A 49,234-nucleotide genomic window follows, 5' to 3' on the forward strand; every position below is an offset into this window, starting at 1 on the left:
ACACTCGCCATCGTTTCCCCGTCGAGTCGGATGCGGTGATCTCCGAGGCCCGCCTGGACATCTACCCCGACGGCGGGCTGGCTCGGCTACGGCTGTTCGGTGAGCTGGCGTGAGCTACCCCCGCGACATGGTCGGCTACGGCCGCACCCCGCCGGACGCACGGTGGCCCGACGGCGCCGCGATAGCCGTGCAGTTCGTTCTCAATTACGAAGAGGGCGCCGAGAATACGGTGCTCGACGGCGACCCCGCCTCCGAGGCGTTCCTCTCAGAGATCACCCCCGCAGAGGCTTTCCCCAACAGGCACATGAGCATGGAATCGTTGTACGAATACGGCTCCCGGGCCGGGTTGTGGCGCATCCTCGGGGTTTTCGAACGACGACAGATCCCGCTGACGATCTTCGCGGTGGCACGCGCCATGCAGCGCAACCCAGAGGCCGTCGCGGCCTTCGGTGAACTGGGCCACGAGATCGCCTGCCACGGGCTGCGGTGGAAGTCCTACCAATTGATCGGCCGCGACACCGAACGCATGCACATGGCCGAGGCCGTGCAGATTTTGAAGGACCTCACCGGCGCCGCACCACTGGGTTGGTACACCGGTCGTGACTCCCCGCACACACGCGACTTGGTCGTCGAGCACGGCGGGTTCGTCTACGACTCAGACTCCTACGCCGACGACCTGCCCTACTGGGTCCGGGTGCACGACGGTGCCGATCTGGTGGACCACCTCGTCGTCCCATACACACTCGACACCAATGACATGCGGTTCGCCTCTCCCGCAGGCTTTTCCAACGGTGACGAGTTCTTCGCGCACCTCCGCGACGCATTCGACGTCCTCTATGCCGAGGGGCTCGACGGCAGCCCGAAGATGTTGTCGGTCGGCCTGCACTGCCGGCTCGTGGGCAGGCCTGCCCGCACGAGGGCGCTGGAGCGGTTCCTCGATCACGTGCAGTCCCACGATTCGGTGTGGCTGGCCCGGCGCATCGAGATCGCCGAACACTGGCGCCGTATTCACCCGCCTGCCCAGTAGTCCTTCTTCGGAGGCGAGGCATACTCGCCGCGCTTCGACGTGGCAAGCCCCATTGCGACCAGCGACTGTACGGTCAGCGTCGCAGCGGTCACCCCGTCGACCACCGGCACGCCCAGCTCCGCCGAAATGGGCCCACACATGTCGGCCATACCTGCACAACCCAGCACCAGCACCTCGCTGCCGTCGACTTCCACCGCTTCCCGGCATGCCTCGGTGACGATCTTGCGCGCGTCGGGATTGGTGTCGAGGTCGAGCACCGGGATCTCGCAGGCGTGGACGCCACGGCAGAACCGTTGCATGCCATAGCGTTCGGTGAGTTCCTCGGCGTGCCCGACGGTGCGCGCCAACGTCGTTACCACGCTGAAGCTCCGGCCGAGATGGCTGGCGGTGTGCATGGCGGCCTCGGCAATGCCGATCACCGGTCCCCCCGCCACCTCGCGGGCGGCGTCCAGGCCGGGGTCGCCGAAGCAGGCGATGACGTAGCCGTCGACGTCTTCGTCTTCGCCAAGGCCGATCGCGGCCAGCAGACCCGGCACGCTCATCGCCTCGTCGTAGTGGCTTTCGATGGACGGCGGGCCGCTTTCCGGCGTGATGCCGGTGACCGTGGTGCCGGGTGCGACGACCGCCCGCGCGCAGCGCGTGATCGCTGCGGTCATCGCCTCGGTGGTGTTCGGGTTGATGACCCAGATCTGCGTCACGGAATCGGTGCCACCGCCATCTTGGTGCTGCGGGTGGCGAGCAGGTAGTACAGGCCGAAGCCGATGCCGCAGCCGATGAACCAGCTGTACTGAGCGGCTGTGTGCATGCCGACGACGTAACCGCCCAACAGCACGGGGACGACCGCGGTCACCGCCGCGACGATCGTCGTAATCACCGCCGCCGGGTTATAACCCTTCTTGTACCAGTAGGTTCCGTGCACATCGAGCGTGAACATGTCGTCGATGACCACCTTCTGCTTGTGCACCAGGTAGTAGTGGGCGATGAGCACACCGAACAGCGGGCCGATGAAGGCGCCGAGGGTTTCCAGCGTGTAGTGGATGACCTCGGGGTTGTTGTAGAGATTCCACGGCGTGATCAGCACCGATCCGACGGCGGCGATCATGCCGCCCGCGCGCCAGCTGATCCGCTGCGGGCTGACGTTGGAGAAGTCGAACGCCGGCGAGATGAAGTTGGCGACGATGTTGATGCCGATGGTGGCGATCGTGAACGTCAAGGCACCCAACACGATTGCGAACGTCGAGTCGATGCGGGCCACCGTCTGGACCGGGTCGGTGATGAGCTCACCGAACACGGGCACAGTCAGCGACGCCGTGACGACCACCAGCAGCGAGAACACCAGAAAGTTCACCGGCAGGCCGAGGAAGTTGCCCTTCTTCACCGCTGCGAAGGACTTTCCGTAGCGCGCGAAGTCGCCGAAGTTGAGCATCGGGCCGGAGAAGTAGGACACCACAAGCGCGATGGCGCCGAGCATAACGGGAATGGATTCGAAGCCGGTGTAGGTGACCTCACCGAGGTTGAGATCGATTGCGCCCCAGCCCGCTTTGTAGATCAGATAGCCGCAGAGCAGGAACATCACCACGTACACGGCCGGCCCGCAGAAGTCGATGAACTTGCGGATGGCTTCCATGCCGCGCCAGAACACGCAGGCCTGCAGGATCCACAGCAGGATGAAGCTGCCCCAGCCGAGCAGAGGCAGCCCGAGGAACCCGTACTGCTGCACATCGGAGTAGGGCGCCAGCCCGGGAAACAGCTTGAGCAGCACGATGTCCAGGGCTGCCGAGGCCAGGTAGGTCTGGATGCCGTACCAGGCCACCGCGATCAGGCCGCGGATGATGGCCGGGATGTTGGCGCCGAGCACCCCGAAGACGCTGCGACAGATCACCGGGTACGGCACTCCGGTGGCCTGGCTTGGCTTGGCAACCAGATTGCAGAAGACGTTGACGATGACGATGCCGATCAGCAGGGCGACCAGCACCTGCCAACTCGCCAGCCCGAGCGCGAAGAGGCTGCCCGCCGTCACGTAGCCGCCGACGCTGTGCACATCGGACATCCAGAACGCGAAGATGTTGTAGGACGACCAGGTCTGCTTGCCCAGCGGCGCCAGGTCCTCATTCGTCAGGCGCGGGTCGTAGCCCGCCTTGATGACGCCACCCCCGACGGGGTGACCCGAAGCCTCGATCAGATCGCCTGCGCCGACGACGACGCCCGGCGGAAGATCCTTTGTGGTCTGCGGTGTGTCGATGTCCGTCATGCGCGGACGCTATCGACGGCGTATTTCGCTGCGGTTTCCTCCGAAATTCCCCGCTATTGCGCCGAAGATATATCTCCCGACACCAAAAGCCCGGTGTCGGTGGGCAGCGTCGCGATGACTGCGTTCAGCCGCTGAGCATGGAGGTCGGCCACCGTGAGTAGTCGCTCGACGTCACCCGCGAGAAACGCCTCGAGCATCTGACAGTGATCGGCGTGCAACTCGGCGCGGTCCGCCGGCCGGACATGCACCATCGACTGCACCGGTTCGGTGACGTTCCACGCCGACTCGAGCATGCGCAGAAGGCGGTACATCCGCGAGGGCCGGGTCAGCGCCAGATGGAAGTTCCGGCTCTGCCGGTGGTAGGTCGCCGGATCGTCGTCGCGGATCGCCTGCTGGAGAACGTCGTTGGCCGCGACGACGGCCGCGCGGTCCTCGTCGGTCGCGTTCGCGATCGCAACCGCCAGCGATGCCGCCTCCAATGTCTCACGGACGATGTACATTTCGCGCAGCTCCTGGCTGGTGAGCTGGGCGACGGCATAGCCTGCGTTGCTGCGGTGCGACACCAGCCCCTCACCGATCAACGTCTTGAGTGACTCGCGGACCGGTATCTGGCTGACGCCGAACAAATCTGCGACGTCGGCCAGTGGGATCGGGGTCCCCGGTGGCACCGCCCCGTCGAGAATCACCCGGCGCAGCTCGTCGAGGATGGCCTGTTGCGGCCGGCCGGGCTGATCGACGACGAGCTTGTCCACCAACGCCGAGCGTCGTCGAGACGGCATCCCGACACGGTAAGCAGCGTTTGTTTCGCCAGTGTTGCTACAGCGAGGCGGCGACCGCCCACAGCGATTCGTGATCGGCGTCGTCCGAACGGTCCAGCGGGCTGAGCACGACATCGGTCGCGCCTGCGTCGAGGTAGCTCTTCAGCTTGCGGACAACTGACTCGGCCGGCCCGACGGCCGCGAGTTCGGCGGCGCTCTGCACACCTTCTCGGGCGATGACTCGTTGGTAGGACGGGATGGTCTCGTAGAAGCCCAGCTGGTCGGCCGCGAAGTTTCGCCCGGCGTCGACGTCGTCGGTCACCAGCACCGGAACCGCGGCGATGATGCGCGGACCCGGTCTGCCCGTATCGGCGGCCGCCTTCGTAATCGTCGGTTCGATGAACTCCGATATCGTCCGCGGCCCCGCCAGGTAAGGCAGTGTGCCGTCGGCCAATTCGCCGGTCACGCGCAATGCCTTGGGGCCCATCGCGGCGACGTAGATGGGGATCGGCGTGCCACCGGGAACCGCGACAGGCCACGCGGGGTTCGCCGTGTACTCGTCGCCGTGGAAGTCGACAGCCCCCTCGTCGAACACCGACCGCAACACGGTCAGGTGCTCACGAAGGCGCGCAATGGTGTTGGGCCACACGGTGCCGAACGCCTGGCGTTCCGGCTCGTGGGCACCCAGCCCGAGGCCGAGACTGAAATTGCCGTGAGAGGCGGCCTGCGCCGTCTGCGCCAGTGACGCCACGAGAAGCGGATGCCGTGGGTTGATCGGCACCACGAAGGTCCCGACGCCAAGGCCGGGCACCGCCGCCCCCACGAGCCCGGCGAGCGCCAGGGCGTCGTGGTCGAAGCGCTGAGCCAGCCAAACCTGTCGGACACCGATCTCGTGGGCGCGCCGAGCCTGGTCGACGAAATCATCGACCACATTCGACTGGTTCGAGCGTTCGACGAGCACTATTCCGATCGGCATACTTCGAGCAACCGGCCCGTGCACGCGACAATTCCCTAGGTCGATCCGCTCGCCATGACCCGCTCGCGCAGGGATTCCGTCGCCACGTCGAGCACCATCTTCTTGGCGCGCTTCACCAGGAAGGCGGGAACGGGTGCGGCCAGTTCGAGGATGATGTCGAAGCGCACCCGGGTCCTGTCCTCGCCTTCGGGCGTCAGGTTGTACTCACCGTGCAGTCCCCGCTGCGCGGAGGTCTCCGAGGAGTCCCACACCATCCATCGCTCGCCCCAGTGGTATTCGAGGATCTCCTTGTCGGTGATCCCCATGATCTTCAGCGTGGCCTTGACGTGATGCGGCCTGCCGTCCGGGTGGCGGTCGAGCACTTCGGCCGTCTTGTGCAGCGCCGACCACGACGGCACGGAGTCGATGTCGGCGAGCACATCGAGGATCACCTCGGGTGGGACATCGAAAACGACCTCCCGCGACGCTCGAACGGCCATGTCGGCAAATGTAATCCTCGAGCGGCGCGGGCGGCGGCCAACGAGGGTGCTACCAACCGATTTCATCGAGCGCGGTGGTGCCCTTCGGCGGGGTGCCGACAGGCCCGGACGGCGTGCGGGAGAACCGGGGCGCAGGCGCCGCCTGTTCGACGCCGCCGTTCTCCATCACCGTGGAACGGGCTCTGAGGTGCTCGTTTTGCGCGGCTTCGGTCCACGTCAGCACCGGCGTCACGCAGGCGTCGGTGCCGGCGAAGACGTCGGTCCACTCGTCGCGGGTCCTGCTCGCGAACCGCTCTGTGAAGATCTTGTGCATCTGCGGATAGGCGCCGATTTCGAACTGGCTTGGCACCCCATCGGGCGTCAATCCGAGCCCGGTCAGCAATTGCGCGAAGAACTGCGGCTCGATCGCGCCGACGGCCATGTACCTGCCGTCGGACGTCTCGTATGTCCGGTAGAACGGTGCACCGCCGTCGAGCAGGAACGACTCACGCTCATCGCGCAGAGAGCCCGTCGCCTTCATCGTCCACATCATCTGCGACAGGATGCTCACACCGTCGACCATGGCGGCGTCGACCACCTGGCCCTCGCCGGACCGCTCCCGTTCGTAGAGCGCGGCGACGATGCCGACGAGCGCGAACATGGAGCCACCGCCGAAGTCGGCGACCAGGTTCAGCGGGGCGACCGGCGGCCGGTCCCGATAGCCGATCGCGGACAGTGCGCCGGTCTGCGACAGGTAGTTGATGTCATGGCCCGCGGTCATCGCCAGCGGGCCCTGCTGACCCCAGCCGGTGATGCGCGCGAAGATCAGCCGCGGATTGACCGCGGCGCAGTCCTCGGGCCCGATGCCGAGCCGCTCGCAGGTGCCCGGCCGGAAGCAGTCGAGCAACACATCGGCCTTGGCCGCCAGCTCCAGCAACACCTGCGGCTGCTTCTTCACGTCGAGGTCGACGATGCGCTTGCCGCGGTGCAGCAGGTCGACATCCTCGGCGGGCATCGTCAGTCCGCCGGGCCGACGCACGCGGACCACGTCGGCGCCCAGGTCGGCAAGCATCATCGCCGCATGCGGCCCGGGTCCGATGCCGCCGAGCTCGATCACTCTCACCCCCGCCAGGGGACCCTTGTTGGCCACGGTCGCAGACTAGCGGGGTGGCAGAAAAGGAAAGCACCTTCACCGTGTTCGTGGCCTTCGCCGTCAACCTGGCCGTAGCGATCGCCAAGACGTTCGCGGCGGCGGTGTCGGGGTCCGCGTCCATGACGGCCGAGGCGGCGCACTCGTGGGCCGACACCGGCAATCAAGGCTTTTTGATCATCGCGAACCGTCGTAGCAGCCGACCGCCCGACGCCGACCGGCCGCTCGGGTACGGGCGGGAGGCCTACGTCTGGTCGCTGTTGGCGGCGGTCGGCTTGTTCGTCGTCGGCGGTTCGTTGTCGGTCTGGCGCGGCGTCACCGAGCTGCTCCACGGCGAGGCGACCGCGGAGAACTACCTCGTCGCCTACGTCGTCCTGGGCGTGGCGTTTGTTCTCGAGTCATCGTCTCTGTTCCAGGCCTTCCGCCAATTGCGCGGCGAGGCAGCGAGTCTGGACAGAGATCTCCTCGCCCACGTGTTGGACACCTCCGACCCGACGACTCGAGCGGTGTTCGCCGAGGACACCGCGGCCCTGATCGGTATCGTGGTGGCCCTGCTCGGCATCGGGTTGCACCAGATCACCGGCCAGGCGGCGTGGGACGCGATCGGATCCATCGTGGTCGGCGTCTTGCTGGGAGTCGTCGCCGTGGTGCTCATCGACCGCAACCGCCGGTTTTTGGTCGGCGAACCGGCCAGCCCACAATTGCGCGAGGCCGCAGTGGCCCGCATAGAACAGCTGCCCGAGGTGGCGTCGGTGCGCTTCATCCGGCTGGTGTTCGTCGGACCCAAGCAACTGTTCCTCGTCGCCAGCGTGGATCTGGTGGGCGACGCGGTCGAGACGCAAATAGCGAAAACGTTGCGGCAATTGGAGAATCAGCTGCAGGACGACCCGTACATCGTCGACGCCGTTTTGACGATCGCCGAGCCCGACGAGCTGGACCGGCAGCTGTAGCGGTTCCCATTTCGACATGGCCTGACGCCTATGTCAATTGCGGCGTCTTTTGCAGGTGAAGGCCCTACGGTGGTCGAATGGCGGCGGTCGTGGCGTGCGGGTCGTGCGGCACTCCCCTGCGGGAGAACGCCAAATTCTGCGACGAGTGCAGTGCCCCGACAGCCGTTTCGGCAGAGACGGCGAAGTACAAGCAGGTGACGGTGCTGTTTGCCGACGTCGTGCGCTCGATGGACATCGCGGCCGCGGTGGATCTCGAGAGGTTGCGGGAGATCATGACCGAGTTGCTCAATCGGTCGGCGGCGGTGGTCAAGCGATACGGCGGAACCGTGGAGTACAACGGCGACGGGGTGATGGCGCTGTTCGGTGCTCCAATAGCGTTGGAGGATCACGCCTTTCGAGGATGTCTTGCCGCGCTCGCCATTCAGGAGGAAGCGAGCCGGCTGGCGGCCGAAGTGCGGCGCCACGATGGCCTGGGCCTTGCGCTGCGAGTGGGCCTGAATTCGGGTCGGGTGATCGCCGGCGAGATCGGTACGGGTTCGCTCGGGTACGCCGCGATCGGTGAGACGGTCGGGTTCGCGCAGAGAATGGAAGGGGCAGCGCCCCCGGGTGTCGTGATGGTGTCGGAGTCGACGGCCCGACTTGTCGAGCACACCGTCATGCTGGCCGAGCCGGAATGGGTGCGCGTCAAGGGGTTCGACGCACCGGTGTGCGCGCGCCGGCTTGTTGCTACCCGCCCGAGGGATGGCCTGGTCAGACGGGCCGAAGTGGGCATGGTCGGCCGACGCTGGGAGATGGCGGCGCTCGAAGCGATTGTCGACCGTGCGATCGGTGGCCGCGGCGGGGTCGTAAACGTAGGCGGACCGCCGGGCATCGGTAAGAGCCGGGTGGCCCGCGAGGCTGCCGCACTTGCGGCGGGCCGCGGCGTCGAGGTGTTCTGGACCTTCTGCGAGTCGCACGCACGCGACGTCCCGTTCCATGCCGTGACGCGGCTGTTGCGAGCGGGCAGCCGAGTCGCCGACCTCGACGGCGAAGCGGCCCGCGCACAATTGCGCGCCAGTGCGCCGAGCGATGCCGACCCCCAGGATCTGCTGCTGCTCGATGATCTGCTCGGTATCGCCGACGGCGATGTTCCGCTGCCCCCGATCGAGCCGGATGCCCGGCGGCGGCGGCTGACCGCACTCATCAATGCGACGTCACTTGCCCGGACGGAACCGGCGCTGTTCATCATCGAGGATGCGCACTGGGTCGACGCGGTCAGCGAGTCGATGCTCGCCGACTTCCTCACCGTTATTCCGCGCACGACGTCGATGGTGTTGATCACCGCCCGCCCCGAATATGAGGGAACGCTGACGCGGGTCCGCGGCGCTCAGACGATAGCGCTTGCAGCACTTGCCGATTCGGATATCTCCACATTGCTGGGTGAGCTGTTGGGTTCGGATCCCTCGGTCGGCGAGCTTGCGGCGATCATCGCCGACCGGGCCGCAGGCAACCCGTTCTTCGCCGAGGAGATGGTGCGCGAGTTGGTGCAGCGTGGCGTGCTGGCCGGCGAGCCGGGTGGCTACCTCTGCCACGTCGATGTGGCAGAGGTGAGCGTGCCCGCAACGGTGCAGGCGGCCATCGAGGCGCGCATCGACCGGCTGACCACTTCGGCCAGGCGGACGTTGGACGCGGCTTCGGTGATTGGAGCGCGCTTCGGGGCGAACCTGCTGGCTGCGCTGGTAATCGATCCGACGTTCGACGAACTGCTCAACGCGGAGCTGATCGATCAGGTGCGATTCACGCAACCCGCCGAGTACGCGTTTCGCCATCCGCTGATCCGCACGGCGGCCTACGAGTCGCAGCTCAAATCGGACCGCGCCACATGGCACCGGCGCGTGGCCGCCGCGATCCAAGAGCATGACCCCGGCTCTGCCGACGAGAAGGCGGCGCTCATCGCCGAACATCTCGAGTCGGCGGGCGAGATGCACGCTGCATACGGCTGGCAGATGCGTGCCGCGACGTGGGCGACGAATCGCGACATCTCTGCGGCGCGACCGAGCTGGGAACGTGCCGGAAGAATCGCCGACTCACTGCCCGCCGATGCCCCCGACCTGGTGGCGATGCGGATCGCCCCGCTCACCATGTTGTGCGCGACCGCCTGGCGAGTCCACGTCAGCGTGACCGATGGCCGCTTCGAGGAATTGCGGACGTTGTGCACCGCCGCCGGGGACAAAGCGTCACTCGCGATCGGCATGGCCGGGCTGGTGATCGACCACGCCTACCACGACCGCATCCACGAGGGGTCTGCGCTGGCGTCCGAACACATGGCCCTCACCGAGTCGATCGGCGATCCGGACCTGATGGTGGGACTGTGCGTGCCGGTGATGTACGCCAAGCTCGAAAGCGCCGAGTATTCAGACCTGCTGCGGTGGTCGCAAAGGGTCATCGACCTGGCCGACGGTGACCCTTCGAAGGGCGACTTCATCTTCGGGTCGCCGTTGGCGTACGCCCTTACGTCGCGCGCCATCGCTCGTTACTGCCTCGGTCGTCCCGGATGGCGAGAAGATCTGCGCCACGGCCTCGCCATGGGCCGCAGTGTCGATCCGTTGTCCTACGCCGCGGCCGTCAGCCTCAGCTACTTCGCCGGAATACCGCATGGCGTGCTGAGGCCGCAGGACTCCGTGGTCCGCGAGATCAACGGTGCACTGCAGATCGCGCAACGATCCGGCGACGACCTCGCGGTGGCGAACGTTCAGATGGCGCTGGGCATGGCGCTGGCGCACCGCGACACAGCCGCCGAGCGTGACCGTGGACGGAATCTGCTGGCGGAGGTCGGCGACGTATTCGTGAGCCGGGGGCACAACCTCGCTGAGTTGCCGATCGTCGAGGTCTACCTGGCGCGTGAAAGGGCTCGTCGTGGCGAACGCGATGAAGCCATACCGGTCATGCGCGCCGCCGTCGACCACCAGTTCCGTGAGGGACGGCTGCTGTTATGGGGCGTTGCCGTGACGAGTGTGCTGGTGGAGACGCTGCTCGAGTGCGCAACCGGCGGTGACGTAGCCGAGGCGCAAGCCGCGGTCGAACGGTTGGCGGCGGCGCAAGCCGCCGACGGTTCGGCGCTGCGAGACATCTGGTTGTTGCGGCTGCGTGCGCTGCTGGCACGGACCCGCGGCGACGATGCCGCCGACCGGGATCTGCTCGGTTGCTATCGCGCGATGGCGGAATCGTTCGGCTTCGAAGGCCACATCGACTGGGCCGAGGCGATGATGTGACGGCCGGTGTCGCCTGTGTGTCATGCGGCAATGGGCTGCGGGAAACCGCCAAGTTCTGCGATGAGTGCGGGGCGCCGAATGCCGGTTCGGTCGATACCGCGGAGTACAAACAGGTGACGGTGCTGTTCGCCGATGTGGTGCGCTCGATGCATATAGCGGCCGCCTTGGATGCCGAGCGGTTCCGCGAGATCATGACCGAAATCATCGAGCGGGCGGCGGCGGTGGTGCATCGCTACGGCGGGACGGTGGAGCACACCGGTGACGGGGTGATGGCCCTCTTCGGCGCCCCACTTGCAATGGAGGACCATGCTTTTCGCGCCTGCCTTGCGGCGCTGGCAATCCAGGACGAGGCCGGCCGGTTCGCACCCGAGGTGGCGCGCCGCGACGGCGTGGCTCTGCAGTTGCGGGTGGGCCTGAATTCGGGTCGGGTCATCGCCGGTGACATGGGTTCAGGTTCATTGGGTTACGCGGCGACCGGCGAGGCGGTCGGTTACGCCCGGCGGATGGAATCGGCGGCGCCCCCCGGCGAGGTCCTGCTGTCAGAGTCGACCGCTCGACTTGTCGAGCACGCCGCTACGCTCGCCGAATCAGAATGGGTGCGCATCAAGGGGACCGACGAACCGGCGCAAGCACGCCGGTTATTGGCGATCGGCCAACGGCGTGACGGGGTCGGCCGCGCCGAGGCGAGACTGATCGGTCGGGGCTGGGAAATGGCGGCACTCGATGCGATCGTGGAACGCGCGATCAATGCCCGCGGTGGTGTCGTGAATGTGGTCGGACCGGCGGGCATCGGCAAGAGCCGTTCGGCGCGCGAGACCGCGGCGCTGGCGGGTAGCCGTGGGGTCGAGGTGAATTGGGCCTTTTGCGAGTCGCACGCCAGCGACATTCCCTTCCAAACGGTGGCGCGGCTGCTCCGGGAGAGCACGGGCGTGACCGCCCTCGATGCGAAGGCCGCGCGGGCTCAGCTGCGAGCGATGCTTCCTGGCACCGACCCTGAGGATCTACTGCTTTTCGATGATCTGTTGGGTGTCGCCGACGGAGATGTGCCGCTGCCGCCGATCGACCCGGATGCGCGGCGGCGCCGGTTGACCGCCCTGATCAACACTGCGACGCTGGCTCGCACCGAACCGGCGCTGTTCATCATCGAGGACGCGCATTGGATCGATGCGGTCAGCGAGTCGATGTTGGCCGACTTCCTCGCCATCATCCCGCGCACACCGATCATGGTGCTGATCACGTCTCGCCCCGAATACGATGGAGCGCTGTCACGAGTAGCCGGCGCTCAGACGATAGCGCTTGCCCCACTCGGTGATTCGGATACCAGAGTCCTGCTCGCCGAGCTGCTGGGATCGGATCCCTCGCTCAACGAGTTGACGGCGATCATCGCAGACCGGGCGGCGGGAAGCCCGTTTTTCGCCGAGGAAATGGTCCGCGAGTTCGTCCAGAGCGGGGTGCTGGCAGGCGAATATGGCGACTACTTCTGTCGCACGGATGTCGCCGAGGTGAGCGTTCCGGCCACGGTTCAGGCAGCCATCGAGGCACGCATCGACCGGCTGACCGCTCCTGCCAAGCGGACGTTGAACGCGGCGTCGGTGGTTGGAGCCCACTTCGGGGCGGACCTCCTTGCGGCACTGGGGCTCGATCCGGTGTTCGACGAGCTGCTCGGCGTCGAACTGATCGACCAGGTGCGGTTCACTCCAAGCCCCATGTATGCCTTCCACCACCCGTTGATCCGCACGGTGGCCTACGAATCACAGCTGACATCCGATCGCGCCGAGTGGCACCGGCGCCTCGCCGCCGCGATCGAAGAATCTGAGCCGGGGTCGGTTGAGGACAACGCGGCGCGCATTGCCGAACATCTGCAGGCCGCAGGAGAACTGCACGCCGCCCACGGCTGGCACATGCGCGCTGCCGCATGGTCTGCTGATCGCGACAGCATCGCTGCCAGAGTCAGTTGGGAGCAGGCACGTCGAATCGCCGACGCCTTGCCTTCCGACGATCCCGGCCGACTGTCGATGCGCATCGCGGCCACGACCATGCTGTGCGTCACCGACTGGCAATCCCGAGCCGACAAGACAAGCCGCAGTCGCTTCGCGGAGCTGCGCGAAATGTGCGACGCGGCAGGGGACAACGTGTCGCTGGCCATTGGCATGACGGGCGCGGCGGTCGAGCTGCTCTACTCCGGGCGTTCGCAGGGTGCGGGGCTGGTATCTGAACAGATGGCGCTGCTTGAGAAGATCGGCGATCCCACCCTGACCGTCGGGTTGGCGCCCCCGGCGTTCGCCAGCTGGTTCAGCGCAGGCGAATTCGGCGAGCTGATGCGATGGACGCAAAACGTGATCGACCTCGCCGACGGTGATCCGGGCAAGGGCGCCGGCTTCGGCATCGGATCTCCCTTGGCGGGCGCGCTGGCGTGGCGCGGTGTGGCTCAGTGGTGGCTGGGCCGCGGCGAATGGCGCCAGGACCTCGACGACGCTCTCACGCTGGCCCGAAACAGCAATCCGGCGACTCTCACAGTGGTCGTCGCCTGGACCTATGGCCTGGGAATACAGTACGGGGTTCTGCGGGCCGATGAATCCGCGCTGCGCGCGAGCGAGCAGGGGGTGTCGACAGCGGCAGGGTGCAGCAACGATCTCGTGCTGACCTTGGCCAAGTATGCGCTGGGCGTTGCGCTACTGCATCAAGTCGCCGCAGCCGACCGCCACCGTGGGTGGGAATTGATGCAGGAAGCTCTCCGTGCGTGTCTGCGTGAGCGCGTTCTCTTCCTGGTCCCGGTCACCGAGCTGTGGATCGCCAGGGAGAGGGCCGCGCGCGGTGATCTCGACGCCGCCATACCGATAATCCGCAAGGCCGTCGAAGAAATGGACCAGGCAGGCGGGCTCGGCTATGGCCTGTGGGGCACTCGTGTTCACGTGGAGACGCTGTTGGAACGGGGCACCGACGGCGATCTGACGGAAGCCCAACAGGCAATCGACCGGCTGGCGAGCCTGTCGGATGACGGTTCGGCGATGCGTGAGATCACGCTGCTGCGGCTGCGCGCGCTGATGGCTCGGGCCCGCGGCGACGACGTTACTTACCGGGACTTGGTGAGTCGGTACCGCGCGATGGCGGAGTCGCTTGGCTTCGAAGGCCACATCGACTGGGCCGAGGCGATGGCGGCGGAGACCTGAGCGGCCCCCTGGCCGCCGCATCGAAGAACAGCCCGGGACCCCCCGGCCCGGGCTGTTCCGACTGGGCGTGCGCACGGCGCTACGCCCGCTCCCCCGTCTGTTTCGTTGTCGTCGTTCCTGCCGCCGCTCCTCGACACGTCCTGGCCCATCCATGGTCAGCCTCATGCCGGGTGGCGAGTGCAGTAGTGCACCACTGCTTTTAGCGGGTTCCGTTCAGGTGTCGCCGCCCAGAGGCACTGCAGCTGTGACCACTGGCTGGTGTGCGCCGTACTCGTCCACAGATTCCCGAATGCCTGAAGTCAGCACCGGGAGCGGACTGGCCTCGAGGAAGGTGCGATAACCGTGCTCATACGACCAACGGATGGCCTGTTCGAAGAGCACGGGTTGGCGCAGATTGGCGAACCAGTAGTCGCCGTCCAGGATCGACGTGTCCAGCCCGGCGCCGGTGACCCCGGAGATGAAAGCGATGGCGCCAGTTCGCGGTTGCAGATCCGAAAGAGTGTCACGCAGTGTCTCCCGCATCGATTCGACCTGAGTCGAATGCGCGGCGTACTCGACCGGAATCCGCACGACAGGCACGCGATCCCGCTCGCACGCGGCCACAAAGTCACCCAACGCTGCTGCATAACCGGTGACCACGGTGGAGGCCGGACCGTTCTGCGCGGCAACGCAGAGAGATTCACCCCACGGTTCGATCAGCGCGCATACACGGTGGATCGGCAACGGGATCGAGACCATACCGCCGGCGCCGGAAATCGTGCTGATCGCCTTACTGAGCGACGTGACAACCTTCGCTCCGTCCCGCAATGAGAGGGCACCGGCGACGTAGGCCGCCGCGATCTCTCCGTGCGAATGGCCGAGAACGGCGTCGGGAACGATTCCCAGCGACCGTGCGTGTGCGGCCACCGACACCATCACCGCGAATAGCAAGGGTTGCATGACGTCGACCCGGTCTGTACTGAGAGAGCCGATATCTCCCCGCAGAAAATCGAGCAGCGACCAGTCGACGAACTCGGTGAAAGCATCCTCGCAGCGACGCATCTCGTCGGCGAATATCGATGCGTCGTGCAATAATTCGACTGCCATTCGCGTCCAGTGCCACCCCGGCCCTGGAAAGACGAAGACGGTCTTGCCTGAGCCGTCGGCCAAGCCCCAGACCGATTTCGGCGCGAGCGTGCAAGAGGAAATGGTCGCAATGGTGACCGGCTCCGTGCTGCGCTCATGCCTGTCGGCACGGCTGTGATCGGCCATGCGTGCTCCGTTCGGCTAGGGCCGCTCGCAAAAATCAGATCGTCACTCGCCGTCGCCGGCATGAGCGCAGTAAAGCACCACTGCAATCGTCAATGTGCCGCCTCTGACTACTTCGCCACCTTGCGGCGCGGCAACAGGGCGGCGAGTTCGTCGCGGCTGGTCGTCTCCGTTTTCACCATGGACCGGTAGACGTAGCTCTCGACCGTGCGCACGGACAGGGTCAGCCGCTCGGCGATGGCCCGGTTGGACAGCCCCTCACCGATCAGCATCACAATCTCGGTTTCGCGGTCGGTCAGCGGAAGGTCTTCGGTGGCCTGACGAAGCGCGGGCGTGATCGCTCCGCATTGCGCCGCCAGTGCATCCGCACGCGTCGAGCACCCCAAAGCCGATCCCCGCTTGCCCTGGTGGCGATAGTGGCGTGCGGCGTGCGCTGCCGAATCGATGGCGGCGACCAGATCACCCATACACTCGAAATCCTCGGACACCGCCGACAATTCAACGGCGTCGCCGTCCCGCAGGGCGCACGCGAATCGTGCCGCCAGTCCTGCGCGAGGTCCCTCGACGATCGATTCGAGCGCGTGCAACCTCGAAGCGGCTGTGCGATCACCGAACTGAGCCGCGGTCTGCAGGCACATCACTTCTTCCGCGAATCGCCCTGTGGTCCGGGCTTTCTCGGCCACCGACAGCACGATTGCGGTCGCTTCGCTGACCGCACCCTGACTTGCGGCAACCCAGGCCCTGGCGAGGCCCCTTTCGAAATCGAGCAGCCGGAATTCGCGCCGGACTTCATCGAGCGCGCTGAGCGCGGCCGCGGCCTGGTCGGTTGAACCACGTATGGCGAGCGCAGTCGCTTGCGCAACGCGGTACCGGTATCCCCACCCGAGTGGATACGACGCCGACAGTCCATCGGCTGCCTCGTTGAGCAGATGGCACGCATTCTGCACGTCTCCCGCACCGAGTGCGGCGCGACCTGCCACGGCGGCGCCGAGCAGTTCGGCCGCTCCCGGAAGATCCGCCGCCTGCCGACAGATGCGCTCGGCCACCTCGACCGCATCACCGATCCGGCCGGCCAGCAGGAGGGCGCTGACGTGTGCATCGCCTATGTTGAACCTCATCTGCGGAGCGTCGAGAGCGCGTGTCGCGACGTCGTATCCCGCCTGCGCGACCTCAATGGCTTCGGTGACACGTCCGGACTCCGCGGAGATTTGCGTGATCGCCCAGGCTATCTCGGCGCCGACGACCGGAATGTCTTTCAAAGCAAGGTTATTCGAAACCTGCACTGCATCTTTCGGGTGGTCCATCGCGAACCAGTAGACGGTGAGAAAGGCGTCGATATAAGTGCGTGCGTGAGTGGGCGTGATACGGGACGCCTCGTCGATGAGCTCTTTGGCTCGACCGGAATCACCGAGCGCCCACAGCATGTTGCTCGACCGCAGGAACGCGAACCTGGCAGCGTCCTGGTCGGTCAACTCGGTGGTGTCGATACCGGCGAGCACCGCCTCGGCGTCCTCGCCGCGCCCGAGCCAGGACAGTGCGTGCGCTCGAACGAAGCTGGGCTCGGGCCCCGCACCGGCGCGAACCGCCGCGTCCGCGAGACGATCCGCGAGGGCCAGGTCGGCCAGCCAGACGGCGCCGTGCGCGGCCTTGACCAGCAGATCGACATCCGGCTCGAGGTCGGAATCAAGGGTCAACGCCGCTCGCCGCACGATCGCTCTCACGTCATCGCGGTCATCCGACGTCGCAAGTTCCGTGGCGACCAGTCCGCGCAGCCGTCGTAGCCGGGTCACCGCCGCGCGCCTGCGGCGCACCTCGCCGTACAGCGGATGCGCCACCCGCACCTCGACACCGTGGCCGGCGGGCTCCAGCGTGATGAGATCCCGGGTATCCGCCTCTTCGATAGCGGCCGGGTCGGTCAGCCGCGACAGCAGTGCGAGCTCGAGCGGCTCCCCGACCGCGACCACATCGATCACGTCACTCACCGGCGCGGGCAGGTCACCGATGCGGGATTCGATCAGCTCGGCCAGCCCGGGCGGCATGACGGGATCGCCGGTCCAGCGCCAGCACCCGCGATCCTCCACTAGTCGGCCGTCGGCAACTTCCTGCTCGACGATGTTTCGCAGATACAGGACATTGCCGTGCGTCAGCTTCCATAGCCGCTCAGCGGCGTCGGGCGCCACCGACCCGCCAAGGGTCGCCGACAGCAGCTTCGTGGTTTCGCCAGGAGATAGCGGCTTGAGGTCAAGACGGTCGAAGGGTGCGACCTTCCAGATCTCCTGTACCGCAGACGGAATCGGCACGTCGTCCCGAGCCGTGAGTATCACCTTGGCAGCGCCGCGAGCCACGATCTGGTGGACAACGAACGTCGACAGCTCATCGAGCAGATGCGCGTCGTCGACACCGACAACCACCTTGGCGCTCGAGGTCTCGGCGGTCAGAGCTTCGATGACCCCGCGCAGTAATTGAACGGTGTCGGTGACACCCGACGGCGCCCACGCGGTGAAAGCGCCCAGTGGAATCGCCCGCGCCGACGAGGTCCCTACCGTCCATCGGGTTTCACGGCCTTGCGAGGCGGCAGCCGAAAGCGCCTCCCGGGCGATCCGACTCTTTCCCACGCCTGCCGGGCCGCAGATGAGAATGCCACCGACACCAGGGGACGACATGGCGACGCCGACCGCGCCCATCTCCTCGGAGCGGCCAATTAACGGCCACGGCAAATGCACACGATGAGCCTAGAAGCCGCCGCGCGGTAATACCGCCACTTCGCCTACCCGCCCTTTTTGACCTTCAGCACCCGCTTGCGCAGGCCATCGGTTGCCGTCTCCATCAGACCCTTCGCGCCTCGCTTGAGCAGGAAGCCGGGCAACGGCACGAGCGAATCCACCGTCAGCTCGAAGTGCACGTCGGTCGAGTCGCCCTGGGGGGTCAACGTGTAGCGGCCCTGTTGTGCACGTTGCTGTTTCGAGCTGACCAGAGTCCAGCTCACGCCGTCGTCGTGAACGGTGTAGTCCAGCACCTGTTCGTCGCTCACGCCGACGATCTTGACCACCTGACGAGACTTGACGGGGCGCCCCTGGTCGTCTCGCTCGAGTACTTCCACCTTCTGATGGGTCGAGGACCACTCGGTCAGCGATTCCAGGTCGACGAGCACGTCCATGATCTCATCGGGAGTCGCCTCGATCGTCACGTCGCGAGCTTCGGTGATGGCCATGGAGGCACGATGCCCATCACGGCGTGACCCGAAACCTCCGCTACGACCCCTTCTTCACCTTGAGCACCTGCTTACGGAGGCCCTCGGTGGCCGATTCGAGGCCGCCCTTCATCGCTCGTTTCAGCACGAAGCCGGGAATCGGAACCGCCGGGTCCACGGTGATGTCGAACTTGACCCGTGTCTTGTCGCCGTCGGGGGTCAGCGTGTACTTCGCGTCCTGGGTCTTGAGCTGACTGGAACTGATCAACGTCCAGCCGGCACTGCTGTCGGTCCATTCGTACTGCACGACTTGTTCGTCGGCGATGCCCATTGTCTTCAGCTTGAGCCTCACCCGGCCCGGTCTGCCGCCCTCCACCGTGTCCAGGATCTCGGCGCCCTGATGCTGCGAGGACCAGTCCGGTGCCGATGCGACGTCGGCGATGACGTCGAGTATCTCCTCGGGCGTTGCTTCGATGACCACTTCACGCGAATCGCTGACTGCCATGGCGCGACCCTAATCGCCCCTGACCCGCCGCCGCGGGCCTATGGTCCCAATCGAGACATCACTGGGGCCACTTGTTGTCGAGGATGATCTCGACGAAATCGTCGCGGACGAAAGTCGGGTCGTAGTGAGCAAGGACGTCGGCGTTGACATTGCCGAACGTGCTGCGCGGGCGATGAACATTGCCGTCGGTGAATGCCTGCAGGATTCGGCGTTTGAAGTCGGGCCTGGGATGAGCGGCCGTCACCGCTGCAAGCGCGTCGGAGGACAGCTCGTCGCGCCCGATACCGAGCACATCGGTCTCGACGCCCGCGGTGACCAGAGCAATCTCGGGGTCGAGGAATTCGGGGATGCCAGGGGTTGTGTGCAGCGCAATGCTCAGCCACACCTTGCGGACGGTGTGTTCGTCGGCGCCGCGTGCCAGCAGGAAGTCGCGCGCAGCGTTGGCGCCGTCGACCTCGAAGCGTGCCGGCGACTTTCGGTAGCCCTTCGTCAGGCCGACGTCATGGAACATGGCCCCGACATAGAGCAGTTCCAGATCGGGGTCGAGCCCGCGGCGCCGACCCTGCAGCGCGCCGAAGATGAAGACGCGACGGGAGTGGTCGAACAGCAGGTCGTCCTCCACATCACGGACGTAGGAGGTCACATCCCGCACCAGCGGGCTGTCGGGGATCCTGACCCCGGCGATGGTGTGTGCAGTCATAAGAACAGTGTCAGCTCGCCGACACCGCCTGACCCATGTCCGATCTGTCATCGTTCCCACAGAAAGCGACATACAGTGGGGTGATGCCCACCGAGCATGCCGTTGTCGTCGTCGTCTTCGACGGCATGAAGTTGCTCGACGCCGCCGGACCCGCCGAGGTTTTCGCGGAGGCGAACCGCTTCGGCGCGTCATACCGGTTGGTGGTGGCGTCCGTCGACGGCGCCGAGGTGACGACCTCGATCGGAACGCGCTTCGCGGCGACGACGCGCATCGATGCCGTCGAGTTCGCCGACACCGCAATAGTGTCCGGCGGCGACGAGTTGGTCGGCAAGCCCATCGACCCGGACCTGGTCGCCGCCGTGCAGAGGCTCCGATCACGCAGCCGCCGGATGGCGTCGATCTGTACGGGGTCGTTCATTCTCGCGCGTGCGGGTCTGCTGGCCGGCCGCCGGGCGACCACGCACTGGCGTCACAGCCGACTCCTGGCGCGGGCATACCCAGACGTGACGGTCGAAGCCGACGCCATCTTCGTCCGAGACGGCGACCTGTACACCTCGGCGGGAGTCTCAGCCGGTATCGATCTCGCCCTGAACCTCGTCGAAGACGACTACGGTGCGGATCTGGTTCGTGAGGTGGCACGGTCGCTGGTGGTGTTCCTCAAGCGTTCGGGCGGCCAGTCGCAGTTCTCCGCAGCGGTGGAGGCGGAGCCACCCAAGCGATCGGTCCTTCGAGGGGTGACCGATGCCATCGCAGCCGACCCGGCCGCAAATCACAACGTCAAAGCCCTTGCCTTACAAGCTTCTTTGAGCACACGACAACTGACTCGGCTGTTTTCCTCCGAGCTCGGCACTACGCCGGCACGTTACGTCGAAGCCATCCGGATCGACGCAGCACGCGCGGCTCTCGATGCAGGCAGCTCCGTCGGCGATGCCGCCCGCACCGCGGGCTTCGGCAGCCCAGAGACGTTGCGCAGGGTGTTCGTCAGCGAGTTCGGCATCTCACCGAGGGCTTACCGTGACCGGTTCCGGTCAACGGTTGGCGGCTAGGACGCCGGCGGGATCAGCATCGACTGCCAGGTCTTGTTCTGCGGGTGAGCGAGGTCGGCCTGCGTGTAGCGGTTGCCGTCGGGTCCGACGTAGTCACCGGTTGCCGGATCGTAGGGCGCGAACGCGACCGGCGGTGGCGGCGCAGCCCCGGTGCCCGATGGGGGCGGCAGCCGCGGATCCGAACCCGGGGCGTATTGCGGCACACCCTGACCGGACAGCGTCGCGTTCGGGTCGCCCTTCCAGTTGAAGCCGTCGTTCAACGGCACGTACTCCTCATTGCTCTCGCACATCTCCGCCGTCGGCGCCCGTTTGGCTGGGTTGCCCTCACACGGAATGTTGCGCACGCCACGAACGTTCAGCGATGACTCCTGCGGCACCCGGCAGTACAGTTCGCCCGCGGGCCGCTCAGGGTAGTCGACGTCGGAAGGCGAACGTTGTTGTCGCACCGGCAGGAATCCGGTGTTGCAGGGTGGCGGCAGGTTGAGGTTAAGGTTGAAGTCGAGGTAGACGCCCTTGTAGTCCTGTTTCGTGTTCGCGTTCGCGGCAACGATCGCCGACATGACGGCCGTCCCCTGTGGGAACAGAACCAGCAGTTGTTCGATGTCGGAGCGGTAGGTCACCGCTATCTCGCCCAGGCTCACCAGGTTGGCCAGCAGCACGGGAAGGGCCGGGGCCACGCGGTCGAACAACGCTCTGCCTTCCTCGAGCGCAGGCCCGCCGATGTTGAGCAGGTCGGCGAACGCCGCGTCCTGCGCCTTCAGCTGTCCGGTGATCGACGCCATCCGGTCGGCCCAGGTCGCAATCGAATCTGCCGTCTGCACTTGAGAATTCAGCACCGGCGGGGACTGGTCGATCAACGCGGTGATCGAGTCCTGGTTCTTGGCCGCCTCCCGCGCCAGCGATGTCGATCCGTCGACGATGCGGGACAGTTCCGGACCCAGGCCGGCGACGGCCTTGTCCGCTTCGTCGACGACGGTGCGGAGATTGTCCTGCGGAATCGCCTGCAGCGCCCGATTGGTGGCGTCCAGCAGGCCACCGATGTCGGGCGGAACCTGGGTCCTGCCGACGGGGATGACGTCGCCGTCGGCCAGCGTCCGCGACGTGTCGCCCTGTCCCCCTTGCGGAGTCAGTTCCACGAACTGCTCTCCCACAGCCGACCGGCTGTGCACCGCGGCCGATACATCGGAGGGCACCTTCGTCGACGACTGCAACTTAAGGACCGCACGGACGCCGTCGCGGGTGACGTCGATGGAGGAGACCCTGCCGATCTCCGAGCCGCGATAGGTGACCACGGACGTCGGATAGAGACCTCCGGACGACGGAAGCTCGAGCATGACGTGGTAGCGCCCGAAACCAAGCAGCGCCGGCACGTTGACGAACCCGAAAGCCATGACACTGCAGGCGATCACCGTGACCACTGCAAGGATCGCCAGTTGGATCCACACCGAACGGGGCAGCCGCAACATCTCAGTAGGCTCCCCACCGGTAGGGGGCGATCAGCGGGTTGCCTCCGGTGTACGGGCTGGGCATCTGGCCGATGGTGCGCCCCCACTGCATCTCGAGTTCGGTGAGGTTGCCTTCCCATCGCGTTCCGGTGAACAGCCCGGCGTCCAACCTACTGAGGGTGAGGTCGATGACGAGGGTGATGTTCGCGAAGTCCCCGCGGAACCAGTTGGGGACGGTGCTCTTGACCCATGGGTAGGTGGACAGGAAGTCCAGCCCCTTGGTGAGCGCGGGTCCGGCGTTGGCCAATTCCCGCAACACCGGCGCCATGTGGCGCAGGTTCGCCACGAACGATTCCTTGGTCTGGTTGACGGTGTCGATGGCGATCGCGCTGAACTTGCCCAGTGCGTCGACGGCGTTCGCGATCTTCTGCCGTGAGTCCGCCAGCACGGCCAGCGCCTGCGGGACGGTCGTGAGCGCCCTGTCGACGGTCTTGTCGTTCGCCGCGACCTGACCGACCAATGAGTTGAGATTCTCAGTGGCCGTGATGATGTCGTCGGTCTGGCTGTTCAGCTGCGCGATGAAGGCATCCAGTTGGGTCAGCAGGCTGCGGAGGTCGGCTTCCCGGCCCTGCATCGCCTTGGCGAAGGCCTGGTTGATCTCCTGCAGCTGGCCCAGTCCGCCGCCGTTCAGCAGGATCGACACCGATGCCAGCGTCTGCTCGGTGGTCGGATAGGTGCTGGCCGAGGAGAGCGGGATCACCGAACCGTTCTTGAGCTCTCCCTGTGGCGCCTCGTTGGCCGGGGGTGCCAATTCGATGTGCATACCGCCCAGCAGGCTCGTCGTCCCGACCTTGGCGGTGCTGTTGGCCGGTAGCCGGACACCGCCGTCGATGCGCATCGTCACCAGCGCGTGCCAGTCCTGCACTTCGATCTTGGTGACGTTGCCGACGTTGACGTCGGCGACCCGCACCCGGGTGTTCTGCTGGATCGTCACCACGTCCGGTAGCTGCGCCGTGATGGTGTACGAACCGTCGCCGCTGCCTTCGGTTCCCGGCAGCGTCAGCGAGTTCAGGCCGCGCCATTCACAACCGGGGATCGCCGACAAACACACGACGGCCAGCGCCGCGGCCAACACCCGCTTCACGGTGTGCCGTCCGACGGCGGCGGTGCTGCGGCTTGCTGGGCGGCCGCGGTCTGGCTCGCCGGCGCGACCATCAGGCCTTGCAGCCCTTGGCCGGCGTCGGTCGGACTCGCTTCGGGCGGCGGACCACCCAGCAGCGGCGCTTCGGCGGGCAGCGGTCCCGCATCGGCGGTCAGCGGCGCCGGACCATCCGCCGGCGCGGCCGGTGGCAGGTGCGGGTTGAGCCGGTCCTCGCTGTAGGTGATCTCGTTCGGTCGTGCCGACGCACCCACGAACGGGTTGACGCCCAACGGCGGGAAGTTGTACTGGCGGTTCTTGATGATCGGTGCGAGGTATTGCACGCACAGCTTCGCCGACTGCTCGAAACCTCTGCGCGATGCGGCCTGGATTGCGCTGCAGATGAACTGAACAGTGTTGGCGAAGTTGACCGGCGCCAGGATGCCGGTGACGGCGCTCTGCGCGGGTTGGTAGATGTTCATGAAGTTCTGAAACACCGTCGGGGTGATGTGCAGGACCTGCTTGACGTCGCCCCGGCTGTCGTTCAGCGCGGTGGTGACCGCATTCAGGTGGTCGACGGTGACGCCGAGACCCTCCCGATTGTCGGCGACAAAGCCGCGCAGGTCGTTCACCGCACCGTCGAGACCCTTGGTGGCGTCGGCTATCTCATCGGGCGAATTGGACAACGCCGTGGTCACATCGGCGAGGTTGGTGTTGAACGCGGCGAGTAGGTCGCTGCTGGAGGACAGTGCGGACACAAGCAGCTGCAGGTTTCGAACCGTGCTGAAGATGTCTGTGCTGTGGTCACCGAGCGCCGAAACCGCCTGCGACAGCTTGATGACCGTGTCGCGCGCGGTGTCACCGTTGCCGCGCAGGTTGTCTGCTGCGGTGTTGACGAATGCGCCAACCGCACTCGGTCCGCCGGGTGTCGTCGGCTGAAGTGAGTCGGTCAGCTTTTCCAACTGCTGCCGGAAGTCGTCCCACTCGATCGGGACCGCGGTGCGATCCTGCGGAATGGTGGCGCCCGCAGCGAGTTTCGGCCCGCCGGAGTACACCGGTACGAGCTGGATTGCACGAGCGGTGACCAGCGACGGCGACAAGATCGCGGCCTTGGCGTCGGCAGGCACCGAATATTGCTTGTCGACCGAGAAGGTGACCTTGGTGCGGTCAGGCTGCGGGTCGATTTCCTCCACCGTGCCGACCGCGACGCCGATGATGCGGACCTCGTCGCCGGTGTAGAGACCGTTGGCGTTGGCGAAGTATGCGGAGTAGAAGTCCAAGCCGGCCTTCTTCCACCACGGGGTCGCCACCACCGTGACGGCGACCAGGAGAGTGACGACGAGGCTTGCGGCCGTGGCGATCCGGAGAATTCGCGTGCTCACCGCTGCCCTCCTCCGGCATCCGCAGGATTCGTCGGCGGCCCGCCGAGGACCGCCGCCGGATTCGGCGGCGGAATGGTCGGCGCAGGCAGCTCACCCGGCGCGGGCCCCGACGCGGGCGGTCCCGGCGGCGGCCCGCCCGGCGGTGGCGCGGGCAGGGGCTCGCGGTACGGGTAGCAGCCGGTGGGGCCGGGCAGCGGCAAGCCGGGCGGACCGCACCCCTGATCGCCCGGGTTGCCGGTGATCGCGTCCGGCAGGTTCAGGTGGGGGTCGCCGCCCTGGCCGGTGCGCGGGAAGGGCACCGGCAAGGCAGGCGTGCCGGGCTGACCGACGCCCGGGTCGACGAGTTGTGACGGCAGCATCGTGTTGGGGTCCAGACCCAGGTCGGAGAACGCGGCGTCGATGAAGGGCTGGGCGAACTGCCCCGGAGCGAGGTTCACCAGCGACGCCTTGAAGAACGGTCCGGCACCGAGCACCTCGCCGAACGACATCGCATAGCGCCGAAGGAGATACAGCGTGCGCTGCAGTTCCTTCTTTCGGTTGTCCAGGATCTCCAGCACCCCGTTGAGCTTCTCCAGAGCGGACTTCAGTTGCGTTCGGTTGTCGGCCACCAGCCCGGAGATCTGATGGGCGACCGACGTGAGATTGTTCATCAGCGCGTCGACCGAGTCCCGCTGCGAGAGGATCTCTGACAATAGAGCGTCCGCGTTGACGACGAGCTTGGCGATCTGATCACTGCGCTTGCCCAGCACTGCGGTCACCTTGTTGGCATCGGCCAAGAGATTGCGCAACTGGGCATCCCGGTTGTTGAGGGTGTCGGAGAACCGTGCCACCCCCTCGAGCGCGATCTTCAGCTCGGGTGGAGTGTCAGAGAACGTGTCCGCCAGGGTGGACAGCGACGACGACAACTGCGTGGTGTCCAGACCGCTGATGGTCGTGGTCAGATCACCCAGTGCCGTCGGCAGGTCGTAGGGCGACTTGGTCCGCTCGAGGGGGATCGTACCGTTGAGTTCGCCGTCGCCCCGCGGCGTGATTTCGAGCATCTTGGTGCCGAGCACCGTTTCGGCCTTGATCGCGGCCTCGGTGCGGTCGCCGAGTTCGACGCCGTCGCGAACGGTGAAGTCCACCAACACCTTCGTGCCGTCCAGCTTCACCTCCGACACCTTGCCCACCGACAGGCCCGATACCCGCACATCGCTGCCGGACTTGATGCCGCCCGCTTCGGCGAAGTAGGCGGAGTAGTCGGAAGTGCCCTTGACGAACGGGATCTTGTCGTAGGAGAAGGCCGCGACGACCGCGGCGACGAGCACGGCGATCCCGACGACGCCGACGACGAACCTGTTGCGCTCGGCGAGCGGCTTGATGTCGGGCCGCTTGAACTTCAGGCGCGTCATTTCGGCGTGCACCGTCCCGTGTCCTGGCCGGCGAGTTTGACGTACACCGGCTGGCCGCCCTTACCGTTGACCTTCAGCACGGCGTCGCAGAGATAGAAGCCGAAGTAGTCGCCGTACAGTCCGTTGCGGGCCAATACCTGGTAGGCGTCGGGCAGGGTCTTCACCAGGTCGTCGACGTAGTCGTGATCAGCCATGATCTGGCCGGAGACCCGGTCTGTCTGGTTGACGAACTCCTTGATGGGTTGCCGTGCTTCTGTCAACAGGTCGGTGACCGAGGCCGCCGCGGCGTTGATGTATGCCGTGCCCGTCGCGATGTCACTGCGGCGGTCCGACAGGCCCGAGACGAGGTCGGACAGTTTGTCCAGGCCTTCGGAGAACTGACCGTCGCGTTTGGCGAAGGTGCCCAGAACCGTGTTGAGGTTCGTGATGACCTCGCCGATGAGCTGATCGCGTCCCGCCAATGTCGTTGTCAGTGCCGAGGTTTGGGACAGGACAGACGCTATGGTGCCCCCTTGGCCCTGGAAAACCCTCAACAATTCGCCGGACAACGCGTTGACCTGGTCTGGGTCCAGCGCACGGAACAGCGGCCGGAACCCGCCGACCAGTGCGTCGATGTCGAGGGCGGGGGACGTGCGTGTCAGCGGAATTGTCTGTCCCGGTTGAAGTTTGCGCACCGAGCCTGGTCCGTCTTCCAGAGACAGATAACGGTCGCCGATCAGGTTCTCGTAGCGCACCGCCGCCTTTGTGCCCTCGGTCAGGATCAGGTTCCGGTCGACGGCGAATTCGACGGTGACGGTGCCGTCCTTGTGCAAGGTCATGCTTTTGACCTTGCCGACCTCCACACCGGCGATACGGACGAAGTTGCCGCCCTTGAGCCCCGAGACGTTGGTGAACACCGCGTTGTAGGTGAAGGTGTCGTCGAATCGGAACTGCCCGAACACCGTCAGCAGGATGAACGTGAAGATCAGGCACACCGCCGTGAACAGTCCCACCCGCGCGAGCGCGCGGGCGCTGAAACCTCTCATGGCTGACCCTCGCTAGGCGGTTCGGGCGCCGGCGCGCCCGGCGGAGGCGGATAGAGCGGTGTGCCGTCCGGACCGTATTCCGGTGCGCCGTAAGGCGGTGCTCCCGGATACGGCGGCAACGGTCCGGGCGCCGGGCCACCGGGATAACGAATCCTCGGTGGTTCCGGATTGGCCTTGGTGACCGGGAAATAGTTGGCGATGCCGGGGAACCCGATGCCCGGATTGGGCCGAAGATCGAGGCCGGTGCCGAACCCGGTGTCGGTGACGAGGTACTTCACCGGGAAGTTCGCCAGCGGGTCGGGTAGCGAGCCGCAACTCGGCTTGCCGCCTGGACCGCCGGTCGCGTTGACGATCGGCAGGTTGTCCGGATAGCGGTACGGGTCGTCGCCCATCAGCAACGCGGCGTCCATGATCACGGACTTCCCGTTGCCGCCGATGGCATCTCGGCCACCGTGCTCCAGGAACCACTGAGCGCCCTGAAACAGGCAGGTGTAGCTGGGCGAGTACTTCATCAGCAACTGGGTCGTCGGGTCGAGGATATTCATGGCGCGCACCAGGTTCGGCTCGTTCGCGCCGATCGTGTTGATGCCCGCGTCGGAGAAGCCGACCGCCGACAACAACAAGGTGTCCAGCGCCTGCGCGTTGTTGCTGATGGTGGTGCTCGTCGTCGAGAACGATTCGAGGATCGACACGATGTCCTGCGCGGCATCCGAGTACGCCTCTGCCGTCCGGCCGAACAGCTGCCAGTCCTGCCGGACGGTTTCCATCCGCGGATTGACGGCGGACAGCACGTTGTTCGAATCGGTGATCGCCTGCCCGATCGCATCGCCCTTGCCGCGCACCGCTTCGGCCACCGCCGAGAGGATCGAGTTCAGCTTGGCCGGGTCGATGGACTGGACTACGCCCTGCAGGCTCTGGAACACGGTGTTGACTTCGACGGTCACATTGCGGGAGCGCACCACCGACCCCGGCTTGAGCCGATCGGGGCTGGCGCCGGCCGCGGGCACGATGAGGTCGACGTACTTGGCGCCGAACGCGGTGCTCGACTTGATCTCCGCTTCCAGATTGCTCGGCAGGTACTTGAACGGCTCGGGGTCGATTTTCAGCGTCAGTTTCGACACGTCGCCCGCCGCGCCGGTCTCGGCACCGATGTTGGTGACCTCGCCGACCTGGACTCCACGCAGTTTGACCTTCGCGCCGTCCTCCATCACCAGACCCGACCTGTCCGAAACAAGGGTCAGCGGTTCGTAGTCGTGCAGCGTGCCGGAGAACAACATGGCGGTGAGTGTGCTGACGGCGGCGACGACGATCAGCAAGACCGGCGCCCACCAGATGGGATCGATCTTTTCGCGACGGGTTGAGTTGGTCATCGGCCCGTCATCCCGAAAGGTGGAAGTTGCCGGACTGTCCGTAGACGGACAGCGTGATGGTCAACAAAATGAAGACGCCGGCGGTGATCGACAGCCGTACCGCGCGGCCGACGGCCTCGCCGACGCCGGCGGGCCCACCGGTCACGGTGTAGCCGTAGTAGGTGTGGATGGCCATCACCGCGGCGGCCATCGCCAACGCCTCGGTGAAGGACCACAACAGGTCCGTCGGCTGCAGGAACGTGTCGAAATAGTGGTCGTAGACCCCCCGCGACTGCCCATAGATGATCGTGGTGCCAAATCGGGTCGCCAGAAACGACATCAACACCGCGACGGTGTAGATCGGGATGACCGCCACCACGCCGGCCACGATGCGGGTGGAGGCAAGGTAGGTGATCACCCGAATGCCCATCACCTCCAGCGCATCGATTTCCTCATTGATGCGCATCGCGCCGATCTGGGCAGTGGCACCGGCGCCGATGGTCGCGGCCAGTGCCACGCCCGCGGTCGCCGGTGCGATGAACCGGACGTTGAGAAAGGCCCCGAGAAAGCCGGTGAGGGCTTCGATACCGACGTTCGACAGGGTGTTGTAACCCTGCACGGCGATCAGGGCACCGGTGGACAGCGTGAGGAACCCGATGATTACGACCGTGCCGCCGATGACTGCCAGCGCCCCGGTCCCCATCCCCATGCCCGCGATCTGGCGCAGCACCATTGTCGGATAGCGCCGGACGGCGTCGGCGGTGTTCCACAACGCCTGCCCGTAGAAGGCCGTCTGCTCCCCGAGGGTGCGGATGCGGCGGACCGCCTTTCCCACCGCTTGGTCGACGCGCGACGAGTCGTCCACCTCTGAGGTCACGGTGCCACCTTGACCCCGAACGCGGTGGCCAGAATGTTGATCAGAAACAGTGCCATGAATGCGAAGACGACGGTTTCGTTGACGGCGGTGCCCACCGCCGTCGGGCCGCCGCCGACGTGCAGACCCTTGTAGCAGGCGATCAGCCCGGCCGAGAGCCCGAACAGCAGCGCCTTCACGAGCGAGACGACCACCTGCGGCAGCCCGGTCAGCAGCGTCATCCCTGCGACGAACGCGCCCGGTGTGACGTGCTGAACGAAGACCACGAAGAAGTAGCTTCCGAAGAGGCCCACCACCGCGACGACCGAATAGAGCATCAGCGCAACGAAAGTCGCCGCTATCACCCGAGGCACGACGAGAGCCTGGACCGGGTTGACCCCGATGACCTCCATCGCGTCGATCTCTTCCCGGATGGTGCGGGCCCCGAGGTCGGCGCACATCGCGGTGGCGCCCGCGCCGGAGACGACGATCGCGGTGACCACGGGGCCCACCTGAGTCACCGAGGCCAGCGCCGCACCGGCACCGGACAGGTCACCCGCGCCCACTTCGATCAGCACGATGTTGAGCGTGAAGACGATGAGGACCGTGTAGGGAATGGAGAGCACAAGCGTGGGGACGATCGACACCCTGGCCACGAACCAGATCTGATCGAGCAACTCGCGCAAGGCGAACGGCCGACGGAACGCGGCGGCGAACGTCTCGCCGGCCAGTACGACGAAGTCGCCCATGGCGAAGGCGGGCCTGGACCAGGCAATCCCATTCATGGTCGACGGCTCCGCCAACGCACATGCTGCATCGAAGTACCTACTTCAGACAGAAGCCGTCGACGGGGCACGGCTTCGGGCGGGCAGGAGCTGCGGCAGCACTGCCTTGGCTGGCGGGTTCCCGGAGTGAAATCGCGATCGCCTTTCCCTAATCGCCGGGCTGGCGCGGACAGTAAGTGGGACGGTATTAGCTGTCAACGAGGGCTATCGCCCAAACCCGCCCGTCAATTAGCGGAATTCGCAGGTTGCCCCAATGCATTTGGTTTCGCTCAAACTGATCGAATCGTGCTGATCTTTAATGTTGGACGCGGGCCGACAGCGTGTCTGTAGGCTGACTATCCATGAGCGCCGACGTCGACCCCGCCGTTCCGCCGAGCGGCACCGGGTGCGCCGAATGCGACGCGGCCGGCGGTTGGTGGGTTCACCTGCGGCGGTGTGCGGCGTGTGGTCACATCGGTTGCTGCGACGACTCTTTGGCGCGCCACGCGTCGGCGCACTGGCGGACGACCGGTCATCCGATCATCCGCTCGTTCGAACCCGGCGAGGACTGGTTCTGGAACTACCAGACCAACGAGTACTACGACGGTCCGGAACTTGCTGCGCCGGACTGCCGGCCCAAGGACGAGACCGTGCCAGGGCCGCGCGGCCGGGTGCCCAACGACTGGGCGGAGCAGTTGCGTCGCCGCGGCGACTGAATGAAACCGGCGGCCACGGGGTACCCCGCGGCCGTGAACAAGGAAAAACCCGAAACCACCGAGTCCGACGCGGGCGCCAAGGGCGCCGACGACGATGTGGTGAGCGACCCCGCCAGGAGCGCGGGCGCGAGCGGCGACTGGTCCGACGAGGGCGGGGCCACGCCCAGCGGCCCGGCCGACACCGGGGATCACACGCAGTAACTACAGCGCCGCCGCCAAGCCCGACAACGTCTCGGCCGCCGTGTATTTGGGCGTCCAGCCGAGTTGGGACTTCGCCTTGCCGGTGTCAAGCACCACCGATGTGCGCCCGGCATGCAGCCACTCCAGCGCCGACGGGACGAACGGAAGGCGCGCGATGACCTCAGAGGCTGCCTTCGCGGCCACCCGAGGTACCCGCACCGGCCGGGCGCCGAGCGCTTCGGCGACATCGGACAGCGACAGCACGCCGTCACCCGCCAGGTTGTAAGCCCCGGGTGGCGCCGAAGTCGTTGCGGCCAAGGCGATTGCGGAGGCCACATCGTCGTGGTGCACCAGCTGAACCGGTGTGCCCGGGTCGGGGAACGGCGGCTTCAGCAGTGGCAAGGCCTCCGACACCCTGCGGACGACCGCCGGGAGTTGGTTCCACGGCATGGCCTCGGCGAGGGCGGGGGCATTCGGCCCCGCGACGATGCACGGCCGAAGTACATAGACCTCCAACGGCGTGTCGGCGGTGATGTCGGCCAGTGCCGCTTCACACGCCGCCTTCTGCTCGGAGTAGTAGTGCTCGGGCGAACCGCGCGGCGGCACTTCTTCGGTGATCGGCACCGGGTTGTCGGAGTGATAGCCGTAGGCGGCGACCGACGACGTGTAGACCAACCGCCTGGCGCGCGCAGACTCCACCGTCGCCTCGAACACGTTGCGGGTGCCTGCCAAGTTGACCCGGGCGCTCTCGTCCCGCGAGCCCATGATGATGAAGGCGAGGTGGACGACGATGTCGGCGTCGGCGACCAGCGCGTCGACGGCGTCGCGGTCCAGGATGTCGCCCTGCCGGTATTCGGCCTTGGTCCAGCCGTGCGCCGCCGGGTCGAACGGTCTGCGGGCCATGCCGACGATGCGTTCGACGTCGGGGTGCTGCTCCAACGCGTGCACCGCCGATATGCCGATGTCGCCCGTGGGCCCCGTGACGGCCACCGTCCATCCCATGGACGGGTGATTCCCCGCTGCACGGGACTCGAAACGCCGGCCTCAGTTATCGGCGAGCGCCTGCATGGCGGCGTTGTATCCGGGAATGAAGGTGATGCCGGGTCCGCCATGGCAGCCGGCGCTTCCGAGATACAGTCCCTCGATCGGAATCGGCTGATCGATATAGCCTTTCGGGCCTGGGCGATTGGGGCCGATCTGGTCGGGGTGGATCAGGCCGTGGCAGTAGTCGCCGCCGGGGGCGCCGAACATCGTGCCCATGTGCCTGGGCGTGAAGGTGGTGTGCCTGATGATCAGGTCTTCGAAGTTCGGCGCCAGCTTGGTGATCTTGTCGATCACCCGCTGCCCCATCTCGACCTTCATATCGCCGTAGCTCGACTCACCTTCTTCGACGGAATCTCTGCTCCTCGCGTCCGCGATGGGAAACCACAGCGAAAACGCCGACGCGGCGTGCTTGCCCGCAGGCGCCAGGTCCGGGTCGTTGACGGAGGGGATCTGCAGGGCGATCGACGGATCGGCAGGCACGATGCCGCGCCTGCAATCCTCCCACTGCTGCTGCAGTTCTTCGGGCGTGCTGAAGATGCCGATGTTGGACTGCATTCGGGGATCGTTGAGCACCTCGTAGGGCGCCGCGAACTCCGGGACGCCGTCCAATGCGAAGTGCATCTGCAGATAGCTGCCGCGGTGATCGGATCGCGAAAAGCGCTCCCGGATGTCTGCGGGCACCGCGCCGGACTCGACCAGGCCATTGATCGTCAGGTCGGGCGCGACACCGGAGATGACGACCGGCGCCGAGATCGTCGAGCCGTCTTCGAGGCGGATCCCGGCGACGCGGCCGTCGGAGACCAGGATCTCGTCGACCTTGCTGCGCAGCCGCAGTTCGCCGCCGTTCGAAACGAACAGGTCATGAAGGTGCGCGGTCAGCGAACCGATGCCGCCCTTCAGTTTCTTCACCAGCAGCGCGTTCTCGTCCGGCACGGCGAAGCCGTACGCCAGCGCCGCGGCAGTGCCCGGGGTCGCCGGGCCGCGATAGGTGGTGTTGCACGCGAGCAGCGAAAGCATGCCGCGCAGCGCACCGTTCTTGTCCTTGTCGGGCAGGTAGCGGTCGATCACGTCGGTGACCGAATTGAACAACAGGTCGGTGATCGTCGATCGCTCGAATTCGTTTGTCGCGCACGCATACATCTCGTCAAGCGTCTTCGGCGGCTGGCCTGCGTCGAACCGCCCCAACGCCCGCGTCGGCGCCTGACACCACGCCATCAGCCCCGCCATCCCATTGACGGCCTCGGCGCCGTGAACCTCATTGATGTGCGTCAGTAGCTTCATCGGGTCGGTGTAGTAGATCAGCGGTTCGTCGCCGACTCCCCGCAGCGACACCGACATCACGTCGAGGTCGACCGTTGGCAGTGAGTCCAGGCCGAGTTCGCGGCTGACAACGGCCGCTGTCGGAATCTGCACCGAGCCTGCGATCTCGAACTTGAAGCCGTCGAAAAGCTCTACGGTGGAGGCCATTCCGCCGGCATACAGCTTGAAGTCGAGGCACAGCGTGCGCATCCCGGCCTTCTGCAGCAGTGCTGCCGCGGTCAATCCGTTGTGACCCGCGCCGACGACGATCGCGTCATAGTCCGCCATCGGCTGAGGCTGACACGAGGACAAAGTTTTGTCAATAATGACGAAACTTGGCTAGACCGCGTCCCCGATCCCCTTGTCCAGCGTCTGCAGCGCTTCCCGGGTCAGCCGCGTCAACTCGGGCAGCGACCGGTCCTCCCCCAGCATCCAGACCTCCATCGCACCGAACACCGCGGCCGCGATACACCGCGAGATGACGGTGATCCGCATCCGGTCGTCGGTTCCGGGCATGGGCGGGTTCTCGCCGCCGAGGTTCTCCTCGATGACCGCGGCGAACTCCGTCTCCACTTGTCGGATGTGGCGGACGATACGGCCCGGGTCCAGTTCCTGGGCCCGCAACGTCGGTATCTTGGCGACCGCCCAGTCGTCGTAAGGTCTGGCCAGAATCGCCGACTGGACGGATTCGATGATCGACTCGTCGGGCGACCGCGTCGCAAGCGCCGACCGGAACCAGTGCAGACCGGCGTCGTAGTCGGCGAACAACAAATCGTGCTTCGATGCGAAGTGGCGGTAGAAGGTCCGCAGCGACACTCCGGCGTCGGCCGCGATCTGTTCGGCCGACGTGTTCTCGACGCCCTGGGCGAGGAACCGAACCACCGCAGCCTGCCGCAGCGCCTCGCGCGTGCGCTCGCTGCGGGCCGTCTGGGCAGGTCGGACCATGGGCGTAAATTACCCTATTAAGGTTATGTCAATATTGACAAAACTTGGATCGGTCGAGAGACTCCAAAAATGGTTGCCCTCATCGTGCACGCGATCCTCGGCATCGCGGTCATCGCATTCATCGTCAGATCGAATCCGGCCGTCTTCAGCCGCGTCCCAACCGGACCGCAGCTCTCCCCGATGGAGATCTTCCTGTGGTTCCTTGGCATCCTCTCCTTGCCGATCAGCTGGTACTTCAACATCCAATACGTGCAGCAATACGCCGAGAACCCGTTCTGGGGCCAGCCCACCTGGGCAGAGTTCATCGCGATGGGCTACGCGAACCCTTCGTCGAGTTCACAGGTCGTCGACTACACCATCATGAGCGTGCTGCTGGCGGTATGGGTCGTCGTCGACGGTCGCAGGCGCGGGTTCAAGCACGCATGGCTCTATTTCGGGTTGTTCCTGTTCACGAGTTCGACGTTCGGCTCGGCGATGTATCTGGCGACCATCGAGCGGCAGCGCCGCCACACGCTGGCCGCGTCACCCGTCGAATCGGTGACCTGACGCCTACCTAGGTCGGCTTACAGTTGACGGATGCTCGACGACGATCTGCGGCGGCGCCGCCTCGAGATCATCTCAGAACACATGGACACCGAGGTGACTCAGGAGTTCGACAGAACCCTGGCCACCTTCAACGGGCACCCACGCTACGAGATCATGCCGACGGGTCAGGTCTTCGACGGCGACGACGAGGTGATGGGTTACTACCGCATGACCCGCACCGCATTCCCGGACCAACGTCACGACAACGTGCGCTATCACGTCACCGATGACGCCGTGATCGTCGAGTTCGACTTGCTGGGAACGAATCTCGGAGAGTTCTATGGTCTTCCGCCGACGGGTAAGGCGTTCCGGGTGCCGATCATCGCCGTGTTCTTCTTCGACGGCGACCGCATCGTCAACGAGCGTGTCTACTTCGATTCGGCAAGCCTGGTGACGCAGATCGGCCGCGGTGAAGTATTGGCGCTGGTGGGCGATGCCGGCGCACGCAAGGAGTTCCCAAGGTGATGAAGGTCCACCACCTCAACTGCGGCACCATGCATCCTGTTCGCGGTCCCGAGTGCGTGTGTCACGTCCTGTTGCTGGAGACCGCCAACGGTCTGGTCCTCGTCGACGCCGGTTTCGGGATCGACGACTGCGCCGATCCGAAAGGTCGGGTGGGCCCGGTCCGTTTCGTCACCCGCCCGGTGTTCGAGTCCACCGAGGCGGCGGCACACCAACTCGACCGGCTCGGGTTCCGTCGCGAGGACGTCCGTCACATCGTCCTGACCCACCTCGACACCGACCACGTCGGAGGAGCGGCAGACTTCCCGCATGCACGCATCCATGTCACCGCCGCGGAAGCAGTCGCGGCATTCGCCTCGCCCACCCGCGGCGAGAAAGTCAGATACGGGCGCCAGCAGTGGGTGAGAGAGCGCGACGTCGTCGAGCACAGCCCGAACGGCGAAGCGTGGCGAGGTTTTCCGGCGGCGAAGGAGCTCGATGACATCGCGCCCGGTATCGTGATGGTCTCGCTGCCCGGCCACACCAGAGGGCACACCGCCGTCGCGGTCGACGCCGGACATCGTTGGGTCCTGCACTGCGGGGATGCGTTCTACCACTACGGCTCCCTGGACGGCGCCGACGTGCCGCGCACCCTCTGGGCCATGGAGACCGCCGTCGCCTTCGATCGGAAGAAGGTGTGGGACAACCACGCTCGGCTCTCAGAGCTCTACCACAAGGCGGAGCCGGACCTCTGCATCGCGCCCGCACACGATATGAAGCTGTTCGAGCGCGCCAAAGCCACCGCTGAGCCCACTGCTTAGGGCACCAGGACCACTTTCCCGACGTTCTCCCGCGCGGCCAAAATTCGATGTGCCTCACCGGCGTTGGCGAACGGGACGGCTTCGTGAACGACCGGGACGGCGACGCCGTCGTCGAGCGCCGTGGTGAGCGGGCCAATCCAGGGCTCCAGCGTGCCCCGGTCATCCCACAGCTTGAGCATGTTCAGTCCGATGACGGCTTTCGAGTCCGAAAGCTGCTTGACCAGATTGAAACCGCGCAGCATCGGCAGAAGCTGCGGCAGCGCGGTGCGCAGCGAGCGCTTCTCGCCCTGTTGCATCGCGGACAAGCCGTACGCGACGATGCGGCCTCCGGGCCGGATCAGGTCGTAGGAACGCTTCAGCGACTTTCCGCCCATCGCGTCGAGCACGATGTCGTAGGGCGGCAACCCATTCCACCAGCCGTCCTTGCGATAGTCGATGGCGCGGTCCACACCGAATTCGGCGAGGCGCGCGTGCTTACCCGGCGATGCCGTGCCGTGGATCTCGGCCCCGGCGGCCTTGGCCAACTGGATCGCCGCGATCCCGACGCCGCCTGCTGCGGCATGGATGAGCACGCGTTCACCGGCGCGCAACGACCCGTAGCCGTGCAGCGCCGCCCACGCGGTGGCGTAGTTGACCGGTATCGCCGCACCCTGCTCGAAGCTGAGCGATTCAGCGAGCGGGATCGCGTCGGCCGCCGCAATGTTCACGAGTTCGCTGTAGCCGCCGAATCGTGTTCCGCCGAAGACGCGTTCGCCGATGCGTGCGGGGTCGACGCCGTCGCCGACGGCCGCGATGATGCCCGAGACCTCGTATCCGACGACGCAGGGCGGCTTGGGCGCGTACGGGTAGAGGCCGACGCGCGCCAGGTGATCGGCGAAGTTCACGCCTGCCGCCCGGACCGTGATCCGCACCTGTCCCGCAGATGGCGGCGGCGGATCCGGCCGCTCCTGAACCTTCAGGACGGAGAAGTCACCGTGCTTGGTGATGACGACGGCGCGCATGCCGGATCAGACCGTCGCGGCGGCAGGCCGCTTGGCGCGGTCCCTCAGCCGCGCCTCGATCACGCTGAGCAGGTCGTAGTAACGGGTGGGTGCCAACCGGGTCAGGATGTCGAAGACGTAGGCATCGGGTCCCACCAGAATGCGTGCCTTGCCCTGCTCGACACCGCGGTGGATGATCTCGGCGGCCTTGGCGGGCTGGGTCATGGTGATCGCGGCGAACTCAGCCACCATCTGCTCGTGGCTGCGACCGCGCCCGTCCGGGTCCTTGCGGAATCGGGCGTTGCGCACGATGTTGGTGTTGATTCCGCCCGGATGCACGTTGACAGCGGTCACGCCGGTGCCGCGCAGTTCTTGACGCAGCGAGTCGGTGAAGCCGCGGACAGCGAACTTAGCTGCGCAGTAAGCACTCTGACTGGGCATGCCGGCCAGGCCGAACACACTGGAGGTGTTCACGATCGCACCGGAGTCCTGCTCGACCAGGATCGGCAGGAACGCCCGGGTCCCGTTGACGACGCCGTGGAAGTTGATGTCCCACAACCAGTTGTCATCGTCCGCATCAGCCTCGAGCACGCTGGAGGCAAGGGCGACGCCTGCGTTGTTGAACACCGCACCCAGCGGGGCGGGCGTCCAGTCGCGCACCTCGCCCGCGAAGTCGCGCTGGGCGTCGGCGTCGCGCACGTCGAGGACCCGCGTCAGCGTCGGGCCGGTTAAGGCGGCCTCGGTTTCCTTCAGGCCGCGCTCGTCGATGTCGGTGAGTGCCACCGGGCAGCCGTGTGACGAAAGCCGTTGCGCCAGGCCGCGGCCGATGCCCGACGCCGCTCCCGATATGACGACCGTTCGGCCGCTGACTCTCCGGCGTGACGACCTGCTCACTGTGACTCCTTCATTTCTGTGTGGATCAAGGGGGCCGAGGCGGCGTGCTCGGTGGTCAGGTCGATGACGCGGCCCCATGCACCGCTCGGTAGGTCATGGCCCATGCCGGTGATGGTTTCCAGCCGTGCTCCGCGAATCGCACGCGCCGTCGCGGCGCCTCCGGTCGGGTTGACCATCCTGTCCCGGTCGCCGTGGATCACCAGTGTCGGCACATCGATGTCGCGGAGTTCGGCGGTGCGGTCGCCGGACCGGAAGATGGCCGCAAGCTGCCGCGGCGTGCCTGCGCTGCTGCGGTCGCGTTCCCAGCCGATAGAGGCCCTCTCGCGCACACGCTGTTCGTCGAAAGGGAAACCTCGCGAAGCGATGTGGCGGAAGATCGCGAGGTCCCGCTGTATCGCTTCGTCTCGGGTGCGCGGCGGCTTGGCCGTCGCCAACCGCAGCCGCGTCGACAGTGCAGGCTGGCCGATACGCCGAGCGCCGGTGGTGGACATGATCGACGTCAGTGTGCGAACCCGGCCCGGATAGTGGGCGGCCACGGTCTGAGCGATCATCCCGCCCATCGAGATACCGGCCAGATGCGCATCCCGATAACCGAGCGCGTCGAGCAGGCCGATGGTGTCGCGCGCCATGTCGCCGAGGTGGTACTGCCGCGGATGGTTGCCTCCGCGCAGAATGGCGAACGGCTTCGGCGGGGGGAAGTCCATGTGCGTGGATCGGCCGACGTCGCGGTTGTCGAACCTGGTCACGTGATAGCCGCGGGCGGCGAGCGTGGTGGCGAAGTCGGTCGGCCATGAGCCGTGCAACTGCTGCCCCAGCCCGCCGATGAGCACGAACGGGGGGTCGCTCGGGTTGCCGATCTGCTCGTAGCACAACTCGATGCCGCGGCCGACGTCGACGACCACCTGTTGGGAAGTCATGCCGGCATCCGCTCGGAATCGCTGCGAGTCGTTGATGTCGATCCCGCCTTTCTTCGGTAGACGACGGCCCGGCCGCCGCGCGCTGGTGCAGTGGCGACGCCGCGCGAGTGAACGCCCTCGCTTGGGGCATAGGTGGTGCCGAACTCGAATTCGCGCAACAGCGTTCGAAGCGTGACGTTCAACTCCATGTTCGCGAAAGCGGCGCCGATGCACCGGCGGATGCCTCCGCCGTACGGGATCCAGGTATGGGTGTCCGGATTGCCGCCGAGGAATCGATCGGGGTCGAACCTCTTCGGGTTCGCGAAGTTGCGCTCCGATGAGTGCGACATCGTGATGCTTGCGATGACGGAGTGATTTTCGGGTATGACCCACTCGCCGAGGCGGAATCGCTTGCGCGCCACCCTGATGGTGGCCTCGACGACCGGCCGGATTCGCTGAACTTCCCAGATGGTGGCCTGAAGCAGTTCCGAGCCACCGGCGTCGGCTTCTGACGCGAGCCGGGACAGCAGGCGCGGATGCCTGCGCAATCGTTCGATCGCCCATGCCAGCGTGGTCGCCGTGGTTTCGTGGCCCGCCGACAGTAGTGTCAGGAGTTCGTCGGCGATGTGATCGTCGGAAATCGGTGAGCCGTCCTCGTACCGAGCCGCCAGCATGAGAGCGAGCACGTCATTGCGCTCTTCAAACGCAGGGTCGTTGCGCGCTTCGGCGATGAGATCGGCAATGATCTCGTTGTAGCGCCTACGATTTTTCTGCACTCGCCCCCATGGACTCCACGGGCCGAAATCGCGCCGAAAAGCCGCAGGCATCAAGGCCATTCGGGATGCCAGTGGGATCATCGGCGGAAACAGCTCCCTCAGTTCGTCGAATGCGGTGCCCGCAGCACCGAACACGGTGCGAAGGATGGCGTTGAGGGTGATGCGCATCATCGGCTGCAGCGTCTCGAACTCACGGCCCTCGGGCCAGCTTTCGATTTCGCGCAACACTTCCTCTTCGACGATCGCTTCGTAGCCGGCCATCCGCTTGCCGTGGAACGGCGGCACGAGCAACTTGCGACGGGCGCGGTGCTCGTCGCCGTCGAGGCTGAACGTCGAGCCAGGCCCGAGGACCGTGCCGAGGTTGGACGCGCGGCCGACGACGTCGTTGCCGGCGGTGAAGAGCTCCTTGATCAACGCGGGGTCGCTGACGACGGCGGTTTCGCCGAAGATCGGCAGGTTCACCGTGAACGCGCTGCCGTACCGCCGGCCTACCGCGGCGATCGCCCGGTGCCGCGCGGCGAAGAAGGCGATGCCCATGACGGCCTTCGGTATTCGCGGTCCGGGCGGCAGCCGCACCGGGTCCGTCGTCGCCTCGCCCATGCCGTCCTCTCCGTAGTGGTGGTACTCCGAGGTACCGGCAACGGTACGCGAACGTACCGCCAACGACAACCCCTCTTCTACAAGTGCCTAATAGCGATCCGGGCGCCTCGTCCGACGAAGTCGGCCAAGTCCGACGTCTGCTCGCGCGGGACCGCTTCATGCGGCATGCTGATCAGCCATGACGCGCTGGTATCCGCTTTGAATCCGCCGACGCCGACTTCTTCGAGTCGGCCCCGCATATCTTCACCTACCAGAAACGCTTTGCCGCTCCGCCTGCCCAGGTCTGGGAGCAGCTCACGTCCGATGAGTCGATCACGGCATGGGGTCCGGCGACCAAGGAGGTCAACTGGACCTCACCGCGCCCGTTCGGCATCGGCACGACGCGCGAGGTCGTCGCGTTCGCCGGCGCGACCATGCGCGAACGCTTCTTCCGGTGGGAGGAAGGCAGCCGCCACTCCTTCGCCTCCTATGAGTCGACGCTGCCGCTGTTCAAGCGTTTCGCCGAGGACTACATCGTCGAAGCCGATGGTGCCGACACCTTGTTCACGTGGGTGGTGGCGATCGAACCGAAGGGCGCTATGGCTCTGCCGTTGAGGCTGATCGCGCCTGCGGTGAAGGCGGCGTTCGGTCAGATACCGGCTGGCGGTCAGCGGTATTGGGCCAAACGTTCTGCGAGGGCTTAGCCTGGACGAGGCAGGGTGTCTCTCCGACGCCAAACTGGGTATGGCTCTTCGGTGACTGATCATTCACCTTCCGAAAGCATCACCGCGGACGAGGTTGAAGCGGGCCCGACCGACATCGAGCGCTTCGGCTACACGCAGGAACTCAAACGCTCCTTGAGCACTGCCGATTTGGTCATCTACGGCCTCATCTTCATGGTTCCGATCGCGCCGTTCGCGATCTTCGGAAGCGTCTTCTCGCTCTCGGGCGGCATGGTGGCGCTGGCCTACTGCATCGGGTTGGTGGCGATGTTGTTCACCGCCAACTCGTACGCGCAGATGGCGCGCGCCTTCCCCATCGCCGGGTCCGTCTACTCGTATGCGGGCCGCGGCATCGCCAAACCGGTGGGCTTTTTATCCGGCTGGGCGATGCTGCTCGACTACATCTTCGTACCGGCGTTGCTGTACCTGGCCAGCTCGCTGGCGATGAACGCGACCATCCCCGCGGTTCCGGCGTGGGCGTGGCTGGTCGGTTTCGTGGTGCTCAACACCGTGATCAACTACCTGGGTATCACGCTCACCGCCCGAATCAACCGGGTGATGATCGTGCTCGAGTTGATTGTGCTCGCGATCTTCCTGGTGATCGGCCTGAACGCCGTCGCGCACGGCAAGGGCCGCGGCTTCAGCTTCTCGGCGTTCTTCGACTCGGGCTCGTTCTCGTTGACCATGGTGCTCTCGGCCGTATCGGTGGCGGCGCTTTCGTTCCTCGGCTTCGACGCCATCTCCACGCTGGCCGAGGAACACAAGGGCACCGCACATCAGCTGGGGCGTTCGATGTTGTTGGCGCTGATGCTGGTCGGTGTGCTGTTCGTGGTCCAGACGTGGGTTGCCTCGATGCTTATTGAGGATCCCGAAAAGCTTGTCGCCGAGGGGGATTCGGCAGGTGTGGCGTTCTATGACGCCGCCGGCTTCGCGGGCGGGCACTGGCTGTATGTACTGACGGCGGTCGCCACCGCGATCGCGTGGGGTTTCGCCGACGCCATGGTTGCCCAGGCCGCTACGTCACGGCTGCTGTTCGCGATGGCCCGCGATCGGCAACTGCCCAGCTTCCTGCGCCGGATCGACCCCAAGCACGACGTGCCGGTCGCGGCGACGCTGTTGGTCGCTGTTGTCTCGCTGGCTTTCGGCATCTACCTGACGCTGCTGCCCGACGGACTCACCGTCATCTCGTCGCTGGTGAACTTCGGTGCCCTGACGGCCTTCGCGATCCTCAACGTGGCCGTCATCTGGTACTACATCGGCAAGCAGCACAGCAGGCGCTGGTTCGTGCACCTGGTGTGCCCGGTGCTGGGTCTGGTGGTGCTGGTGTTCGTGCTCGTCAACGCCCGCAGCAGCGCACAGATCGTCGGGCTGGCTTGGCTTGCGATCGGTGTGGTGCTGGGCGTTGTCCTGCGTCGGCGCGGGATCGACACCACAATTGCGGCATCCGACTAGGGACGTTCATTGACATGGATCTGATCGAGTACACGCCCGGTCCGGACGAGTGGGCACACCGATTCGGCGGTTATCCGGCACGACTATCGGTCAAGGCCGGCGACGTGCTGCGCGTCGGGACCGAGGACTGCTTCGGCGGCCGCGTCCAACGTCCCGGCGACATCCCCAGTGAAGTAGTGAAGTTCGAGGACATGAACCCCGTGTCCGGACCGATCCACGTGGAGGGCGCCGAGCCCGGCGACATCCTGGCCGTGCACTTCATCGACATCATCCCGGCGCGCCAATATGCGGTGTCATCGCTTTTCCCGCACTTCGGCGCCTTGTCCGGCACCCATGAGACGGCCCTCCTGCACGACGCGCTGCCGGAGTTGGTGTGGTTTTACGACATCGATGTCGAAAAGTGGACGGCGACATTCCGGGCGGTGCGGTCCGACTTACAGGTGACGCTGCCGCTTGACCCGATGCATGGCACAGTCGGGGTGGCGCCGCCGTTCGGCGAGAGCCGGTTGGTGTTCGTGCCGTCGGTGTACGGCGGCAACATGGATACTCCGGAATTACGGGCAGGCACAACGCTTTATCTTCCTGTAAGCGTGCCCGGCGCTCTGCTGGCGCTGGGTGACGGCCATGCCCGCCAGGGCGAGGGCGAGGTGACCGGCACCGGGCTGGAGTCGGCGATGCGCACCACCATCACCGTCGACGTGATCAAGGGTGCCGAGCCGCTCGGCTGGCCGCGGCTGGAGAACCAGGACTTCGTGATGAGTACGGGTTCGATCCGGCCGCTGGAGGACGCTTTCAGGATCAGCCAGAAAGATCTGCTCGGCTGGGTCAGCGAGCTGTTGAGCATCGACGTGATGGACGCCTATCAGCTGGTGAGCCAGCTCGGGGTCTCTCCGGTGGCCAACGTGTGCGACCCCAACTACACCTTCGTTGCCAAGTTCCCGAAGCGCTATCTCGATACGGCCGCATACGGCGGGATTCACAACCGGCTCAGCGCTATTGCAGACGATTACCGCAAGAGCTTCTCGCGGCTCTGGTAGGTGGTGGCCAGGGCTGTCGGCTGTCCCATGGTCGTTCCCGGCTCTCCTGACGACCTAAATCTCGGTGGAATTCAGAACGCATTCGCCATTCGTTGCCGTCTCGATCAATTGCCGTGAGATACCCGCACCGGACGGGATCGTCGCAATGGCGATGGCAGGCGGAGCAAGCATCGAACGCCGAAGACTCAACGTAGAACTCGCTTCATTCGGCCCGACCGCTGAATACGTTGGCGTTACGGATAATTCGACCAATTTCTCATTCAAGCTGGCTAGCGGTGACACGGCGAAGATCTATTTGAGCGCTACGTCCGCACCATGGGGTAGCTAGCCGAGCTGGATGGCTGACGGATTTACGCGAACCGATCTGTCGGACCACGGATGCTTATCGCGCGGACACTGTGACGTGGGCCCAGGCGTTGTTGCCGTATCCGCGCGGATTCCATAGCGATGCCGGCGATTCGGGGTGTGTGACGCCGGTGTCGTCCCACGCGCGGGCGGTGACGCTGAGTGGTCCGCGTTGGGTTTCTGCGGTGATAGACCATTGCCGCCAGGCCCACCGGCTGATCGCAGGTTCCAGGTTGGCTTGTTGCCAGTTGCGGCCGTCGTCGAGGGACACGTCGACGCGCGCTACGGTGCGGCCGTCGCCGGCCAGAGCCCACCCGCGGATGGTCAGCGGGCCGGCGGGTATCTCTTCGTCGTCGCCGGGGACGAGGATGTCGCAGTTGAGCGGCAGCGACGACAACGAAATACCCTCGCCCGGAGCCGCGGTGTCGGGGTCGGTGTCCGGTGGAAGGAGCCGGTAGTCGAGGGCCTGGAAGTAGTTTCGCGACGGGACGGGTTGCACGGTGATGGCGGTGACCCACTTGACGCTGCGGGCCCCTATATATCCGGGCACCACCACCCGGACCGGGCCGCCATGGGCTCGGGGCAGCGGTTCCGAGTTCATCTGCCAGGCCAGCAGCACTTCGGCCGACAGCGCCTTGGTAAGCGGGATGGAGCTGCCGTAGGACTGCACGGGGACGGCTTCCGGGGCGACGTCGGGGGCGGCGAACGCGACGTGCAAGCCCTCGGCAGGGTGGACTCCAGCGACGTGGAGGACGTCGGCCAGCCTGGCTCCGCGCCATTCGGCGGTCGAGATCGCGCCGTGGGCCCACGGGTCCTTGCCCGGTATCGGGTGCACCTTGAGCAGTTCAGCGCGCCGGTTGCCGGCGCAGACCAGGGTCGCCACCACCGAGTGGGCAGTGAACTGGCTGGTCAATCGGTCGTAGGTCACTTCGAGCGGCGTGTCGACCGCGCCTCCGATGGTCAGTCGCCACTGCTCGGGCGCGATGTCGGGAAACGGGCCGTGGTTGCGGCTGTAAAAGGCGTCCAGCGCGGTGATCTCGCCATCAGCCAACACCGAAGCGGGTGGCTCCGCATTGAACGGCGCCCGGCCACGCAAAATCATGTCGGGGCGCTTACCCCACATTTGGTTGGACCTCTGGACGTCATCCAACTCATCTGTCAACTTCGTCACCCGGGGGCGTCTCCGGGTCGGGTGGTTATGTCTTTGATGGTTCGTCGCCCGCCGAGCCGACCGTCGCGGTCCACAAGGTGGCCTTGTGGCCGGCACGTAGATGATCCACTCACAACGACAGGCTGGCACCGATGCCGGGGCGACACATCGCCGCGAGCGCCCGTCTCGGGCTGGCGGTAACGGTAATCCTCGGACTCATGCTGACCGGTACTGAAGCAGCGCTGGCAGCAAAGACACGCCCAACCCGACAAGCAATCATCGGACCGCATGAGCGGACAGGTGATCGTTACGACCCTCGCCGTTCGGGTATGACCCTAAGTGGGACGGCTTTCAGCCTTCGCGGCATATCGCGCCAATGCCCGGCCCGCCATAAGCCTGCCCGAGGTAGCGGGCACCGAGACCGTTGCGGATGCGCATCATCAACCGGGACGTCAATCGGTTACAAACTGCACCGGCGAGCGCGACCTGATGCGGCGAGTGCGACCAAGTGCTCACCACAGTCCGGGCCGAATGACTTGCCGGAAAACCGTGACAGTTCCCGTTGATTCGAACAAGTTGCCGGAGCGAGAAATACGCTCTTGCCTGCAGCAGTGATCCGATCCGTGGTCGATCTTCGCAATCGGCCTAGTGCCGAACCGCGGCTAGATGCGCAATCTCCCGTTATCTTCGTATCCGCGGCGGACTTTGGCGCTGAGGTCGGGACACGAAGCTAACAAGGATCTATATACAGATTCGAGTCAGGCCGACCATCGGGGTCGCGTCGACTGGCCTACCTGATCTGAGCTAATACCGGTGGCCAGGGCCGGGATCGAACCGGCGACCTTCCGCTTTTCAGGCGGACGCTCGTACCAACTGAGCTACCTGGCCCGGCGGCACCGATGCGTTCTCGCTCCTCGCGTGCGCGATGAGTTCTCGCTCCTCGCGCGACGTGCCTCGCTGCCGTGGCGACCCTGACGGGACTCGAACCCGCGACCTCCGCCGTGACAGGGCGGCGCGCTAACCAACTGCGCCACAGGGCCTTGCAGTACATCTTTCTCCGCGTTACGCGAAGCGTGTACCCCCTACGGGATTCGAACCCGCGCTACCGCCTTGAAAGGGCGGCGTCCTAGGCCGCTAGACGAAGGGGGCCAGCCGAATCTCTCCGGGGTACTCGCAACGCCGTGACGCTGGGAGCCTCGATAGCTTAGGGTACCGGGACCCCAATGCTCAAACGAGATGCCGGCCCCGAGGCAGTATCCTTTCTGGGGTCCAGATCCACAATGCCCCTATAGCTCAGTTGGTAGAGCTACGGACTTTTAATCCGCAGGTCCCAGGTTCGAGCCCTGGTGGGGGCACAGATCGGTGAGAGCACTCATCGTTTATGGTGCGATCCATCAGGGTCGCTACCTCTGTATGGATTGCCGCGGCGCATGTAGCGGTCCTGCGTCATCGACACTTTGGCATGCCCGAGTTGATCGGCCGCGACCCGCGCGGAGAGGCCAGCGTCATCTGTCGTCAACATCATCGATAATTGTGGCGACAGACTTGCGGAACGAATGCGACGTAATGTCCGGCACGCCTAAGTAGTCACGGAACCCTTCGCCATTGCTAAGGAAATTGTCCGGATCCCGGCATGTGCCTGCAGTTGACGGAAAAATCATCCGTTGCTCACCCAGAACGGACGTCCCCCCCGCTCAACCAGCGCCTTACGGGCGAACTCCGGCAACGGGAACGTGCGCTCCGAGGAGTCGGTCGTCCCGATATCTAACCGTCGCAGGCCCTCCCCCACTATCCGGGCAATCTTTCCCGATACCGTGATCGTTCCGGCGTCCTCGTCGAAATCCTCCCGTCGCAGCGCCAGCAGCTCCGATCGTCACAGTCCGGTGGCGATGAAACGACAGTCGGGTCGACCAGATCAGCCTCGGCAGTCTGTTGATGAGCGCAGATTGCCGACGAGGTTCCGCAATTGAACCGCGTCTAAGGCGGGGGACCCTTCGGCTTGCGGTCAGGCTCGATCCGGCTCACCTGTGCGACCGGGTTCGCCCGCCCCAAGCACATCGTCCAGAACGGCGATCTGCAGCGCACCCCGCAGCAGTGTGCGGCCGTCTCGGGGCATGTTGGCGCCGTGTGCGAGCCGCATCGAGCGGACCAACGCGTTCATCTGCCCTGCAGTCGCGTCGCCCACCCGAACCGACTCACTGAACTTCCGCGGCTTCCTGCGCTCCGAGCCCCCGGCGCGACTGCGGCTGTCCTGCCGCCACGACCAGGCGACACCGCTTGCTGACCTCGCGTGGCGCCAGGAGGCTACTCGAGTGCGACCGTCGCACCGGCGGCCTAGGGGCTGGTGGCGGGTTCGTCGCTGTGCCGCCTCCAGAAACCGAGCGATCATGCACGGGACTTCTTCCCGAGACAATGACCTGCAGACAATGACCTGCAGACAATGACCTTCAAGCAATTGCCCGAACAATTCTCGATGAGTTCGGCTGCCGTCTACGCTCAGCGTCGTCGGCGGGGGTTGCGCCGATGTTCCGCTCTAGTTGGAAGGCATTTCCACGGGAATCGGTAGCGACGGGTCACCGGCCGCCGCGCGGCGCGCGGTTTCAGAGGTGACCGCACGGCCGTGGAGCATCGCGGCACGTTCGGCTTTCATCGCCGGTGCGGTCGTGTTCATCGCGCTGGCGGCAGCCGGTGCCGCCTTGACCATTGCGCTCTATCACGCGCTCTTATCGGGCGTGGATGACGCCGCTGCGCGTCGCGTCGGCGACATCGTCGCGAGCTTGAAAGTCGACTCCGTCGCGGACTTGGACCCCCCGCTGCTAGACACTGACCAACGAATCGTCGCCGTGCAGGTACTCGACGGCCACAAAAACATCCTCGCGCACTCCGATGGTGCGCCGGCTTCTCCTTTGGTGGCGACCAGCCTGGTCGGTCCTACTTTGCGCGAGGGGATCACCGATAATGCCCCACCCGACAATGATCAGCGCGTCAGCGGAAGCACGGTGGATACCAACTTCGGCCTGTACACGGTTCTTGTCGCTGGGGATATTGAGAGCGCAGAGTCTACGGTGCGGACTGCGCTTTTCTTGCTGGCGGGCGCGTGTCCGTTCGTCGTCGCGGTCGCCGCCATCGCCACCTATCGGTTGATGCGACGCTCTTTGCGCTCTGTTGACGCAATCCGGGCTCGGGTCGCTGAGATCAGCACATCTGATTTAACGGAGCGAGTGCCGGTTCCACCGACTCGCGACGAAATCTCGGCGTTGGCCACCACGATGAACGATATGTTGGCTCGTATAGAAAGCGGCCACGCGGCACAGCGCCAGTTCGTCGGAGATGCGTCCCATGAGCTACGAAGCCCGTTGACGGCGATCATCTCGGCACTTGACGTCGCGGTGGTTCACCCGGAGATCTTCGATCTCCAGCTGGCAGCGAGCACCCTTGTGCCTGAAGCGGAAAGAATGCGGGTCCTCGTGGAGGACCTACTCTTACTGGCTCGCGCTGATGAGGGCCGACTGGCGATGCACCGCGAGCCTGTCCGGCTTGATGACATCGTGAATGGCGAAGTGGTGCGCCAGCGTCGGATCGGACACTGCAACATCGATGTCTGTGCCGAGCCGACCGAGCTGAGCGCGGACAGCGCGGCAATTTCCCGACTGGTGCGCAACTTGCTGGAAAACGCTGTGTGGCATGCCCGTTCACGCGTCGCGTTCACCGTACGCCCTTCTGGGGAGTACGCGATCCTGACTGTCGCCGACGATGGCCCCGGTATCCCGCAACGCGATCGAGTGCGAGTCTTCGACCGGTTCGTCCGGTTGGAAACCGACCGTGCGCGCACCACCGGTGGCACTGGGCTGGGCTTGGCTATAGTTGCCGAAATCGCTACTGCGCACGGTGGAATTGTCACAATCGGTGAGCACCCCGGAGGGGGTGCATTGGTCACGGTTCAGTTGCCGCTGACCAAGTTGCCCGATTCCAAGCGGTAGCCCACTCCCCGAACTGTCTCGATTGTGTTCGTACCGAAGGGCACATCGATCTTGCGTCGCAGATAACCGATATAGACCTCGACAACGTTTTCGGGACCTGAGAAGTTCTCGTCCCACACGTTTTGCAGAATCTGGGCCTTCGTACACACTGCGTCGGTGTTGCGCATCAGGAATTCCAGCAGGCCGAACTCGCGGCGACTCAGATCAATGGGCACACTCGCGCGGGTCACCAGGTGCCGGCTCGGATCGAGGACGAGATCGCCGGCGGTCATCACGACGGGACGCTGCGGTGCGCCGCGACGTATCAATGCCCGCAGTCGAGCGACGAGCACCACGAACGAGAAGGGCTTGACCAGGTAATCGTC

General features: G+C 65.6%; 45 protein-coding genes and 4 tRNA genes (1 of these 49 cut by a window edge). 16 read left to right on the forward strand and 33 right to left on the reverse strand.

Translation table 11 applies throughout. The features are described from left to right. Together alc and puuE are read left to right on the forward strand one after the other, a co-directional pair. Window positions 1-113: the final stretch of an allantoicase gene (gene alc / locus QOC76_RS24765; protein ID WP_526361395.1), read on the forward strand. Its footprint begins 850 nt before the window's first position; 113 of the gene's 963 nt are visible here — the last part of the coding sequence; its start codon lies beyond the left edge, outside the window; it ends in the stop codon at window positions 111-113. Next, entirely contained in the window at window positions 110-1,027 is a 918-nt protein-coding gene (puuE, locus tag QOC76_RS24770) for an allantoinase PuuE (protein WP_526361397.1), read from the forward strand. The genes alc and puuE overlap by 4 nt, the downstream gene beginning before the upstream one ends. Here puuE and QOC76_RS24775 read toward each other — a convergent pair. From QOC76_RS24775 to QOC76_RS24800, 6 genes are read right to left on the reverse strand one after another with little or no spacing between them, the layout of a single operon-like run. Beyond that, entirely contained in the window at window positions 1,009-1,725 is a 717-nt protein-coding gene (locus tag QOC76_RS24775; RefSeq protein WP_526361399.1) for an aspartate/glutamate racemase family protein, read from the reverse strand. The genes puuE and QOC76_RS24775 overlap by 19 nt on opposite strands. Further along, complete coding sequence (locus QOC76_RS24780) at window positions 1,722-3,278, reverse strand: NCS1 family nucleobase:cation symporter-1 (RefSeq protein ID WP_526361401.1); 1,557 nt, start codon at window positions 3,276-3,278, stop codon at window positions 1,722-1,724. Before QOC76_RS24780 ends, QOC76_RS24775 begins: the two co-directional genes overlap by 4 nt. Window positions 3,279-3,331: 53 nt before the next feature. Further along, window positions 3,332-4,057, reverse strand: coding sequence for a GntR family transcriptional regulator (locus QOC76_RS24785; RefSeq protein ID WP_526361403.1), 726 nt, complete (start codon window positions 4,055-4,057; stop codon window positions 3,332-3,334). Window positions 4,058-4,094: 37 nt separating this feature from the next. Beyond that, entirely contained in the window at window positions 4,095-5,012 is a 918-nt protein-coding gene (locus tag QOC76_RS24790; protein ID WP_526361405.1) for an LLM class F420-dependent oxidoreductase, read from the reverse strand. Window positions 5,013-5,047: 35 nt separating this feature from the next. Further along, complete coding sequence (locus QOC76_RS24795; RefSeq protein ID WP_526361407.1) at window positions 5,048-5,491, reverse strand: SRPBCC family protein; 444 nt, start codon at window positions 5,489-5,491, stop codon at window positions 5,048-5,050. Between the two features lie 49 nt (window positions 5,492-5,540). Further along, window positions 5,541-6,620: a CaiB/BaiF CoA transferase family protein gene (locus QOC76_RS24800; protein ID WP_526361409.1), complete on the reverse strand. Its 1,080-nt coding sequence runs from the start codon at window positions 6,618-6,620 to the stop codon at window positions 5,541-5,543. Between the two features lie 17 nt (window positions 6,621-6,637). Here QOC76_RS24800 and QOC76_RS24805 point away from each other — a divergent pair, with 17 nt between their 5' ends. The 3 genes from QOC76_RS24805 to QOC76_RS24815 all read left to right on the forward strand — a co-directional run bounded on the left by QOC76_RS24805 (window position 6,638) and on the right by QOC76_RS24815 (window position 13,991). Beyond that, entirely contained in the window at window positions 6,638-7,570 is a 933-nt protein-coding gene (locus QOC76_RS24805) for a cation diffusion facilitator family transporter (RefSeq protein ID WP_526361411.1), read from the forward strand. Window positions 7,571-7,647: 77 nt separating this feature from the next. After that, entirely contained in the window at window positions 7,648-10,821 is a 3,174-nt protein-coding gene (locus QOC76_RS24810; protein ID WP_526361413.1) for an ATP-binding protein, read from the forward strand. Beyond that, entirely contained in the window at window positions 10,818-13,991 is a 3,174-nt protein-coding gene (locus QOC76_RS24815; protein ID WP_526361415.1) for an ATP-binding protein, read from the forward strand. The genes QOC76_RS24810 and QOC76_RS24815 overlap by 4 nt, the downstream gene beginning before the upstream one ends. A 213-nt stretch (window positions 13,992-14,204) precedes the next feature. Here QOC76_RS24815 and QOC76_RS24820 read toward each other — a convergent pair whose 3' ends face one another. From QOC76_RS24820 to QOC76_RS24840, 5 genes are all read right to left on the reverse strand, one after another. Beyond that, window positions 14,205-15,242: an acyltransferase domain-containing protein gene (locus QOC76_RS24820; RefSeq protein WP_526361417.1), complete on the reverse strand. Its 1,038-nt coding sequence runs from the start codon at window positions 15,240-15,242 to the stop codon at window positions 14,205-14,207. Window positions 15,243-15,349: 107 nt separating this feature from the next. Further along, a complete protein-coding gene (locus tag QOC76_RS24825) occupies window positions 15,350-17,923 on the reverse strand; it encodes a LuxR C-terminal-related transcriptional regulator (protein ID WP_526361489.1) in 2,574 nt (857 codons plus the stop codon). Window positions 17,924-18,006: 83 nt separating this feature from the next. Beyond that, the gene (locus QOC76_RS24830) at window positions 18,007-18,450 is read right to left on the reverse strand and encodes an SRPBCC family protein (protein WP_526361419.1); all 444 of its coding nucleotides are present in this window, start codon (window positions 18,448-18,450) and stop codon (window positions 18,007-18,009) included. Between the two features lie 40 nt (window positions 18,451-18,490). Next, window positions 18,491-18,934, reverse strand: a complete 444-nt coding sequence (locus QOC76_RS24835) for an SRPBCC family protein (protein ID WP_526361421.1) — start codon at window positions 18,932-18,934, stop codon at window positions 18,491-18,493. Window positions 18,935-18,992: 58 nt separating this feature from the next. Next, entirely contained in the window at window positions 18,993-19,634 is a 642-nt protein-coding gene (locus QOC76_RS24840) for an HD domain-containing protein (protein WP_526361423.1), read from the reverse strand. Window positions 19,635-19,717: 83 nt separating this feature from the next. Between QOC76_RS24840 and QOC76_RS24845 the strand changes: the two genes are divergently transcribed. Continuing rightward, window positions 19,718-20,680 (forward strand): GlxA family transcriptional regulator, encoded by a 963-nt coding sequence (locus tag QOC76_RS24845; protein WP_526361425.1) that lies wholly within the window; start codon window positions 19,718-19,720, stop codon window positions 20,678-20,680. Here the strand turns inward: QOC76_RS24845 and QOC76_RS24850 are convergent. The 8 genes from QOC76_RS24850 to QOC76_RS24885 are packed head-to-tail and all read right to left on the reverse strand — an operon-like array spanning window position 20,677 to window position 30,048. Beyond that, window positions 20,677-22,146 (reverse strand): MCE family protein, encoded by a 1,470-nt coding sequence (locus QOC76_RS24850; RefSeq protein WP_526261896.1) that lies wholly within the window; start codon window positions 22,144-22,146, stop codon window positions 20,677-20,679. The genes QOC76_RS24845 and QOC76_RS24850 overlap by 4 nt on opposite strands. 1 nt (window position 22,147) lies before the next feature. Further along, window positions 22,148-23,269: an MCE family protein gene (locus tag QOC76_RS24855; protein ID WP_526361427.1), complete on the reverse strand. Its 1,122-nt coding sequence runs from the start codon at window positions 23,267-23,269 to the stop codon at window positions 22,148-22,150. Next, window positions 23,266-24,645, reverse strand: a complete 1,380-nt coding sequence (locus tag QOC76_RS24860) for an MCE family protein (RefSeq protein WP_526361429.1) — start codon at window positions 24,643-24,645, stop codon at window positions 23,266-23,268. The genes QOC76_RS24855 and QOC76_RS24860 overlap by 4 nt, the downstream gene beginning before the upstream one ends. Further along, the gene (locus tag QOC76_RS24865; RefSeq protein WP_526361431.1) at window positions 24,642-26,036 is read right to left on the reverse strand and encodes an MCE family protein; all 1,395 of its coding nucleotides are present in this window, start codon (window positions 26,034-26,036) and stop codon (window positions 24,642-24,644) included. Before QOC76_RS24865 ends, QOC76_RS24860 begins: the two co-directional genes overlap by 4 nt. Next, entirely contained in the window at window positions 26,033-27,061 is a 1,029-nt protein-coding gene (locus QOC76_RS24870) for an MCE family protein (RefSeq protein WP_526361433.1), read from the reverse strand. The genes QOC76_RS24865 and QOC76_RS24870 overlap by 4 nt, the downstream gene beginning before the upstream one ends. Further along, window positions 27,058-28,431, reverse strand: a complete 1,374-nt coding sequence (locus QOC76_RS24875; protein WP_526361435.1) for an MCE family protein — start codon at window positions 28,429-28,431, stop codon at window positions 27,058-27,060. Before QOC76_RS24875 ends, QOC76_RS24870 begins: the two co-directional genes overlap by 4 nt. A 7-nt stretch (window positions 28,432-28,438) precedes the next feature. Continuing rightward, a complete protein-coding gene (locus tag QOC76_RS24880) occupies window positions 28,439-29,245 on the reverse strand; it encodes an MlaE family ABC transporter permease (RefSeq protein WP_526361491.1) in 807 nt (268 codons plus the stop codon). Between the two features lie 38 nt (window positions 29,246-29,283). Then, the gene (locus QOC76_RS24885) at window positions 29,284-30,048 is read right to left on the reverse strand and encodes an MlaE family ABC transporter permease (protein ID WP_526361437.1); all 765 of its coding nucleotides are present in this window, start codon (window positions 30,046-30,048) and stop codon (window positions 29,284-29,286) included. A 341-nt stretch (window positions 30,049-30,389) separates the two neighbouring features. Here QOC76_RS24885 and QOC76_RS24890 point away from each other — a divergent pair, with 341 nt between their 5' ends. After that, entirely contained in the window at window positions 30,390-30,743 is a 354-nt protein-coding gene (locus tag QOC76_RS24890) for a UBP-type zinc finger domain-containing protein (RefSeq protein WP_526361439.1), read from the forward strand. 33 nt (window positions 30,744-30,776) lie between these two features. Then, window positions 30,777-30,944, forward strand: coding sequence for a hypothetical protein (locus QOC76_RS24895; RefSeq protein WP_526361441.1), 168 nt, complete (start codon window positions 30,777-30,779; stop codon window positions 30,942-30,944). Here the strand turns inward: QOC76_RS24895 and QOC76_RS24900 are convergent, their stop codons facing one another. From QOC76_RS24900 to QOC76_RS24910, 3 genes are read right to left on the reverse strand one after another with little or no spacing between them, the layout of a single operon-like run. Then, complete coding sequence (locus tag QOC76_RS24900; RefSeq protein WP_526361443.1) at window positions 30,945-31,925, reverse strand: NAD-dependent epimerase/dehydratase family protein; 981 nt, start codon at window positions 31,923-31,925, stop codon at window positions 30,945-30,947. Window positions 31,926-31,967: 42 nt separating this feature from the next. Beyond that, a complete protein-coding gene (locus tag QOC76_RS24905) occupies window positions 31,968-33,554 on the reverse strand; it encodes a phytoene desaturase family protein (protein WP_526361445.1) in 1,587 nt (528 codons plus the stop codon). A 51-nt stretch (window positions 33,555-33,605) separates the two neighbouring features. Continuing rightward, window positions 33,606-34,211, reverse strand: a complete 606-nt coding sequence (locus QOC76_RS24910; RefSeq protein WP_526361447.1) for a TetR/AcrR family transcriptional regulator — start codon at window positions 34,209-34,211, stop codon at window positions 33,606-33,608. Between the two features lie 69 nt (window positions 34,212-34,280). Between QOC76_RS24910 and QOC76_RS24915 the strand changes: the two genes are divergently transcribed. From QOC76_RS24915 to QOC76_RS24925, 3 genes are read left to right on the forward strand one after another with little or no spacing between them, the layout of a single operon-like run. Further along, entirely contained in the window at window positions 34,281-34,757 is a 477-nt protein-coding gene (locus QOC76_RS24915; RefSeq protein WP_526361449.1) for a DUF2834 domain-containing protein, read from the forward strand. Between the two features lie 30 nt (window positions 34,758-34,787). Next, on the forward strand, window positions 34,788-35,261 hold the full coding sequence (locus QOC76_RS24920; RefSeq protein WP_526361451.1) for an ester cyclase: 474 nt from the start codon (window positions 34,788-34,790) through the stop codon (window positions 35,259-35,261). Next, a complete protein-coding gene (locus QOC76_RS24925; protein ID WP_526361453.1) occupies window positions 35,261-36,058 on the forward strand; it encodes an MBL fold metallo-hydrolase in 798 nt (265 codons plus the stop codon). The genes QOC76_RS24920 and QOC76_RS24925 overlap by 1 nt, the downstream gene beginning before the upstream one ends. Here QOC76_RS24925 and QOC76_RS24930 read toward each other — a convergent pair. The 5 genes from QOC76_RS24930 to QOC76_RS24950 form a co-directional block, all read right to left on the reverse strand. Beyond that, window positions 36,055-37,059 (reverse strand): zinc-binding dehydrogenase, encoded by a 1,005-nt coding sequence (locus tag QOC76_RS24930; protein WP_526361455.1) that lies wholly within the window; start codon window positions 37,057-37,059, stop codon window positions 36,055-36,057. The genes QOC76_RS24925 and QOC76_RS24930 overlap by 4 nt on opposite strands. Window positions 37,060-37,065: 6 nt before the next feature. Beyond that, complete coding sequence (locus QOC76_RS24935) at window positions 37,066-37,932, reverse strand: SDR family NAD(P)-dependent oxidoreductase (RefSeq protein ID WP_526361457.1); 867 nt, start codon at window positions 37,930-37,932, stop codon at window positions 37,066-37,068. After that, window positions 37,929-38,849, reverse strand: a complete 921-nt coding sequence (locus QOC76_RS24940; RefSeq protein ID WP_526361459.1) for an alpha/beta fold hydrolase — start codon at window positions 38,847-38,849, stop codon at window positions 37,929-37,931. Before QOC76_RS24940 ends, QOC76_RS24935 begins: the two co-directional genes overlap by 4 nt. Then, window positions 38,846-40,204, reverse strand: coding sequence for a cytochrome P450 (locus tag QOC76_RS24945; protein WP_526361493.1), 1,359 nt, complete (start codon window positions 40,202-40,204; stop codon window positions 38,846-38,848). Before QOC76_RS24945 ends, QOC76_RS24940 begins: the two co-directional genes overlap by 4 nt. A 77-nt stretch (window positions 40,205-40,281) precedes the next feature. Beyond that, the gene (locus QOC76_RS24950; RefSeq protein ID WP_526361461.1) at window positions 40,282-40,443 is read right to left on the reverse strand and encodes a hypothetical protein; all 162 of its coding nucleotides are present in this window, start codon (window positions 40,441-40,443) and stop codon (window positions 40,282-40,284) included. Between QOC76_RS24950 and QOC76_RS24955 the strand changes: the two genes are divergently transcribed. From QOC76_RS24955 to QOC76_RS24965, 3 genes are read left to right on the forward strand one after another with little or no spacing between them, the layout of a single operon-like run. Further along, window positions 40,444-40,887 (forward strand): SRPBCC family protein, encoded by a 444-nt coding sequence (locus tag QOC76_RS24955; protein WP_526361495.1) that lies wholly within the window; start codon window positions 40,444-40,446, stop codon window positions 40,885-40,887. A 51-nt stretch (window positions 40,888-40,938) separates the two neighbouring features. Continuing rightward, window positions 40,939-42,357 carry an amino acid permease gene (locus tag QOC76_RS24960; RefSeq protein WP_526361463.1) on the forward strand — a complete coding sequence of 473 codons (1,419 nt, stop codon included), beginning with the start codon at window positions 40,939-40,941 and terminating at the stop codon, window positions 42,355-42,357. Between the two features lie 14 nt (window positions 42,358-42,371). Beyond that, window positions 42,372-43,394, forward strand: coding sequence for an acetamidase/formamidase family protein (locus QOC76_RS24965; RefSeq protein ID WP_526361465.1), 1,023 nt, complete (start codon window positions 42,372-42,374; stop codon window positions 43,392-43,394). A 382-nt stretch (window positions 43,395-43,776) separates the two neighbouring features. On the opposite strand, the gene QOC76_RS24970 is transcribed toward QOC76_RS24965, so the two are convergent. The 4 genes from QOC76_RS24970 to QOC76_RS24985 all read right to left on the reverse strand — a co-directional run bounded on the left by QOC76_RS24970 (window position 43,777) and on the right by QOC76_RS24985 (window position 46,038). Continuing rightward, window positions 43,777-44,862 carry a sulfite oxidase gene (locus QOC76_RS24970; protein ID WP_526361497.1) on the reverse strand — a complete coding sequence of 362 codons (1,086 nt, stop codon included), beginning with the start codon at window positions 44,860-44,862 and terminating at the stop codon, window positions 43,777-43,779. A gap of 841 nt (window positions 44,863-45,703) precedes the next feature. After that, window positions 45,704-45,777, reverse strand: a tRNA-Phe gene (locus tag QOC76_RS24975). Window positions 45,778-45,852: 75 nt separating this feature from the next. Next, window positions 45,853-45,929, reverse strand: a tRNA-Asp gene (locus tag QOC76_RS24980). A 36-nt stretch (window positions 45,930-45,965) separates the two neighbouring features. Beyond that, window positions 45,966-46,038, reverse strand: a tRNA-Glu gene (locus QOC76_RS24985). 133 nt (window positions 46,039-46,171) lie between these two features. Here QOC76_RS24985 and QOC76_RS24990 point away from each other — a divergent pair. Next, a tRNA-Lys gene (locus QOC76_RS24990) sits at window positions 46,172-46,244 on the forward strand. A gap of 650 nt (window positions 46,245-46,894) precedes the next feature. Here QOC76_RS24990 and QOC76_RS24995 read toward each other — a convergent pair. After that, window positions 46,895-47,074: a hypothetical protein gene (locus tag QOC76_RS24995; RefSeq protein ID WP_526361467.1), complete on the reverse strand. Its 180-nt coding sequence runs from the start codon at window positions 47,072-47,074 to the stop codon at window positions 46,895-46,897. A 478-nt stretch (window positions 47,075-47,552) separates the two neighbouring features. On the opposite strand from QOC76_RS24995, the gene QOC76_RS25000 reads away from it, so the two are divergent. Further along, a complete protein-coding gene (locus tag QOC76_RS25000; RefSeq protein WP_526361469.1) occupies window positions 47,553-48,869 on the forward strand; it encodes a sensor histidine kinase in 1,317 nt (438 codons plus the stop codon). On the opposite strand, the gene QOC76_RS25005 is transcribed toward QOC76_RS25000, so the two are convergent. Then, window positions 48,830-49,234 (reverse strand): winged helix-turn-helix domain-containing protein (locus QOC76_RS25005; RefSeq protein WP_526361471.1); only part of this gene is annotated, 405 nt, incomplete at its 5' end. The genes QOC76_RS25000 and QOC76_RS25005 overlap by 40 nt on opposite strands.

The sequence above is a fragment of the Mycobacterium sp. genome (assembly GCF_032159565.1).
Taxonomy (GTDB): Bacteria; Actinomycetota; Actinomycetes; order Mycobacteriales; family Mycobacteriaceae; genus Mycobacterium.

Excerpts from the sequence above, each read along its gene's own strand:
- QOC76_RS24780 (WP_526361401.1), bottom strand. The coding sequence starts at position 3,278 with ATGACGGACATCGACACACCGCAGACCACAAAGGATCTTCCGCCGGGC.
- QOC76_RS24785 (WP_526361403.1), bottom strand. The coding sequence starts at position 4,057 with ATGCCGTCTCGACGACGCTCGGCGTTGGTGGACAAGCTCGTCGTCGAT.
- QOC76_RS24790 (WP_526361405.1), bottom strand. The coding sequence starts at position 5,012 with ATGCCGATCGGAATAGTGCTCGTCGAACGCTCGAACCAGTCGAATGTG.
- QOC76_RS24795 (WP_526361407.1), bottom strand. The coding sequence starts at position 5,491 with ATGGCCGTTCGAGCGTCGCGGGAGGTCGTTTTCGATGTCCCACCCGAG.
- QOC76_RS24810 (WP_526361413.1), top strand. The coding sequence starts at position 7,648 with ATGGCGGCGGTCGTGGCGTGCGGGTCGTGCGGCACTCCCCTGCGGGAG.
- QOC76_RS24820 (WP_526361417.1), bottom strand. The coding sequence starts at position 15,242 with ATGGCCGATCACAGCCGTGCCGACAGGCATGAGCGCAGCACGGAGCCG.
- QOC76_RS24825 (WP_526361489.1), bottom strand. The coding sequence starts at position 17,923 with ATGGGCGCGGTCGGCGTCGCCATGTCGTCCCCTGGTGTCGGTGGCATT.
- QOC76_RS24830 (WP_526361419.1), bottom strand. The coding sequence starts at position 18,450 with ATGGCCATCACCGAAGCTCGCGACGTGACGATCGAGGCGACTCCCGAT.
- QOC76_RS24835 (WP_526361421.1), bottom strand. The coding sequence starts at position 18,934 with ATGGCAGTCAGCGATTCGCGTGAAGTGGTCATCGAAGCAACGCCCGAG.
- QOC76_RS24840 (WP_526361423.1), bottom strand. The coding sequence starts at position 19,634 with ATGACTGCACACACCATCGCCGGGGTCAGGATCCCCGACAGCCCGCTG.
- QOC76_RS24845 (WP_526361425.1), top strand. The coding sequence starts at position 19,718 with ATGCCCACCGAGCATGCCGTTGTCGTCGTCGTCTTCGACGGCATGAAG.
- QOC76_RS24850 (WP_526261896.1), bottom strand. The coding sequence starts at position 22,146 with ATGTTGCGGCTGCCCCGTTCGGTGTGGATCCAACTGGCGATCCTTGCA.
- QOC76_RS24865 (WP_526361431.1), bottom strand. The coding sequence starts at position 26,036 with ATGACGCGCCTGAAGTTCAAGCGGCCCGACATCAAGCCGCTCGCCGAG.
- QOC76_RS24870 (WP_526361433.1), bottom strand. The coding sequence starts at position 27,061 with ATGAGAGGTTTCAGCGCCCGCGCGCTCGCGCGGGTGGGACTGTTCACG.
- QOC76_RS24875 (WP_526361435.1), bottom strand. The coding sequence starts at position 28,431 with ATGACCAACTCAACCCGTCGCGAAAAGATCGATCCCATCTGGTGGGCG.
- QOC76_RS24885 (WP_526361437.1), bottom strand. The coding sequence starts at position 30,048 with ATGAATGGGATTGCCTGGTCCAGGCCCGCCTTCGCCATGGGCGACTTC.
- QOC76_RS24890 (WP_526361439.1), top strand. The coding sequence starts at position 30,390 with ATGAGCGCCGACGTCGACCCCGCCGTTCCGCCGAGCGGCACCGGGTGC.
- QOC76_RS24900 (WP_526361443.1), bottom strand. The coding sequence starts at position 31,925 with ATGGGATGGACGGTGGCCGTCACGGGGCCCACGGGCGACATCGGCATA.
- QOC76_RS24905 (WP_526361445.1), bottom strand. The coding sequence starts at position 33,554 with ATGGCGGACTATGACGCGATCGTCGTCGGCGCGGGTCACAACGGATTG.
- QOC76_RS24910 (WP_526361447.1), bottom strand. The coding sequence starts at position 34,211 with ATGGTCCGACCTGCCCAGACGGCCCGCAGCGAGCGCACGCGCGAGGCG.
- QOC76_RS24915 (WP_526361449.1), top strand. The coding sequence starts at position 34,281 with ATGGTTGCCCTCATCGTGCACGCGATCCTCGGCATCGCGGTCATCGCA.
- QOC76_RS24920 (WP_526361451.1), top strand. The coding sequence starts at position 34,788 with ATGCTCGACGACGATCTGCGGCGGCGCCGCCTCGAGATCATCTCAGAA.
- QOC76_RS24925 (WP_526361453.1), top strand. The coding sequence starts at position 35,261 with ATGAAGGTCCACCACCTCAACTGCGGCACCATGCATCCTGTTCGCGGT.
- QOC76_RS24930 (WP_526361455.1), bottom strand. The coding sequence starts at position 37,059 with ATGCGCGCCGTCGTCATCACCAAGCACGGTGACTTCTCCGTCCTGAAG.
- QOC76_RS24940 (WP_526361459.1), bottom strand. The coding sequence starts at position 38,849 with ATGACTTCCCAACAGGTGGTCGTCGACGTCGGCCGCGGCATCGAGTTG.
- QOC76_RS24945 (WP_526361493.1), bottom strand. The coding sequence starts at position 40,204 with ATGGGCGAGGCGACGACGGACCCGGTGCGGCTGCCGCCCGGACCGCGA.
- QOC76_RS24950 (WP_526361461.1), bottom strand. The coding sequence starts at position 40,443 with ATGCGGGGCCGACTCGAAGAAGTCGGCGTCGGCGGATTCAAAGCGGAT.
- QOC76_RS24965 (WP_526361465.1), top strand. The coding sequence starts at position 42,372 with ATGGATCTGATCGAGTACACGCCCGGTCCGGACGAGTGGGCACACCGA.
- QOC76_RS24970 (WP_526361497.1), bottom strand. The coding sequence starts at position 44,862 with ATGTGGGGTAAGCGCCCCGACATGATTTTGCGTGGCCGGGCGCCGTTC.